The sequence below is a fragment of the Arthrobacter psychrochitiniphilus genome, assembly GCF_003185915.1.
Taxonomy (GTDB): Bacteria; Actinomycetota; Actinomycetes; order Actinomycetales; family Micrococcaceae; genus Specibacter; species Specibacter psychrochitiniphilus.
Genome location: NZ_QHLZ01000013.1, coordinates 1 through 57,671, shown reverse-complemented (window position 1 = coordinate 57,671; position 57,671 = coordinate 1). Strand labels below are relative to the sequence as shown.

The 57,671-nt window shown below is 58.1% G+C and carries 43 protein-coding genes and 3 pseudogenes (1 of these 46 running past the window's edge); 24 read left to right on the top strand and 22 right to left on the bottom strand.

The window, feature by feature from the left end:
* From CVS29_RS16025 to ftsY, 3 genes are all read right to left on the bottom strand, one after another.
* Positions 1 to 1,152, bottom strand: partial view of an ammonium transporter gene (locus tag CVS29_RS16025; protein ID WP_110107388.1) — the 5' portion only. The gene continues 234 nt to the left of window position 1, outside the view; only the first 1,152 of its 1,386 coding nucleotides appear in the window; the start codon lies at positions 1,150 to 1,152; its stop codon lies beyond the left edge, outside the window.
* 229 nt (positions 1,153 to 1,381) lie between these two features.
* Positions 1,382 to 1,588, bottom strand: a complete 207-nt coding sequence (locus tag CVS29_RS16020) for a hypothetical protein (protein ID WP_110107332.1) — start codon at positions 1,586 to 1,588, stop codon at positions 1,382 to 1,384.
* A gap of 268 nt (positions 1,589 to 1,856) precedes the next feature.
* The gene (ftsY, locus tag CVS29_RS16015; RefSeq protein ID WP_110107330.1) at positions 1,857 to 3,062 is read right to left on the bottom strand and encodes a signal recognition particle-docking protein FtsY; all 1,206 of its coding nucleotides are present in this window, start codon (positions 3,060 to 3,062) and stop codon (positions 1,857 to 1,859) included.
* Positions 3,063 to 3,170: 108 nt separating this feature from the next.
* On the opposite strand from ftsY, the gene CVS29_RS16010 reads away from it, so the two are divergent.
* Complete coding sequence (locus CVS29_RS16010) at positions 3,171 to 4,397, top strand: MFS transporter (protein ID WP_110107329.1); 1,227 nt, start codon at positions 3,171 to 3,173, stop codon at positions 4,395 to 4,397.
* 49 nt (positions 4,398 to 4,446) lie between these two features.
* Here CVS29_RS16010 and smc read toward each other — a convergent pair whose 3' ends face one another.
* The gene (gene smc, locus CVS29_RS16005; RefSeq protein WP_179442434.1) at positions 4,447 to 8,070 is read right to left on the bottom strand and encodes a chromosome segregation protein SMC; all 3,624 of its coding nucleotides are present in this window, start codon (positions 8,068 to 8,070) and stop codon (positions 4,447 to 4,449) included.
* Between the two features lie 252 nt (positions 8,071 to 8,322).
* Here smc and CVS29_RS16000 point away from each other — a divergent pair, with 252 nt between their 5' ends.
* The 4 genes from CVS29_RS16000 (at position 8,323) to CVS29_RS15985 (ending at position 18,014) form a co-directional block, all read left to right on the top strand.
* Positions 8,323 to 9,348: a 3-oxoacyl-ACP synthase III gene (locus tag CVS29_RS16000; RefSeq protein WP_110107327.1), complete on the top strand. Its 1,026-nt coding sequence runs from the start codon at positions 8,323 to 8,325 to the stop codon at positions 9,346 to 9,348.
* Positions 9,342 to 12,023 carry an alpha/beta fold hydrolase gene (locus tag CVS29_RS15995; protein ID WP_245932289.1) on the top strand — a complete coding sequence of 894 codons (2,682 nt, stop codon included), beginning with the start codon at positions 9,342 to 9,344 and terminating at the stop codon, positions 12,021 to 12,023. The genes CVS29_RS16000 and CVS29_RS15995 overlap by 7 nt, the downstream gene beginning before the upstream one ends.
* Positions 12,020 to 13,048 (top strand): NAD-dependent epimerase/dehydratase family protein, encoded by a 1,029-nt coding sequence (locus tag CVS29_RS15990; protein WP_281268051.1) that lies wholly within the window; start codon positions 12,020 to 12,022, stop codon positions 13,046 to 13,048. Before CVS29_RS15995 ends, CVS29_RS15990 begins: the two co-directional genes overlap by 4 nt.
* A 214-nt stretch (positions 13,049 to 13,262) precedes the next feature.
* Entirely contained in the window at positions 13,263 to 18,014 is a 4,752-nt protein-coding gene (locus tag CVS29_RS15985) for a DUF4082 domain-containing protein (RefSeq protein WP_211315162.1), read from the top strand.
* Between the two features lie 16 nt (positions 18,015 to 18,030).
* Here the strand turns inward: CVS29_RS15985 and CVS29_RS15980 are convergent, their stop codons facing one another.
* The 8 genes from CVS29_RS15980 to CVS29_RS15945 form a co-directional block, all read right to left on the bottom strand.
* Entirely contained in the window at positions 18,031 to 19,044 is a 1,014-nt protein-coding gene (locus CVS29_RS15980; protein WP_110107326.1) for a TolB-like translocation protein, read from the bottom strand.
* A complete protein-coding gene (locus CVS29_RS15975; protein WP_110107325.1) occupies positions 19,041 to 20,345 on the bottom strand; it encodes an MFS transporter in 1,305 nt (434 codons plus the stop codon). Before CVS29_RS15975 ends, CVS29_RS15980 begins: the two co-directional genes overlap by 4 nt.
* Before the next feature lie 11 nt (positions 20,346 to 20,356).
* The gene (locus tag CVS29_RS15970; protein WP_146213085.1) at positions 20,357 to 21,085 is read right to left on the bottom strand and encodes a hypothetical protein; all 729 of its coding nucleotides are present in this window, start codon (positions 21,083 to 21,085) and stop codon (positions 20,357 to 20,359) included.
* Between the two features lie 353 nt (positions 21,086 to 21,438).
* Complete coding sequence (locus tag CVS29_RS15965) at positions 21,439 to 24,003, bottom strand: NPCBM/NEW2 domain-containing protein (protein WP_110107323.1); 2,565 nt, start codon at positions 24,001 to 24,003, stop codon at positions 21,439 to 21,441.
* 164 nt (positions 24,004 to 24,167) lie between these two features.
* Entirely contained in the window at positions 24,168 to 25,115 is a 948-nt protein-coding gene (gene mutM, locus CVS29_RS15960) for a bifunctional DNA-formamidopyrimidine glycosylase/DNA-(apurinic or apyrimidinic site) lyase (RefSeq protein WP_110107322.1), read from the bottom strand.
* The gene (gene rnc / locus CVS29_RS15955; protein ID WP_110107321.1) at positions 25,115 to 25,900 is read right to left on the bottom strand and encodes a ribonuclease III; all 786 of its coding nucleotides are present in this window, start codon (positions 25,898 to 25,900) and stop codon (positions 25,115 to 25,117) included. Before rnc ends, mutM begins: the two co-directional genes overlap by 1 nt.
* A 54-nt stretch (positions 25,901 to 25,954) precedes the next feature.
* Positions 25,955 to 26,158: a 50S ribosomal protein L32 gene (rpmF, locus tag CVS29_RS15950; RefSeq protein ID WP_054011667.1), complete on the bottom strand. Its 204-nt coding sequence runs from the start codon at positions 26,156 to 26,158 to the stop codon at positions 25,955 to 25,957.
* Positions 26,159 to 26,216: 58 nt separating this feature from the next.
* A complete protein-coding gene (locus CVS29_RS15945) occupies positions 26,217 to 26,669 on the bottom strand; it encodes a YceD family protein (protein ID WP_373366694.1) in 453 nt (150 codons plus the stop codon).
* A 416-nt stretch (positions 26,670 to 27,085) separates the two neighbouring features.
* Here CVS29_RS15945 and CVS29_RS15940 point away from each other — a divergent pair, with 416 nt between their 5' ends.
* Positions 27,086 to 28,183, top strand: a complete 1,098-nt coding sequence (locus CVS29_RS15940) for a hypothetical protein (protein WP_110107319.1) — start codon at positions 27,086 to 27,088, stop codon at positions 28,181 to 28,183.
* A gap of 54 nt (positions 28,184 to 28,237) precedes the next feature.
* Here the strand turns inward: CVS29_RS15940 and coaD are convergent, their stop codons facing one another.
* Complete coding sequence (gene coaD, locus CVS29_RS15935) at positions 28,238 to 28,753, bottom strand: pantetheine-phosphate adenylyltransferase (RefSeq protein ID WP_110107318.1); 516 nt, start codon at positions 28,751 to 28,753, stop codon at positions 28,238 to 28,240.
* A gap of 204 nt (positions 28,754 to 28,957) precedes the next feature.
* Between coaD and CVS29_RS15930 the strand changes: the two genes are divergently transcribed.
* The gene (locus CVS29_RS15930; protein ID WP_110107317.1) at positions 28,958 to 30,154 is read left to right on the top strand and encodes an aminotransferase class I/II-fold pyridoxal phosphate-dependent enzyme; all 1,197 of its coding nucleotides are present in this window, start codon (positions 28,958 to 28,960) and stop codon (positions 30,152 to 30,154) included.
* Entirely contained in the window at positions 30,154 to 30,927 is a 774-nt protein-coding gene (locus CVS29_RS15925) for a spermidine synthase (RefSeq protein ID WP_170121009.1), read from the top strand. The genes CVS29_RS15930 and CVS29_RS15925 overlap by 1 nt, the downstream gene beginning before the upstream one ends.
* Positions 30,928 to 30,951: 24 nt before the next feature.
* Here CVS29_RS15925 and CVS29_RS15920 read toward each other — a convergent pair whose 3' ends face one another.
* Positions 30,952 to 31,908 (bottom strand): hypothetical protein, encoded by a 957-nt coding sequence (locus tag CVS29_RS15920; protein ID WP_146213084.1) that lies wholly within the window; start codon positions 31,906 to 31,908, stop codon positions 30,952 to 30,954.
* A 239-nt stretch (positions 31,909 to 32,147) separates the two neighbouring features.
* Here CVS29_RS15920 and CVS29_RS15915 point away from each other — a divergent pair, with 239 nt between their 5' ends.
* The 4 genes from CVS29_RS15915 (at position 32,148) to CVS29_RS19220 (ending at position 33,692) form a co-directional block, all read left to right on the top strand.
* Positions 32,148 to 32,339 (top strand): hypothetical protein, encoded by a 192-nt coding sequence (locus CVS29_RS15915; RefSeq protein ID WP_110107315.1) that lies wholly within the window; start codon positions 32,148 to 32,150, stop codon positions 32,337 to 32,339.
* Between the two features lie 397 nt (positions 32,340 to 32,736).
* On the top strand, positions 32,737 to 33,030 hold the full coding sequence (locus CVS29_RS19285) for a beta-L-arabinofuranosidase domain-containing protein (RefSeq protein WP_110107314.1): 294 nt from the start codon (positions 32,737 to 32,739) through the stop codon (positions 33,028 to 33,030).
* On the top strand, positions 32,982 to 33,488 hold the full coding sequence (locus CVS29_RS15905; RefSeq protein ID WP_170121008.1) for a beta-L-arabinofuranosidase domain-containing protein: 507 nt from the start codon (positions 32,982 to 32,984) through the stop codon (positions 33,486 to 33,488). The genes CVS29_RS19285 and CVS29_RS15905 overlap by 49 nt, the downstream gene beginning before the upstream one ends.
* Before the next feature lie 87 nt (positions 33,489 to 33,575).
* Positions 33,576 to 33,692, top strand: a complete 117-nt coding sequence (locus CVS29_RS19220) for a hypothetical protein (protein ID WP_342766786.1) — start codon at positions 33,576 to 33,578, stop codon at positions 33,690 to 33,692.
* Between the two features lie 151 nt (positions 33,693 to 33,843).
* On the opposite strand, the gene CVS29_RS15900 is transcribed toward CVS29_RS19220, so the two are convergent.
* Positions 33,844 to 34,542, bottom strand: coding sequence for an IclR family transcriptional regulator (locus CVS29_RS15900; protein ID WP_245932287.1), 699 nt, complete (start codon positions 34,540 to 34,542; stop codon positions 33,844 to 33,846).
* A gap of 233 nt (positions 34,543 to 34,775) precedes the next feature.
* Between CVS29_RS15900 and CVS29_RS15895 the strand changes: the two genes are divergently transcribed.
* Complete coding sequence (locus CVS29_RS15895; protein WP_110107311.1) at positions 34,776 to 35,354, top strand: YdcF family protein; 579 nt, start codon at positions 34,776 to 34,778, stop codon at positions 35,352 to 35,354.
* A 116-nt stretch (positions 35,355 to 35,470) separates the two neighbouring features.
* Entirely contained in the window at positions 35,471 to 36,601 is a 1,131-nt protein-coding gene (gene wecB / locus CVS29_RS15890; RefSeq protein ID WP_281268050.1) for a non-hydrolyzing UDP-N-acetylglucosamine 2-epimerase, read from the top strand.
* A gap of 1,266 nt (positions 36,602 to 37,867) precedes the next feature.
* On the opposite strand, the pseudogene CVS29_RS15885 reads toward wecB (CVS29_RS15890), so the two are convergent.
* Both CVS29_RS15885 and CVS29_RS15880 read right to left on the bottom strand, forming a co-directional pair.
* Positions 37,868 to 39,309: pseudogene (locus CVS29_RS15885) on the bottom strand (integrase core domain-containing protein).
* An 18-nt stretch (positions 39,310 to 39,327) separates the two neighbouring features.
* Complete coding sequence (locus CVS29_RS15880) at positions 39,328 to 39,636, bottom strand: hypothetical protein (protein ID WP_146213083.1); 309 nt, start codon at positions 39,634 to 39,636, stop codon at positions 39,328 to 39,330.
* A 269-nt stretch (positions 39,637 to 39,905) separates the two neighbouring features.
* Between CVS29_RS15880 and CVS29_RS15875 the strand changes: the two are divergent.
* Positions 39,906 to 40,085: pseudogene (locus CVS29_RS15875) on the top strand (DDE-type integrase/transposase/recombinase); the annotation flags it as partial.
* Between the two features lie 91 nt (positions 40,086 to 40,176).
* On the opposite strand, the gene CVS29_RS15870 reads toward CVS29_RS15875, so the two are convergent.
* Genes CVS29_RS15870 through CVS29_RS15860 form a run of 3 tightly spaced genes read right to left on the bottom strand, consistent with a single transcriptional unit; the run spans position 40,177 to position 43,375 of the window.
* Positions 40,177 to 41,217, bottom strand: a complete 1,041-nt coding sequence (locus tag CVS29_RS15870; RefSeq protein ID WP_110107308.1) for a tyrosine-type recombinase/integrase — start codon at positions 41,215 to 41,217, stop codon at positions 40,177 to 40,179.
* Positions 41,214 to 42,173: a tyrosine-type recombinase/integrase gene (locus tag CVS29_RS15865; RefSeq protein WP_110107307.1), complete on the bottom strand. Its 960-nt coding sequence runs from the start codon at positions 42,171 to 42,173 to the stop codon at positions 41,214 to 41,216. The genes CVS29_RS15870 and CVS29_RS15865 overlap by 4 nt, the downstream gene beginning before the upstream one ends.
* Entirely contained in the window at positions 42,173 to 43,375 is a 1,203-nt protein-coding gene (locus CVS29_RS15860) for a tyrosine-type recombinase/integrase (protein ID WP_110107306.1), read from the bottom strand. The genes CVS29_RS15865 and CVS29_RS15860 overlap by 1 nt, the downstream gene beginning before the upstream one ends.
* 171 nt (positions 43,376 to 43,546) lie before the next feature.
* Here CVS29_RS15860 and CVS29_RS15855 point away from each other — a divergent pair, with 171 nt between their 5' ends.
* Together CVS29_RS15855 and CVS29_RS15850 are read left to right on the top strand one after the other, a co-directional pair.
* Positions 43,547 to 43,849 (top strand): IS3 family transposase, encoded by a 303-nt coding sequence (locus tag CVS29_RS15855; protein ID WP_170121007.1) that lies wholly within the window; start codon positions 43,547 to 43,549, stop codon positions 43,847 to 43,849.
* A gap of 388 nt (positions 43,850 to 44,237) precedes the next feature.
* Positions 44,238 to 45,908 carry a TIGR03767 family metallophosphoesterase gene (locus CVS29_RS15850; RefSeq protein WP_170121006.1) on the top strand — a complete coding sequence of 557 codons (1,671 nt, stop codon included), beginning with the start codon at positions 44,238 to 44,240 and terminating at the stop codon, positions 45,906 to 45,908.
* 214 nt (positions 45,909 to 46,122) lie between these two features.
* Here the strand turns inward: CVS29_RS15850 and CVS29_RS15845 are convergent, their stop codons facing one another.
* On the bottom strand, positions 46,123 to 47,517 hold the full coding sequence (locus CVS29_RS15845; protein WP_110107303.1) for an IS1380 family transposase: 1,395 nt from the start codon (positions 47,515 to 47,517) through the stop codon (positions 46,123 to 46,125).
* 167 nt (positions 47,518 to 47,684) lie between these two features.
* Between CVS29_RS15845 and wecB (CVS29_RS15840) the strand changes: the two genes are divergently transcribed.
* The 7 genes from wecB (CVS29_RS15840) to CVS29_RS15810 all read left to right on the top strand — a co-directional run bounded on the left by wecB (CVS29_RS15840) (position 47,685) and on the right by CVS29_RS15810 (position 57,253).
* Entirely contained in the window at positions 47,685 to 48,827 is a 1,143-nt protein-coding gene (gene wecB / locus CVS29_RS15840) for a non-hydrolyzing UDP-N-acetylglucosamine 2-epimerase (RefSeq protein WP_110107302.1), read from the top strand.
* Between the two features lie 53 nt (positions 48,828 to 48,880).
* On the top strand, positions 48,881 to 50,062 hold the full coding sequence (locus CVS29_RS15835) for a hypothetical protein (protein ID WP_146213082.1): 1,182 nt from the start codon (positions 48,881 to 48,883) through the stop codon (positions 50,060 to 50,062).
* A gap of 48 nt (positions 50,063 to 50,110) precedes the next feature.
* The gene (locus CVS29_RS15830) at positions 50,111 to 50,698 is read left to right on the top strand and encodes a YdcF family protein (protein WP_110107300.1); all 588 of its coding nucleotides are present in this window, start codon (positions 50,111 to 50,113) and stop codon (positions 50,696 to 50,698) included.
* A gap of 49 nt (positions 50,699 to 50,747) precedes the next feature.
* Positions 50,748 to 51,878, top strand: a complete 1,131-nt coding sequence (gene wecB / locus CVS29_RS15825; protein WP_373366696.1) for a non-hydrolyzing UDP-N-acetylglucosamine 2-epimerase — start codon at positions 50,748 to 50,750, stop codon at positions 51,876 to 51,878.
* Between the two features lie 201 nt (positions 51,879 to 52,079).
* Positions 52,080 to 52,778, top strand: a complete 699-nt coding sequence (locus CVS29_RS15820) for a phosphocholine cytidylyltransferase family protein (RefSeq protein ID WP_110107298.1) — start codon at positions 52,080 to 52,082, stop codon at positions 52,776 to 52,778.
* Between the two features lie 148 nt (positions 52,779 to 52,926).
* Positions 52,927 to 56,826, top strand: a complete 3,900-nt coding sequence (locus CVS29_RS15815) for a CDP-glycerol glycerophosphotransferase family protein (RefSeq protein ID WP_110107297.1) — start codon at positions 52,927 to 52,929, stop codon at positions 56,824 to 56,826.
* Positions 56,827 to 56,947: 121 nt separating this feature from the next.
* On the top strand, positions 56,948 to 57,253 hold the full coding sequence (locus CVS29_RS15810) for a transposase family protein (RefSeq protein WP_245932286.1): 306 nt from the start codon (positions 56,948 to 56,950) through the stop codon (positions 57,251 to 57,253).
* A 15-nt stretch (positions 57,254 to 57,268) separates the two neighbouring features.
* On the opposite strand, the pseudogene CVS29_RS15805 reads toward CVS29_RS15810, so the two are convergent.
* Positions 57,269 to 57,559 (bottom strand): annotated as a pseudogene (locus CVS29_RS15805) (transposase); the annotation flags it as partial.
* Positions 57,560 to 57,671: the final 112 nt, after the last annotated feature.

Here is a 57,671-nt window from a genome sequence, read left to right as displayed (position 1 = left end):
GGCCGCGAGGAAAGAATAGAGCATAACCGCCCCGGCGGCGATGGCCTGCTTGCCCAGAAGTTCCAGCCCGCCACCGTGGAACAGACCCCGGCCACCGGCGGGTGAATTCGGATCAGCCGCCAAGCCAATGAACAAGGTCCCTGCGAGGCCACCCACCAGGTGAACCCCAACAACGTCCAGTGAGTCATCAATCCCCAAACGGTACTTCAACCCGACTGCTAGCGCGCAAAGCATCCCGGCCAAGAGCCCCAGCATCAGCGCCCATAGCGGCGTTATTGCCGAACATGCGGGGGTGATGGCAACAAGTCCGGCCACGGCCCCCGATGCTGCCCCGAGTGAGGTGGCGTGTCCATCACGGATTTTCTCTACCAAGAGCCAGCCAAGGATGGCAGCTGCAGGTGCGGCAAGCGTGTTGATCCAGGCATAGCCAGCCACGGCATTGGCACCGAGCGCGGACCCCGCATTGAAACCAAACCAGCCAAACCAGAGTAGCCCTGCACCCAACATCACGAAGGGGAGGTTGTGGGGCCGGTGGCTGGGATCTTTTCCGAATCCCTTACGCCGGCCAAGGATAAGTGCCAGCGCTAGGGCTGCGGCACCGGAGTTGATGTGAACAGCAGTGCCTCCGGCAAAGTCAATGGCTCCGAGTCCTTGGCCTATCCATCCACCCGTCGGCTTGCCATTGGCATCCTCGGTGAAGGAAAAAACCCAATGTGCCACCGGGAAATACACCACAGTGACCCAGATGGCGGCAAAGGTCAGCCAGGCACCAAACTTTGCCCTGTCCGCGATGGCCCCCGTGATGAGCGCTACGGTGATGATGGCAAAGGTTGCTTGGAACCCTACGAAGACAACTTCGGGGACAGAGCCAACCAATGGGGCGCCGTCACCGGTGTCCAGGACTCCTCGCAGACCCAGCTTTTCCCAGGGGTTCCCCAGCAGTCCCCCGCCAAGGTCGGTGCCAAAGGCAGCCGAGTAGCCGAACAGGATCCAAAGAACGGCAACAACGCCAATGGCGCCGAAACTCATCATCATCATGTTTAGGACGGCTTTGGCACGTGTCATGCCGCCGTAAAAGAATGCAAGCCCCGGTGTCATGAGCAGCACCAAGGCTGCTGAGATTAGGACCCATGCTGTATCGCCAGTATTCATGTTGCTGGCCTTTCGTTGCAAGAGTTGTTGCCTGCCGCGTCTTCGGGGCTGTGCATGGTGGACACTTACAATGAAAGTTGCTGCGTGTTTCACGCGGACGTGGAATAAGTTTCCACTGCGTTACGTCTTGCGGTGGGGAGTTAACTTACCGCGTCAAAAGCGTTTCCGGCGTGTTTCCAGCCAAGCCGCTCACTGCCCCAGCCGTTCGCTTCCCGGGAGTTCGGGGTGGCTAGACGATGCCGGCCTTGGTCATGACCTCACTGATCCCGTGGGCAGCGACGCCTTCGCGCACGTTAAGACCGTCAAATTTGCTGCGCTGCTCTTGATCAATGTTCCTGCTGCGGCGCATGAGCGTTGTGCGGGCCGAATGGCTGAGCAGGCCGGCGCCACCTCGGTTGAGCAGGCGCAGGCGCAGGCGCAGGACCACGGTGGCCATGCGCAGCGTCCCGGTTTTTCGACGCTTCGTGCGTTAAACGTTTTCAACAAGTGCTACTCCATGAAAGATTATTCGTTCCCCGAAAAGGATGCCGAGACACACAAACAGCTGACTTCAAGGCCGCCCCTGCCGCACCCCACGGAGGTAATCTCACGCCGCACCGGACCCCCGGAGTAAGAATCTCTGATGGCGGTTTAAACAAAAAATGCCCGCCGTGGCGGACATTTTTTGCTGTTCGGCTCAGAGTCTTGGACTCCCGCCAATTCCATTAGTTTAGAAGTGCATCAACAAAACTTTCGGCGTCAAAGGGGGCCAGATCATCGGCACCTTCGCCCAGGCCCACCAGCTTCACGGGGACTCCCAGTGTCTTCTGGATGGCCACCACAATGCCACCCTTTGCCGTGCCATCGAGCTTGGTCAGCACAATGCCGGTGATATTAACTACTTCCGCAAAAACCTTCGCCTGGGTGAGACCGTTTTGTCCCGTGGTGGCATCCAGTACCAGTAGCACCTCATCAACCGTGGCCTGCTTCTCAATGACGCGCTTAACTTTGCCCAGCTCATCCATGAGCCCGATCTTGTTCTGCAGGCGGCCTGCGGTGTCAATCATGACCACGTCCACTTCCGTCTCAATGCCCACCTTGACTGCTTCAAAGGCGACGGAGGCAGGGTCCGCTCCGTCGACGTCGGACTTCACAGTGGCAACGCCCACCCGCGCACCCCACGTGGCCAGCTGTTCGGCAGCGGCAGCTCGGAAAGTATCGGCGGCACCCAGCAGCACGTCCTTATCCTCGGCCACCAGCACGCGGGCCAGCTTGCCCACGGTGGTGGTCTTGCCCACGCCGTTGACGCCCACCACCATGAGCACGGCCGGGCGGTCATCATGGCGGGTGATGTTCAGTGTGCGGTCCATGGAGGGATCCACGAGCTTGATGAGCTCTTCACGCAGCATCGACTGGACGTGCTCTGGGCTGCGCACGCCCAGAACCTTCACGCGGTCACGCAGTGTGTCCACCAATTCCATGGTGGAATCCGTGCCGATGTCGGCCAGCAGCAGTGTCTCCTCAACCTCTTCCCACACGTCCTCGTCAATGGTGTCGCGGGAGAGCAGCGCCAGCAGGCCCTTGCCCAGCGCATTGTTGGACTTGGACAGCCGCGCCCGTAGGCGCACCAACCGGCCCTCAACAGGCAGCGGGGTCTCGAGCGACGGGGCGGCAGGGGCAAGCGGCTCCAGCAATTCTTCCGGCAAAATGGCCGGCTGCGGAGCGATGGTTTCCGGGCGGTCCTCCACCAGAGTCCCGCCACCTTGGGCGTCCCCCTGACTTGTGGGATCCAGCGGGGCGGGGTCATTGGCATCGCGGGGGCCGGTGTAGTTCTGGCGGTTCCGGCGAGCGTTCAGGAAGACGGGTACGAGACCGCCAATGACGGCGAGCACAACCACGATGGACAAGAGGATGGGAAGAGTTTCATTCACCCCCTTAGTCTCTCACGGGGGCCTCACGCCCGGGGCAGAGCCTCACTGCCGGGGCCTCACGGGTGGGCACAGGACCAATTTTCGCGTCATGTGGGACACTCGTCAGTGATGTCTATGTCTATACGCCGGCCCAAACAGGCCAAGGATCTGCCCGCAGCGAAGCTACCCCGCGAGATCAAGGTACTGGTGGCTGCCGCCTTCATGATTGCCATTGGCTTTGGCATTGTGGCCCCGGTTTTGCCGCAATTCGCACAAAGCTTCGATGTCAGCGTGACAGCCGCCGCTGTGGTTGTCAGCGCCTTTGCCTTCACCCGCTTGACCTTTGCCCCCTTGAGCGGCTGGCTGGTGGAACGGATGGGCGAGCGCCGCACCTACATTCTGGGCATCCTCATCGTGGCAGCCTCCTCGGCAGCCTGTGCGTTCGCACAAGATTATTGGCAGCTGCTGATCTATAGGGGCTTGGGCGGCATTGGTTCGACCATGTTCACCGTTGCGGCCATGGGCCTATTGATCCGGCTCGCCCCGCCCCAGGCACGTGGACGGGTATCTAGCCTGTATTCAGGCTCCTTCCTGCTCGGTAATATTGCCGGCCCCGCCGTGGGTGGACTCCTTGCAGGCTTTGGCATGGCCCTGCCGTTTCTGGTCTACGCCGCTGCCCTGGTTCTGGTGGCGGTGCTGGTGGCAACGCAACTGCCAGCGGCCTCTGCTCAAGCGAACCGGAAGGGGCTTGTTACCGCCGTCAAAAAAGAGGTATTGCCGCTGCGTGTTGCTCTGGGTCTGCCTACCTACCGCGCCGTTCTGGGCTCCGCCTTTGCCAATGGCTGGTCCGCTTTCGGCCTCCGCATGGCCCTGGTGCCACTCTTTGCCACGGCCGCCTTGGGCGCCGGTCCAGAGGTAGCCGGCATTTCCTTGGCCGTGTTTGCCATCGGCACAGGAGTTGCCCTGACTTTCTCCGGAAAATTGGCAGACACCTGGGGCCGCAAGCCCATGATTCTGAGCGGACTAGCCGTCAACGGCCTCGCCATGGGCGCGCTCGGATTCACCGGTAATGAGTTCTGGTTCTTCTTGATATCAGCCATCGCAGGCTTGGGCAGCGGCCTCATGGGCCCGGCCCAGCAAGCCACCGTGGCGGATGTAATAGGCAACGAGCGCTCCGGCGGCAAGGTCCTGGCCACCTTCCAGATGAGCTCCGATCTGGGCGCCATCATTGGCCCCATCGCGGCGGGACTGCTCGTGGACGCCTTCTCCTACGGCCCGGCGTTCCTCATGGCAACGGCCGTGGCACTTCTAGCCATGGTGCTGTGGCTACCGGCGAAGGACACCCACCCGGCCTAGCCACCGTGGAACTTGCCTTATCCCGGCAGCGGCACCGAGCGCGCGGGGTTTATGCTCCAGCAGCCCGGTCCATGCGTTGGCTGATGACGGTGGAGACGCCGTCGCCTTGCATGGACACCCCATAGAGTGCGTCAGCAATATCCATGGTGCGTTTTTGGTGCGTAATGATGATCAGCTGGCTGGATTCACGCAGTTCCTCAAGAATGCTGATGAGCCGTCCCAGATTGGTGTCATCGAGCGCCGCCTCGACCTCGTCCATGACATAAAAAGGTGATGGCCGGGCCTTGAAGATGGCCACCAGGAGCGCCACGGCCGTCAGCGAGCGCTCGCCACCTGAGAGGAGGGAGAGGCGCTTGATCTTCTTGCCTGCGGGCCGCGCCTCAATCTCAATCCCTGTGGTCAGCATTTCCGTGGGATCAGTCAGCACCAGGCGGCCCTCGCCGCCGGGGAAGAGCCGGGCAAAGACGCGCTCAAATTGGATAGCCGTGTCCGCGTAGGCGGCCGTGAAGACCTCTTCAACGCGGGCGTCCACTTCCTTGATGATGTCCATGAGGTCCCGGCGGCTGGCCTTCAGGTCTTCTAGCTGGGCGGACAGGAATTGGTGGCGTTCCTCCAACGCCGCAAATTCCTCCAGGGCGAGCGGGTTGACCTTGCCCAGGGCTGACAGATCCCGTTCGGCCCGTTTGAGCCGCTTTTCCTGCTCGTCGCGCACAAACGGGGTTCCTTCACGGACTTGGTTGCCGTCCTCATCCACGGCCATGCGCAGTGCCGCCCATTTGTCCGTAACCTCACCGGGGCCCAGCGGAACCAGCGTCTGGGGGCCATATTCTGCAAGGAGGTGGTCCACGCTGAGCCCAAGTTCCTCAATGGATTTGTTTTCCAGCGTTTCAATTCGCAGCTTCTGGGCGGCACGTGCCAGCTCGTCCTTATGCACAGAATCGGTCAGCCGCGCCAGCTCCTTCTGAGCCTCCACCGTGGCACTGCGAACGCTCATCAATTCCACGTCACGGCCCGCCCGCTGCTCCTCGGCTTCATCGCGGACCTGTTCGGCCAAGGCGATGGACTCTTCCACAAGCACCAGAACTTGGTGGCTTGCCAGCGCCACGGCGGAGGCCTTCTTCGCTTGGAACAGCCGACGCCGGGCCCGCTGCGCCGCCTGCTCCCGAGCTGCCCGCTCCGTGGCGGCCGCCCGTTCCAGCGCCGCCGCCCGGTTGCGCGTAGCCGTGAGGGCATCTTCGGTGCTGCGCAGCGAGAGCCGGGTTTCCAGCTCCACCGCGCGGGCAGCCGTGGCTGCCGCAGCCAGGGAATCGCGCTCATCCATGGACGGTTCAAGGCCGGCCGGGGCCTGTTGCGCTGTGGCCAGCCGTGCCGCTATCTCCGTCAGTGCGTGTTGTTCGCGTTCAAGGTTGGCGGTTGCCCCGTGGACGGCCTGGGCGTGACGTTCAGACTCTCCTGCAGCCGAACGCAACGTGGCCCCCAGCAGGCCCAGACGTTCAGCCACGGCTGCCAGCCGCGCGTCGGACTCGTTGAGTGCGGCCAGGGAGGTTTCCGCCGCCTGAGCCAGGGCGGCCCTGCGCCCCTGCAAGCCTGCAAGCGCAAAACGGGACTGCTCGCCGCGGGCCGTGGCCTGCGCCAGTGCACTTTCGGTCTCATCCACCGCTGCCTGCAATTCCAGCAGCGACGGAGCCACGGCTGAGCCGCCCTGAATCCACCACTGGGTGAACACGTCACCGTCAGCCGTGACTGCCGTCAGCGCAGTATCCCGGGCCAGAACTTCCTGGGCTGCAGCCGCATCGGGGACCAGCACAACCCCTGCCAACAAGGCGTCGAGAGTTTGTGCCAGCTCCGCGGGGCCATCAGCCTGTGCACGTCCCAGCAGCGCGCCGGGAATGGCAGCCGCGGCAGCAGCTGCCACTTGTTGCAATCGGACCAGCTCCGCCGGCTGCTCATCAGCGCGGGCTGGCCCGGCGAGCACGAGGGTGACCCGGCCACCCTCGTGCGTTTTAACCAGCTCCAGCGCAGACAGTGCCGCGGAAAGTCCCGTGACCGCAACCCCTTCGGAGGCTGCATTCAAGGCCGCAGAGATGGCGCTTTCATGGCTGGGCACCACCCGGATGAGCGCAGCCATGGAGGCCATGACACCGTCCGGGCGGGCTTCGAGTAGTTGGGCACTGGCATCCTTGCGCAGCAGCCCCACGGCAAGCGCATCGCGGCGGGCGGTCAGGGACTCGCGGGCCCGCTCGGCAGCCAGCTGCTCGCGGGTGAGCGCCTCAAGCGCCGTGTCCACTTCCTCAAGGGCTGCGGCTGCGTCCTCGTAATCGGCATCGAGGCGTTCCTCCCCCTCTTCTACTCCGGCTACCTGGGATTCGAGGGCGGCAAACTCCGCCGCCGCCTGGGTGTGCCGTTCGGCGCCGGCAGCCTTGCTGTGGTGCAGCCGGCCAATTTCGGCTTCAGCCGATTCGAACCGTGAACGGGCGGAGGCAACCTGACCGGCTAACCGGGCCAAGCCTTCGCGGCGGTCGGCGGTGGCACGGAGTTGATCCCGCACTCGCTGCTCTTCACCCCGCACGGCAGCCTCGGCATCTTCCTTGATTTCCATGGCTGTTTCTAACCCGTAGCGGCGCTCCTCCAAGGCAAGATCCAGCTCGGCTTCCTCTTCACGCAACCGTGCTGCTTGTTCAGCCAAGCGGTCCGGGTCTCGGCTGGGGTCCGGCGCCGTCTCCGTGGCTCCAAGATGACGCCGGCGTTCTGCGGCGAGCATTCCCAGCGCCTTGAGCTGGTCGCGGGAGGAACATAACTGGTACCAGTTATCCCGTGCCGCGTTCAGGACGGGTGTGGCGGCTGCGGCTTCCTGTTCCAGTGCCGCCTGCTTCTCCCGGGCTGCTTGTAGTTCCTGCTCCACCTGTTCGCGGCGGTTCTTGAGGGATAGTTCTGCTGCTTCATCGCGTGCCACGGTTTGTGTCAGGCTCACAAGATCATCAGCCAGCAGGCGAGCTTTGGCGTCCCTGACATCAAATTGCACGGTTTGTGCACGCCTGGCCACAGCCGCCTGTTTGCCCAAAGGTGTCAGCTGGCGGCGGATCTCCCCCGTCAGATCATTGAGCCTGGCCAGGTTGGCGCCCATGGCATCAAGCTTGCGGAGAGTTTTTTCTTTGCGGCGGCGGTGTTTGAGGATTCCGGCGGCTTCTTCAACGAAGCCGCGGCGATCCTCAGCGGTGGCGTGCAGCACCCTATCCAGCTGGCCTTGACCCACAATGACATGCATTTCACGGCCCAGCCCCGAATCGGAGAGGAGCTCTTGGATGTCCAGAAGGCGGCAGGAGGTCCCATTGATGGCGTATTCGGAGCCGCCTGCACGGAACAGGGTGCGTGAGATGGTGACTTCGGCATAGTCGATCGGCAGGGCGCCGTCGCTGTTGTCAATGGTGAGTGAGACCTGGGCGCGGCCCAAAGGCGGACGTCCGGAAGTACCGGCAAAAATAACGTCTTCCATTTTTCCACCGCGCAGCGTCTTGGCACCCTGCTCCCCCATGACCCAGGCAAGAGCATCAACCACATTGGATTTCCCCGAACCATTGGGGCCCACAACAGCTGTCACACCGGGTTCAAAGTCAAAAGTGGTGGCCGACGCGAAGGACTTGAATCCGCGCACGGAAAGACTTTTTAGATGCAAACTGTTTTCTTCTCCTGCGCCGGGTGTGTTTCTCACAAGCCAATCTACCGTGAATTTCCCCATCCCACCCGGGCGCCTAGATCCGTGTATACGTTGTGGCGTATGTGCGTGAACACCCCTCAAGGTGCATAGTTAAGGGTGGGTCTTGATATGTATGGGTGCCGTCCTCAGGCGTTCTAGCACATATCAAGGCAAAGTCACTGGTTTTTCCGGTGACGTTGAACACTTGATACCTAAGAAAAAGGCTGGAACTTGATCGGCAACGCTACGTTTCGTCACCACAACACCGCCTTGCTTGCTGTTTCCAGCATTGAGGCTCCGATTGTTGTCAAATCCAGTGACTTCGACGCCCGTCTAGCCCCGAGCCTGAAACGTCTGCGCCTCTCCAAACGGCTCTTGGAGCGTGTGGCCGGTGTGGAGGAACGCCGCTGGTGGGCCCCGGGCACAGACTTTGACGACGCCGCCATTGAGGCTGGTGCCAAGGCGCTGGCCGAGGCCGGGATTGAACCGGGCCAGGTGGGCCTGCTGATCAATACCTCCGTCACTCGACGCAATCTTGAACCCTCCGTTGCCGTGAAGGTGCACAACGGTTTGGGGCTACCCTCCTCGGCCATGAACTTTGACGTGGCCAACGCCTGCCTGGGCTTCGTCAACGGAATGACCTTGGCTGCGAACATGATCGACTCCGGCCAGATCAAGTACGCCTTGGTGGTGGCGGGCGAGGACGCCCAGGCCACGCAGGAAAATACCTTCAACCGTCTGAACGCGGAAACCTCCACCCGTGAGGACTATCTCAAAGAATTCGCCACCTTGACGCTGGGTTCCGGCGCGGCCGCTGCCGTTATTGGCCCGGCAGATCTGCATCCCGAAGGTCACCGCATAGTGGGCGGCGTCTCCCGTGCCGGCACGCAGCACCACCAGCTGTGTGTGGGCGGGCCTGACGGCATGTTCACAGACACCAAAGGACTGCTGGACAATGGTCTGGAACTGGTCACTGATGCCTGGCATGAGGCCCACACCGACGGCTGGGACTGGCGCTCCATGGACCGCTACGTCACCCACCAGGTCTCCAACTCTTACACCAACGCCATCATCAAGGCCGTGAATCTGGTCAAGGGGCGGGTGCCCATCACATTCCCCAAATGGGGCAATGTGGGCCCAGCCTCGCTGCCCATGACCTTGGCGCAGGAATCCCAGAGCCTGAACCGTGGCGATCGGGTCCTGTGCATGGGTGTGGGCTCAGGCTTGAACACCGCCATGATGGAAATTGCGTGGTAGCAGTGACTTCCGAGCACACGGCCGTGTCCCAACCATGGCCCGGTGTCTCTCCAGCGTGGCAGCAGGTACTCACGGTCCCGTCCACGTCCGCCGTTGATCCTGTAGGCACCAGCAGGCAATGGCACTACCTGGACAATGAGTCCGACGTGCTGGCCACCGGCAAGGCCCCTCGAGGCACCCTGCTGTGCGTGCACGGCAATCCCACGTGGTCTTATCTGTGGCGCACCCTCCTGGCCGGGGCTACCTCCCCCGAAACTCTTGCCGCTGGCGGCCCGTGGCGCGTCATCGCCGTAGACCAGCTGGATATGGGATTCTCCGAGCGCACGGGCACCTTCCGCCGCCTCGAGGACCGCATCAACGACCTCTCTGACTTCACCGCCGCACTGGGCCTTACCGGGCCTGTGGTGAGTGTGGGACACGACTGGGGCGGCATCATTTCCCTGGGCTGGGCCACCCGGCACAAGGACCAGCTGGCCGCCGTGGTACTGACCAACACGGCCGTGCACCCGGCAGGTTTCACCCTTCCGCCAGCTCTAAAACTTGCCCTACACCCCGCCGTCCACCAGTGGGGCACCAGCACCACTTCCGCCTTTTTGCGTGTCACGCACGGACTCGCTGCGCCCACCCTGAGCACGGAGGTCCGCGCAGCATTCATGGCCCCGTACCGCTCCGTGGCCCGGCGTGCCGGGGTAGGTAATTTTGTGGCCGATATTCCGGCAACGCCAGAGCACCCGTCCTGGGCTGCACTGGATGCTGTGTCCTCTGATATCCGTTCCCTTGGCGTGCCTGCCCTGATGATGTGGGGCCCCAAGGACCCGGTCTTCTCAGATCGATACCTGCGAGATCTGATCACGCGCCTGCCCCACGCCGATGTGCACCGTTTTGAAGGTGCCAGCCACCTGGTCCAGGAAGATCGTGACATAGCGGCACCAACATTCACCTGGCTGGCGCAGCGTTTCCCGACATCTGATCAAGCCGCATCCCTTGAGCAAGCCACCACCAAGGACAGCACGAACACGGAGTATGTCCCTATGCTGGCCGAGCTCGATGCCCGCACTGCCGATACCAGCACCGCGGTGGTGGATATGTTGACCGACGGCGGAACACGTTCGCTGAGCTGGGCGCAGCTCTCCTGCGATGTGGACGATCTCGCGGCAGGACTGCGTGAACTCGGTGTCAAGGCCGGAGACAGGGTCAGTTTGCTGGTGCCGCCGGGCATCAATCTAACTACCTTGATCTACGCCTGCCTGCGTCTGGGCGCCGTCATTGTGGTGGCCGACCCGGGGCTGGGCACCAAGGGGCTCAGCCGCGCCATCAAGGGTGCCGGGCCTGACTTCCTGATTGGGATTGAACGTGCTTTGGCTGGTGCCCGTCTGTACAACTGGCCCGGCATTAGGATTGCCGCTGAAGATTTCCCACCTGCCACAGCAACAGCCAAGAAAGCCCTCTTTAAGGTTGCCGGCACGGTTCCGCAGTTACTGGCCAATGGTCGCGTGACCCGGTTGGCCGGGTATGCGAGCACCTTTAGCACCCCCGCACCGGATGCCGATGCAGCAGTGCTGTTCACCTCCGGTTCCACCGGACCGGCCAAGGGTGTTGTGTACACACACCGCCGGCTGGCCGCCATGCGCGACACCCTTAAAGCCACCTACCGGCTTGAAGCGGGCACGTCACTGGTAGCCGGTTTTGCCCCCTTTGCCCTGCTTGGCCCGGCCTTGGGCGCCACCACTGTCACTCCCGACATGGATGTCACCGCCCCGCGCACCTTGACCGCCAAAGCCTTGGCCGAAGCTGCCGCTGCCATTGATGCAACAGTGGTGTTCGCTTCCCCCGCCGCGCTTGTGAACGTGGTGGCCACTGCTGCGGAACTCACGCCTGCCCTGCGGAAGGTGCTGGCCGGCGTCGAACTTCTCCTCTCGGCAGGTGCACCCCTGGGTCAACGGCTACTCACCCAGGTGCAGGAGCTGACCACCAATGCGGCTCTGCACACTCCCTACGGCATGACGGAAGCGCTGCCTGTCACCGATATTGACTTACCGGGCATTCTTGCGGCCGGGGCGGGCAATGGTGTGTGTGTTGGAACCCCTGTCAGCGGCGCCGCCATTGCCATAGCGCCCGTGCTGGCGCAAGGGCTTGACCTTTCGCCCACCACCGCCGCCGAAGTCACCGGGGAGATTTTGGTGCGTGCTCCGCACGTCAAGGAACGCTACGACCGCCTGTGGATCACGCAAACTCACAGCACCTCCATTCCTGGCTGGCACCGCACAGGCGATGTTGGGCATCTGGATGCGCAGGGCCGGCTGTGGGTTGAGGGCCGGATGGAGCACATTCTCACAACCCCCACCGGCGTCAAAACACCTGTGGCGTGCGAGCAGGCGGTGGAACAAGTGCCCGGAGTTGCCCGTGCTGCCGTTGTTGGCGTTGGACCCATGGGGACTCAGGCTGCCGTGGCGATCGTAGAAACTGCTCCCGCCATCAAGCGTCCAGGGTTGGCAGCTGCCCCGCTCGCGGCGGCAGTGCGTGCTGCGGCGTTGTCCGTGGGACTTCCGTTGGCTGCCGTGATCACCATTGACGCCATGCCCACAGATGTGCGGCACAACTCCAAGATCGACAGGGCGAAGCTCTCACGCTGGGCCGCACGGTTGCTGGCAGGGCAAAAAGCCGGCCAGCCGTGATCGGTGATGCTGCCCCGGCGCACAATGTGGGGAGTTCTCCACAGCGCAAGGTGCTCGTCACAGGCACCAGTGGAATGCTGGGGCGGGCTGTGGCCCAACTCCTGCATGAGCGTGGATACCTTGTCCGAAGCTTGCAACGCCGGGCCGTCCAAGCCCCGTGGGAATCGATTCAGGGCTCCATTGCTGACCCCGATGTTGCGGCACGCGCCGTAGCGGGGATGGACGCCGTAGTACATTTGGCGGCCAAGGTCTCCTTTACCGGAGAGTGGAATGAGTTTCTCGCCACCAACATTGTTGGCACACGCCAGCTGCTGAGAGCAGCACAGCATGAGGGTGTGCGGGATTTTGTGTTTGTCTCCTCCCCCTCAGTGGCACACTTTGGCAGTTCCATTGTGGGCGCCACCGCGGGGGCAGCTAACCCGGCTTTGGCCCGCGGTCACTACGCCCGGTCCAAAGCTGCGGCTGAGGAAATTGCCCTGGCGCAGAACTCCCCGGCATTTCGGGTCACGGCCATCCGTCCCCACGTTGTCTGGGGTCCAGGTGATACTCAGCTGGTGGAACGCGTGGTGGAACGTGCGCGGACAGGCCGCTTGCCGCTCTTGGACGGCGGGCGCGCACTCATCGACACCACCTATGTGGACAACGCCGCCGAGGCCATAGTGCGCGGACTTGAACGGATGGATCAGGCTCACGGTCAGGCTCTGGTGGTCACCAATGGCGAACCCCGCCCTGTAGGTGAACTCATTGCCGGGATCTGCGCGGCTGCCGGCGTGCCCGCTCCTGGCTATTCCATACCTGGCTGGTTAGCCCGCGGCGCAGGCTCGGTCATTGAAAAGGCCTGGACTGTTGCAGGGGCGCGTGGATGGGTGCACGACGAACCGCCCATGACCCGCTTCCTGGCCGAACAACTCTCCACAGCCCACTGGTTTGATCAACGGAACACGCAGGCCGTGCTGGACTGGACTCCGGCGGTGTCCTTAGACGAGGGACTGAGCCGATTGGCAGAGCACTACCGAGCTCTGTAATGATGCGGACTCTGTAATAATGACGCATATTTTTCGCTAACAACTACTTGCTTTTGCGTCCACACCACTTGTTTGTGGCCTTATCTCTTGATTAGCCCAACGTGTGCACCCTATCGTCACAGGTGAAAGAGGTTTTCGCCATCACTTCGGTGGCGGGACTTTATTTCATGCCTGCCTGTGTGGCGGGCATGCCGCTGGAGATAGGTGTCCGAACTTGAAACTACGTGCAGTCACCGGTCTTAGACACCGCCACGTACTGGCAATAATTGCTGCCACGGCTCTAGCGTTCAGCGGTTTGGTGAGCGGTGTTGTGGCTGCTGCATCAGCTGCCGAGTCCTGCGGGCCCGGCAGCAACCTGATCTCCTGTGAAAACTCCAAACCAGGCACAGATCCGCAAGTTTGGGACATTAACGGGGCGGGCGATGACTCCATTCAGGGATTCTCCACTGACATCAGCGTCAATGTTGGTTCCAGCATTGGGTTCAAAATCAAAACTGATGCCAAGGCCTACTCCATCGACATCTACCGCACGGGATTCTACGGCGGGCTCGGTGCCCGAAAGATTGACTCGATCATCCCCTCTGCTCCGCTTCCGCAGATTCAGCCACAGTGCCTCAGCGATGTCAGCACCCAGCTTTATGACTGTGGCACGTGGGGCTTGTCCGCAACCTGGAACGTCCCCAGCACGGCAGTCTCCGGTGTCTATGTGGCCCTGCTGACCCGCAAGGATGATGGCGGCAGGAGTCACATAGTTTTTGTGGTGCGCAATGATGCCAGCCATGCCGACGTTGTTTTCCAGACCTCAGACCCCACCTGGCAGGCCTACAACACCTACGGAGGCGCGGATTTTTACCAAGGTGCTGACATAGGGCGGGCCTTCAAAATCAGCTACAACCGTCCTGTGGTGACACGAGGTGACGTTGACGGACGTGACTTCTACTTCGCCAGCGAATATGCCATGGTGCGTTACTTAGAACAAAACGGCTATGACGTTGCCTACCAATCCGGTGTGGACACTGACAGGTACGGCTCGCTCCTGAGCAACCACAAGGTGTTCTTATCGGTAGGCCATGACGAATACTGGTCAGGTGCCCAGCGCAGCAACATTGAGGCAGCCGCCAACGCTGGTCTCAACCTCCAATTCCTCTCCGGCAATGATGACTACTGGCGCACGCGCTACGAGCCGTCCACCACGGACAACAGCAACTACCGCACTATCACTTCCTATAAGGAGACCTGGTCCAACAGCAAAATAGATCCGAGCAATCAGTGGACGGGAACGTGGCGTGACCCCCGCTTTGCCTCACCCGCCAATGGCGGCGGCATCCCAGAAAATGCGCTCAGCGGCACCATCTACATGTCCAACTACACTGACCTTCCGGTCACTGTCTCCGCAGCGGAAGGCAAGACCCGCTTGTGGCGCAACACCTCATTGACCCAACTGGCCCCCGGAACCCAGGCCGCCTTGGCTCCCCACACCGTAGGTTATGAATCCAATGAGGACATTGATAATGGTTTCCGGCCCCAAGGATTGATCCGCCTGTCCACCACTGTGGGGCCAACACCCCAATACCTCATGGACTACGGCAATCTGGTGCAGCCCGGAACCACCACACACAACATCACCTTGTACAAGAACTCTGCTGGGGCATTGATCTTCTCCGCGGGGTCCGTTCAGTGGTCGTGGGGTTTGGATGCAACGCACGACGGCGACGGGGCACGTGCCGATGTCCGGATGCGTCAGGCACAACTAAACTTATTGGCCGATATGGGGGCGCAACCGGCAACCAGAGACCCCGCCTTGAACGCCGCCAGCAAGAGCACCGATACAACACCGGCCGTAGCCGTGATCACTTCTCCAACTAACGGGACCGCCATCGCCAACGGTGCCAAGGTCACCGTCACCGGAACCGCCAGTGACACCGGCGGGGTGGTGGCCGGCGTCGAACTTTCAAGCGACGGCGGAATCAGCTGGCATCCGGCAACGGGGACCACCAACTGGAGCTACAGCTACATCCAACACGGAGTGGGCACAGTGGCACTGATGGCACGGGCCATCGATGACAGCGCCAACTATCCAGGCACACCCACCCAGATAAACCTCCAGGTGGGCGGTCCTTATAGCGCTCTGGGCCAAACGGTTCCCGCCACAGTGGACTCCGGGGACAACGGTTCGCTGATGTTGGGGATGCGCGTCACACCCAACCAGAATGGCTTCATTTCCGGGGTGCGCTTTTATAAGAGTGAAGCTAACACGGGAACTCACACCGGCTATCTTTGGAGTAGCTCAGGGGCCCAGTTGGCCACGGCCACCTTCACCGCTGAAAGTGGCAGTGGCTGGCAACGTGCCACCTTCGTATCCCCGGTCCAGGTACTCGCCGGGCAAAGCTACGTTGTCTCCTACCTTGCCCCGAAGGGCCGCTACTCCTACCAGAGCGGTTTCTGGGACTACAGAGGCACCACGGCAGCCCCGCTCAGTATTGCAGGTGGCTTCGGCTCACCGGCTGCGGGGGTGTACAACACCTCCGGAGAGTTCCCCACCGACAGCTACGAAGGCAGCAACTACTTTGTGGACGCCGTCTTTGAAAGCACCGACAACTCTCCTTTGTCAGCCACCGCACAGCAACCCGCCAATGGCGCATCCAGCGTGCCCGTCACCACGGCGGTCAGTGCTGTACTGTCCAAGGATGTCAATGCAGCGTCCGTCAACATCTCGCTGAAAACCTCGGCCGGTGCCAGCGTTACTGGAACTACGGGCTACAACCCGGCAACGCGCATTGCGTTGTTCACACCGGCCACGGCACTGGCACAAAACGCCAGCTACACAGCCACCATCTCAGCCAGCAGCAATGGCATGCCCGTGTCAGTGGGAAAGACATGGCAGTTCAAAACGGTGCTCCCGGATGCTACGGCTGGCAACTGCCCCTGCAGCATGTATCAAGACAGCAGCACACCCGCCGTGCTCGCCATCGCCGATGGTGTTCCCTTGGCGCTGGGTGTGAAGTTCAGCCCCACAGCCAAGGGAACCATCGATGGGATTAAGTTCTACAAGGGCCCAGGTAACACCGGCACGCACACCGGCACCTTATACGGCAGCAACGGCGCCGTGTTGGCCACCGTCACGTTTACTGCCGAAAGCACTACCGGCTGGCAGAGCGCCACCTTTGCCTCTCCCGTTCCGGTCACGGCCGGAACTGAATATATTGCCGCCTATACGAACCCTGAAGGCACGTACTCTGCAACTCCGGGAGCCTACGCCGATGACTCTAATAGTGGCCCTCTCCATGTCCCCTCCGGGCAGGGGCGGTTCTCCTACACCTCTGATTTCCCCACCAACAGCTCCTCTAGCAGCTACCTTGTCGATGTGGTGTTCAACCCTGTATTTACGCCACTGAGCGCCGGAAACCAGCAGCCCATTGCGGGTGCGGGAAGCGTGCCTGTTGATACAACACTCAGCACGGTGCTTTCAAAAGCTGTCACTGCGAATACCGTTGCCATCGCGCTCAAAACTGCCGCGGGGGTGAGCGTTGCAGGGACAACCAGCTACGACCCCGGATCCCGCCGGGCCACCTTCACGCCGTCGGCCGCGCTGTCCAATGCCACAAGCTACACAGCAACGCTCAGCGCCACGGCTACCACGGGTGAGAATGTTGCGGAGGGTGCCTCGTGGACCATCACCACGGCCAATGCTGACACCGCAGTAGGCGCGTGCCCGTGCAGCCTGTATCAGGACAGTGCCACACCCGCCGTGCTCTCCATTGCCGATGGAACTCCCCTGTCATTGGGCGTAAGGTTCAGCCCCTCCACCAATGGCAAAATCACCGCCATCAAGTTTTACAAAGGACCGGGCAACAGCGGAACTCATCAGGGCACGCTGTACTCGCTCGCTGGTGCAGTTCTTGGCAGCGGCACCTTTTCTGGAGAAAACTCTGCCGGGTGGCAGACCCTGACCTTGGCCAGCCCCGTGCCTGTCTCGGCCGGGGCAGAGTACATTGCCGCCTACACGAACCCGGTAGGCACTTATTCCGCCAGTCCAGGCGGCTACGGCAACGATGTCTCTGTGGGCCCGCTCCACGTCTCTGCTGGTCAGGGGCGGTACTCCTATACCTCCGATTTCCCGGGTAAGACTTCCTCCAGTAGTTACTTGGTTGATGTGAGCTTCGAACCAGTAGCCACAATTTTGCCGCTGCAGCTACTATCGACAGTGCCTGTTTCTGGGGCGCTGGATCAGCCTGTCACCTCGGCCCTCTCCGCCACGTTCTCCAGCCCCCCAGCAGCCGGCTACTCCGTGACTGTACTGGCCGGGACAAGTCCCGTAGCGGGCACTGTGACGGCCAGTAATTCCGGTAAGACTCTCAACTTCACCCCTGCTGCCGCTTTGCCTCCGGACTCCGCCATCACGGTTTCCTTGGATAACCTTGTTTCGGCTCAGGGCGCTGCGCTAGCCGCAACGAGCTGGACGTTTAGGACAGTGGCCGCGAACAGCACCAGCAGCAGCCTTTTTGGATCCTTGACGCCGGATGTTTTGTCCAATACTGATGACAGCTCGGCCATTGAACTGGGCGTTAGCTTTACGCCCGCAACGGCAGGTTCCGTTACTGCCATCCGCTTCTTCAAGGGAATTGGCAATAATGGGGCCCACACGGGGTCCCTGTGGGATTCGGTTGGAAACCGGCTGGCCACGGCTAACTTCACCAATGAAACAACTTCGGGATGGCAAACGGCTGTTCTTGCTACCCCGGTGTCCCTGACGGCAGGAGGCAGCTACACGGTTTCCTACTACGCCCCCAACGGCGCCTATTCCTCAACTGGCGCATTCTTCGCCACTGCTTTTACGCAGGGCCCGTTGAGCGTGAGCGCTGGCAGCAACGGCCTGTACATGTACGGCTCCGGAGGCGCGATGCCCGTGAATTCCTGGAACGCTACAAACTACTTCGTTGACGTGGTGTTCAGCGTCCCGCACTGATTAGCTCCCGCACCGATTATCGAAGTACCGACGGCGACCAGGCATGCTCAATCAAAAGTTCCGGCACTGCACCTGATTCGATCCCCACCGACCAAACATCTTCATCCCCTACGGCTCCTTCACGAGGCAGCCCGTACAGGAGTGTTGAATCATTGAGCCATTCCGCTTGGTCATCTATGCTGCGCGGCTGCGCCAGAAGGGTTTCCGTATTGCTGTCCAACTCCAGCACCGCCAGGTTCCAAAAAGGTGTGGGCCCAGGCTTGAGGTTCTTTTTGAACGCGATCTTTGTCCCATCGGGGGAAAGTGAGGGGCACTCAGCATTTTCTCGCAATGACGTCAGGGTCCGTTGTGCAAGATCGCCCCGTACCAGCCATGTCTTCTGGCCCGAGGCGGCAGTGGCATAAAAGGTGTTCTGGTCCTGAGTAAAGGTGACACCCCACACATTTCTGTCTACGGGGGCTATGGGCGCCCCATCAACCAGCAAGGTGAAGTCCTCCAGGTTGCCATGATCTCCCCCAGCCGTTTTGGTAATGACTGTGGCAGTGGAAAAACTTGCCGGCGCATAGGCATGGCCCGTGACAAAAACAGTTGTAGCGAAAAGTTGCCCATCAGATGAGACCCGCACCCGGCTGGGATTTCCCGGCAACGGATAGTCCTGTTGTTCGCGCCACTGCGAGTCGTACCGCACCGCCTGGAAGGTTGTCACAATACCGGCGTTGGTCCGCAGGCACATTTGGGTTCCTGCGGCCGCATATACCCTGTCACAGACCGCCTCGGTGACGGTCCGGGGCCCCGCAGGCTCTTCCAGTGGGACCATGGCTACGTGCCCATATCCGCTACCCGGCGCGGTGTTTCTAAAAATGATGCGCGGGCCGGTGTGCCAGGTCTCATCCGTTGAAAGCGCCACTCCTGAGGCACTCTGCGCACGCAGCTGATACTGGTTGTAGGACCACAAGGCGTAGATGACAGCAGCCCCCAGCACCACTATGGTGATGGCAGCCAGCCATGCCATACGGGTCCGCGCACTCATACGGCATCCAAGGCGGAGTCTCCGCTTTTAGCCCCAGGTAAAAGTCTGCGGACAAGGATCACGGCCGCAACCAATGCGGCTGCCAGCGCCACGGCGGCAACCACCATGGCATGTTCACGACCAAGCATGAACCACAAGGTGCCGAATCCAACGGAGGCGAAGAAGCGTGAGGCCGCAACCACCGTCTGCGCAGCCGCAATGCCGCTGGCTTTGCTGGCTTCCGGCGAGAATTGACCGGCCAAAGCTGCCAGAACACCATCAGTGGCAGCGTAGAAGACGCCAAGTAGCAGAAGGGCGCCAATAGTGAATGCTGCTCCTGTGGCGGGCAGTACCGCACACAGATAGGCTGCGAGCAGGGCTCCGTGTCCTGCGATAAAAACCCTCAAGCGCCCCCACCGATCCGCCAATCTGCCCAGCGGCACTGCGAGCACCAAATAAGCGAGGTTGGTCCCAACATAGAGCAAGGGAAACCATGTTGCTGCAAACGAGGCCTTGCTTTGCAAGACCAAGTAGATGAAGCCATCACCTATAGTGACCAGCCCCAATATCCCTGCCAGCAGGAGTAGCCGGCGCATCTGGGGATTGTTCAGTTCACGCCATGCGAAGGGCGCGCGAGAAACAGCCTGCGAAGCAGTGTCCGCTATAGCTGCTTGCTTCTCCAGCACCCTTTGCCGCCGGCCTGGAACAAGGAGTCCCAGCACTGCTAGACCAAGAACACCACAGGCCAAGGACACGACAAAGACGGTGTGGTAGCCGTTAGGGATCAGTAGCAGCACTATAAACGCCAGCAGGGGGCCAATAGTGGCACCTACCGTGTCCAGCATTCGGTGCACACCAAAGCTCCGGGCCAGGTGTTCAGGCTGGGCCGCTTCGGTGATCATGGCGTCCCGGGGTGCCGTGCGAATACCTTTGCCAATTCGGTCCAGGCCAATGACTGCTGTAATGGCACCAAAACCTGTTGCAAAGAGCAGCCACACCCGGGCGAAAGTTGATAGGCCGTAGCCGAGAACGGCGATCGCCTTGTGCCGGTCGCCGCGGTCTGCCGTCCATCCGGCACCAATGCGGACAATGGCTGAGATACCTTGGTGGATGCCGTCCAGGAAGCCATAAGCCACCATGGACAGCCCCAGAACACCAGTGATGTACAGCGGGAGCACAGCTGCTACAGATTCCGAGGAAATATCGGTAAACATGCTCACGATCCCCAGCGAAATGATCACTGGGGAAATCTTGAAGGGCGTACTGGAAGGCCACGCTTGTGCGGCTTTGCCGCCTTTACGGTCAGAAAAGGACAGATACATGTGTAGTGATCCTATTTTCCGGCGTGCAGCACGCCGTAGACAATATAGGAAGCTCCACCTTTGATGGGTGTGACTGTTACGGTGACTTTGTCAGTTCCACGGGTAAACCACGTTGCCGTTGAACCGGCCGAGGCCGGTGCGTCTGTACTACCAAAACCCAGCGGCGCAAAGTGAGCCTGATAGAAAGCCTTCACTGCCAGCGGCTCGCGGGCGGTGTTTGCAACCAGGCTGGTTTGCAAGATGGCGTTCTGGGGGCTGACAGAGCTGCTAATGATTTTTGATCCCTCAAGTGCCGGGAGTGCCTGCTCTGGATACCCCGGCGCCAATTTCCCTGCCGCATCCGCAGACTGTGGCAACGGTGCCACCACGAGAGGTAGCTGCGGTTTCGAACTGGGAAGAAGTACTTGAGTTGCTGAGGGGGCTGGACTATTGACTTCCAATGGACGGCCCGGATCTGGGCTCAGAGCTGGCCCTCCCCCTTCAACGGGCAGGGTGATCTTGGGTTTGAGGCTGGCAGTTGTGGCTGGCGCAGTACTCTGGGCAGTGGCCGATGCCTTGCTTGACTGATTTGCGGCTGGCGGATTCGCAGGAGACGCACTCTGGGAAACCGGTGGTGCGGCGGCGGATCCGTCTCCCTGAACCCCGGATTGCTTTCCAGGCAGAAGGTTCAAGGTAATAGCTCCAGCAAAGATGATTACCGCTAGTCCCAGCCCAAGAAAGAGCAGTTTTCGTGCTTTCATGGTCTCACCAAGCCTTTCGGGCCACCCCGAGGGAGAAGTCCCCGCCACAAACAAATCGTCCGCCTCATAGACGGACGTCATCCTCTTTCATTGTCAGCATATAGCGGGGAGCGCCGCTGTCCCAGTGTCTGTTTGCAACGAAATGGCAACGGCAGCCAGCTCTGCTGTGTCACTGTCCTGCTGCAGGGCTTTCTTGCTGTATTTGGTTCGGCTCACACCGTTCGTGTCATGGGAACTATCTTGCTGACAACAACGGCGGGGCCCGGCGAATGTTTCACCGGGCCCCGCCTTTGTCTATCAATTGCTGGCTGGCTCAGGAATCCCCTGACAGGGTAGAGCCGTCCTAGGTGTTGCTAGCTGTGCAGTCCTGCGCGTCGACGGTTGCCAATCACAATACCGGCACCCAGGAGCGCCATGATGCTGGCCGCAGCCCACAAAGCGTTGGTGTTGGTACCGGTGCTGGCCAGATCGCCTGTTCCGGTCTGCTCTGTGGTCAGGACGTTGAAAATCCCCACCAGAGTCCGTTCAGAATCAGCACCGGTCAACACAATCTTGTGCTCCCCGGTAGCAAAGTTCTCCGGAACAATCCATCCAATGGATACATTGCCGTGGGCATCAGCCGTCACTGAACCAATATCCGTCGGCTCACTGAACACTGTGCCTGAGACTACTTCTCCTGGCAGGAACCCAGTGCCCTTGAACGTGATGGCAGTACCCCGGTAGGCGTCTTTAGCAACAATCACACCGGCAGCAGCCGTGGTGGTGCTGCCCGCGGCGGGCCCGCTCGTCGAAGGTGTTGTAGACGGCGCTGTCGCCGGATCAGACGTGGCCTGCGTCGTAGCCGGAGCCGTCGTCGCCGGATCAGTCGCAGGAGCCGTGGGCTCCACTGGAACCACACCGCAGATTAGCTTGGCATCTGCCCAGTCCGCCCATGCATGCCATGACGCAGTGTTGGCAGTGCCCACAAGAGCGTTTCGCAGCTTAATAATCTGGGCACCGCTGACGTCCACACTGATGGTTGTGGGTGAGTTGGTGTCCATGGCGATGGTTGTGTTGCTGACGAGTTTGCCGTCTGCGTACACCTCGAAGGTGCTGCGCGGAACAACTTTGTCGGTAGCCGCTCGTGCCTTAACGTCATCATCGATGCCAATAACGGCCTGGAATGTGGTGCACTGGGCGCCGACATTGACTTTCACACTGGCCGGGCTGTTGGCGCCCAGTCCCTTAGGATAGGTGATGCCGGCCAGCTTCAGTGCAGGGCCGTCGTTGGCTGCCTTATCGCCTACTGCCTTGTCTCGTTCCAGCGGGCCCCAGCCGTTTGATGAGCTGATCCACGCAAGGTCAGAAACGTAGGCTGTGTCGGGGAGGCGGACTTCAACTCCGAGTTGGAAGGCATAGCTGGACGTGCCTGAGGTCAATGTCACCGGTACGGCAATGCTGCCGCCGGCGGTCGCTGCGGCCGTGACAGGGACAGATACTTTGGCAGTACTGCCCGGCGCCACTGTAGCTACAGGCACTGCTGCTGTGGGCAATGTCAGACCGGTCGCAGTGCCGAACTGCAGGCTTGCGCCCGTCAGAGGTGCCGTGCCACCGTTGCGGACACTGACCTCGAGAGTGCCAGACTCACCGGCCGCAAGTGCTAGTTGACCCGAAACTGACGGAGTTGTCGGCAGGCCAGGCTTTTCGCCCGGTGTCAGTCGCAGAATTGCTGTGCCATGGCTGGGCACCGTGGCAGAGAACGAACTGGACGTGTTGGCCACGTCTACCCCGTCCCACAGCGACCGGACACTGTAGGATCCTTGGCCATTTACCTGCGTCACAGTAGAGCCAACGGTGGCCGTTGCGCCAGTGGTGTTGAACAGCGCCACTCCGATGTCACCGCCAGAGAGCGGCTTGGCCCACACCTGCAGACCGTTTGCGTTACTCACACGCACAGCCTGTTTGCCCAAGGGGTCCTGATTTACGCCAATAACCTCCCGGTTGGTGATGGTTTTTACAGTCTCTGCCGGCAGCTTTGTCAGATCGGTGCCTGCAAAGAGCGGTGCAGCCAACATGGCCCACATGCCGAAGTGGCTGCGGTTCTCATCTGCGGTCAGGCTTCCGTTGCCCACCTGCAGCATGTCAGGATCATTCCATGCGCCGGGGCGCGCATAGGGCGAAAGCTCGGCCTGTGAGTTGATGATGCCCGTGATGGATCCCCAGTTGGGTGCTATGTCATGGGTGGTGCGCCAAAGATTGGCCACATCAGCACCCCAAGTCCAGGGTTCGGTGACACCGTATTCGGAGATTCCATACGCTATGTTCCGCCCGGTTGCTTTCAGAGCATCACGCATCTTGCCAAAGGCGGCGGGGCGTTTGAGCTGGTCTGTTTCGTCAGCCCTGCACCAGTCGTACTTGAGGTAGTCAACACCCCAGGTTGCAAAGGTATCGGCATCCTGTTGTTCATGGTTCAAGCTGCCCAGCCCATAGATGGGATAGCTATCCCAGAAATTCGCGCAGGTCTCTGTTCCCGGAACACCGTAGATTCCAAACTTCAAGCCTTTTGAATGAATGTAGTCTCCCAGTGCCTTCATGCCGCTGGGGAAACGGTCTGGATGGCTGAACAAAACACCGTCAGTCCCCCGGCCGCCTTGCCAGCAGTCATCAACCACTACGTACTCGTAGCCTGCCGCAGCCATGCCATTTGCCGCCATGGCATCTGCGGTGGCCTTGACCATGGTCTCGTTCAAACCGTAGCAACGGACTTGATTCCAGCTATTCCACCCCATGGGCGGTGTCAGAGCAAGGCCGTTGTCCAATGCTTGGGCCGGCTGCACTCCACCCGCGGCAAGGCCGCCCACCAGGGCTAACCCCATCAGCGCGGCCGTGGCGGACTTCCAGCCAAACGGCGCCTTGGGTTTGAACTTTGATTTACGCACGTTGCAGAACTCGCAATCTCTTCAGGCAAAGTAGATATCTGGGATAAGAATCAACCACATGTTATCGATAACGTGATGTGGCGCACAAGGGCTCTTGTTATCGTGCTGGATTATTAACCCAACTACTTACTTGGGGCGGCCACAAAACGTGCCAATCAATGCCCTCAGAGACGGGCGTTGCGCGGCTTCGGCTGGCAGAAGGGGCATCTGTAGGAAGAGCGGTTCATGAAGGTTTCACGCCCAATGATGCTGGTTAGGCCAAGTTCCTCGCAGCGGTAGCAGGATTTGCCTTCCCGGCCGTAGGCATTCAAGGACCGCGCAAAGTAGCCGGAAGCGCCATTGACGTTGACGTAGAGGGAATCGAAGCTGGTCCCGCCGGCATCCAAAGCTCTGGTCATGACCTCGCGGGCGGCATGAATGATTCTCTCCGTATCGGGACGGCGCATGGTCTCGGTGGGGCGGGCGTAGTGCATCTTGGCCGCCCAGAGCGCCTCGTCGGCGTAAATATTGCCAATCCCGGACACCAATGATTGGTCCAGCAGGGCACGTTTCAGCCCGGTCTTCCGTGCGCGGAACTTCTGATGCAGCGCCTCCAGATCGAAGTCCGGATCCAACGGGTCCCTGCCAATGTGAGCGGCCTCAGCCGGGATTAAGGCCAAACCCGATCCTCCGCTACCTCCGGGGAGTCCATCGGAGGTTGGAATGAGAGAGGTGACAAAGAGTCCGCCGAAGATTCGTTGATCAACAAACCGCAGTTCCTCGGGCGCATCGGGCCGCAAAGAGAAGGAAAGCCGGACCTTGAGGTGTTTTTCGTGCGGCTGCTCCCGTGATTCCACCAATAGTTGTCCGCTCATGCCCAGATGCGCCACCAGGGCAGTGTGTGGCACGGCAGTAGAGGAGGGATCGTCACTGAGCGGAAACCACAGGAATTTGCCTCGCCGGACAACGTCCAACACCGTGGTACCGAGCAGGTTGCCGCGGAAGTCCTCAACACCCAATGCGTGACGGCGGATGGAGCGCGGGTCCGGCACAGCAACGGAGGTGATGGTGCGCCCGGCAATCCAGCGTTCTAGACCCCGGCGGACTACCTCAACCTCGGGCAACTCAGGCATTACTGCCCGGAGGGCGACGCGGTGGGTGAGCCGGCTTCGGAGGAGGGGTCGGCGTCGTACTTGGCAGTGGGGGAAAACTTCTCTCCCAACACTATCCAACCGGCAGCTGCGGCGGCGCGCTCGGCTTCTTTCTTGGACGGACCAACGCCGGAACCGTAGTGCTGGCCGCCGATGACCAGCTCCGCGGAGAAGCTGCGGTCATGGTCTGGGCCGGTGCCGGTGATCTCGTAAACAACGCTGCCGAGGTGGCGGGCGGCGGAAATTTCTTGAATGTTGGTTTTCCAGTCGGTCCCGGCGCCCAGGACAGCAGAGTCGGCCAGCAGCGGGCCAACTAAGCGCATGACCAGCTGGCGGGCGATTTCAATGCCGTGCGTGAGGTAGGTGGCGCCGATGAGCGCTTCCATGGTGTCAGCCAGGATGGAAGATTTATTCCGGCCCTTGGTGAGGCGTTCGCCCTGGCCCAAATAGATGAATTCACCCACACCGAGCTCGCGGGCAATAGAGGCCAGGGCGCGGGTGGAGACCACGGAGGAACGGCGCTTAGCCAGGTCCCCCTCGGGAAGTGTAGGGTTATCGCGGTAGAGCGCGTCCGTGACGGCGAAACCCAGGATGGAATCTCCCAGGAACTCGAGGCGCTCGTTGGTGGGGATGCCACCGTTTTCATAAGCGTAGGAACGGTGCGTCAGGGCAAGACGAAGCGTCCCGGCATCAATACTGACACCGAGACGCTTCAACAGCAGCTTGTGTCCGTCCGTGAGTTCCGGTGATGGAAGTTCTGCGGACATGACACTCCTGCTAAATATTAACCAATCGAACGGGCGAATGCCCGAACGGACGTTTTAGACGTCAGCAACCTTACGGCCCTTGTATTCCAAGAACAGTGCGGTACCAGCTGAGTCGGTGACGACCTTGGCCTGGTGCGGCAGGCTGTAGACAACCTCGCCGTTTTCAATGGTCTTGACCAGAGCAGGCGCGGTGGCCTTCCACTGGGAACGGCGTGCGCGCGTATTGGCACGGGACATCTTCCGCTTGGGAACAGCCACGGCAAACTCTTTTCTCTCGATAACTCACAGGCATCTGCCCATGAGTAAAACTTATTTGCTAGTTTTCTTCGCCGGTTAAGCCCTGTAGGGCAGCCCACCGAGAATCTAGGATCTCGTGATGGTGCCCCGGCTCATCCGCAAGGTGTATTCCGCATTCGGAACACAGACCCTCGCAGTCTTCCCGGCACACCGGCTGGAACGGCAGGGCGGTTACCACTGCGTCCCGCAACACCGGTTCAAGATCGACAGAATCGTGCTCGACCCAACGTTGCTGATCTTCTTCTTGTTCAAGGAATTCCGCGGACGGCTCCTCGTAGAAGAAAAGTTCTTGCACATCGACTTCGAAGTCATCCTCGAACGTCTCCAAGCAGCGGGAGCACTCACCTGTCACTTCAACAAGTACGTTACCCGAAACAAGAATACCTTCATGAACGGCCTCAAAACGGAGTTCCAGATCCAATTCGGATCGCGGAACCGCGCCAATGAGCGGGGTGCCAAAATCTTCCGGCACAGGTATACGCTCTTCGAACTTCCACATACTGCCTGGGCTGCGCCCAAGCTCCCTTACACTAACGGTGAGGGGCGTGCCATGGCTGGGCTTGGTGCCCAACGTGGTTTCGCTAATGAGAACTCCTGTAAGAACATATGACCGACGCACTATCGTAGCCCGAAAGCTCCCGGGCATCAAAATGAGTGGTACCAGACCAAATTGGCCTTATTCAGTCTACGACAAAAAGGGCCCACTCGGCGAACCGCTCTGCGTGATGTAACTCTCAGCCAGGTGGTGGTGCACAAATCCCTGCGCCAGCACCCGTTTTCCCCCAGGGCGGCGACGTTTAGGGGCCTTGGAACGCACGACGCCGGATAGCTGGCTCGGCAGATCGGCCCACCTACCGTTGACAGCGACTTCAAGGCATAGTAACTGCCATGATCATTCCTGTGTACATTCCCGACTGGCAGATTGGCGATGGCGATATTGCCCCTCCTGCCATTGGCCAGTTGCTGGATCATGTGCTGGTGCTGGAAACCCCTGACGTCAATCCTCACGGTTTCTACGGCTGCTTCGGCACGGAGATCACCTTGGCCTGCGTTGCGGTACCCCGTCCGGACCATCCCGGCGGGGAGCTGGGCACCTTTCCCACGGAGCTGGAATGTGAAGGATTCTCCGTTTTCTGGGCCGCACCGCGGCGGGTGGCCGGGCACCTGACCGTCACGGGTATCCTCAGCGCCACCGACTACGGCGCCGCCCCGGAGGGTTTCCCCCGGGTTCAGGGAACCATTGTTGCCCTCACCGAGTCCTCACTGATCTATGCCACCGAGAATCCGGAGGGAACATCATGGGTGCCCGCTCCCGGAGAACCCCAGATGCTCAGGCCGTTGGGCAGCTACCCGCCGCCTGCCGCACCTGCCAGCTCCGGCCCATCGCCGCACAAGAAGGTGACCGGCTGTGTGGTTGACGTGGACACGTCAGTGACTGATGAGCCAGCTGTTGCCGCCCGTGCCCGGTTCGATGGCCTCATCAAGGTGCGCCTGTTCCCCGACTATGCAGGCACCGCCCTATGGCTCCATGACCCTCTGCCGTACCACGATTCGGCGCTCTCCCCGTCACTGGTTGCGGCCTTGCAGGAGTGGGAGGCGAGCTATTACTCGTCCCTGACGGCCGATGATGAGTGGGTGTCCCCTGAGGCGGCTGCCACTTTCACCGTCACTGGAAACTCACTCGCGCAGAAACTGGCCGAGGAGCTCGGTGAGATGTTCGCCGTCGAATTCCACTCCTACGAGCATGGGGCACAGCGGCGGATGTTCACCTCAGGGGTTCCTGCTGCGAATCCAGCCGCCGCCAGCGCCCTCTTGGCCCTCGTTGCGGCCGCCGCGGCGGAAAAGGCCCGGCTGGAGACCTTCTCAGCACTCCCGGGCACCGGCTGGTTCGCTTATTCGCCGCTGTCGGAAACCACGTTCCCTCCGGGGGTGGATCCCGGCACCGCTGGCGGTCCGGCTGAACCCCCTCGCCCACCCGAACAATAATGCCGTCAACCATCTGCACACGTCCGCCGGTGCAAGCGCAACGGGCACAGGCGGTTACCGCTTGGGCTGGACCACTGAGACAGGGGTGGTGTCTGGCCCCACGTCTCCCTGCAAACGGCGCAACACGGCACGCGGGACAAAGTCCGCCACATCTCCGCCGAGAGTGTGCACTTCTTTAATCAGTGTGGAGGAAAGGTGCAGGTAGCGGCTGTCGCCGGGAAGGAACACTGTCTCCACTCCGGAAAGCTGACGGTTCATGGTGGCCATAGGCAACTCGTAGTCAAAATCCGAGGATGAACGCAGTCCCTTCACAATGGCGGAGACACCACGGGCGTGACAGTAGTCAGAGAGCAGCCCCTCGCCCATGGGCTCCACCACAATTCCGGACAGTGCGGAGAAGGTATTCCGGGCCATCTCCAAACGCTCATTGAGAGTAAACCGGTACTTCTTGGCATAGTTTGTGGACACGGCCACAATGACCTCATCAAACAAGCCGGACGCGCGGGCAATCACCTCAATGTGTCCCTTATGGATAGGGTCAAAGGATCCGGGGCATACGGCGCGTCGCATACCCACGAATCTAGCCGACGCGGCATACCTCTGACCAATGTTTTGTTGTGGGACCGTCATGTTTCAAACAGTACTGACTAGTAATGCTCCGGCAGCAATCCACCAGGGCCGGGCGGCACCGGATAGTTCCCGGCCGCCTACTAGGGCTTAGCGCACCAGTGCCGGTAACGTAGCCACGTAACCCGCACTACTTTAGGAGCACCCATGAGCACGCCCTGGCACCGAACCGCGCAAGGCGCCAACCTGCTGGGCCCTGACGGTTCCCTTGGCGTGACCATCTTCGAGGAAATCACCACCCTCGCCAACCATCACCAAGCCATCAATTTGGGTCAGGGCTTCCCCGATGAGGACGGCCCGGCCGAGTTGAGCAAGCTCGCCCAGGAAGCCATCGCCACAGGCAATAACCAGTACGCACCGGGCAAGGGCATCCTCGATTTGCGCCGGGCAGTTGCCGAGCACCAGGACCGCTTCTACGGCATTTCCCTAGACCCGGAGCACGAGGTCATCATCACCACCGGCGCCACCGAGGCCATCGCCGCCGCAGTTTTGGCGTTGACGGGCCCGGGCGATGAGGTTCTCACTTTTGAGCCCTTCTATGATTCCTACGGCGCCATGATCGGGCTCTCCGGCGCCACCCACACCACCGCGGCGCTGCTGGCACCGGACTTCATGCCGGATTTGGCAACGCTGGAAAATTCTTTCAGCCCTCGTACCAAGTTGGTTATCCTCAACAACCCGCACAACCCCACCGGTGCCATGTTCCCCGTGGAGGTGCTGGCCGAAGTGGTCCGCCTCGCCATCAAGTACGACGCCGTCATCCTCACCGATGAGGTCTATGAGCACCTCACGTTCGGTACCCGTCACATACCCGTAGCCACGCTCCCCGGCGCCGCCGCCCGTACGCTCACCATTTCCTCTGCCGGGAAGACCTTCTCCTTTACAGGCTGGAAGATTGGGTGGCTCTCTGGCCCGGCGGAGCTGGTGGCTGCGGCCCGCACCGTCAAGCAGTTCCTGAGCTATTCCTCCGGTACGCCCTTCCAGGGTGCCATTGCCGCCGGCCTGCGGATGGAGGATACTTTCTTCACGGACGCGGCGGCAACGCTTGCCCGCAAACGTGACATCCTCGCCGAAGGACTCCGTGCAGCGGGCTTAGATGTCTACCTGCCACAGGGCACGTACTTCATCAACGCCGATACTCAAAAGCTGGGCATCACCGACGCCACCGCACTGGCACGCCGGCTTCCGAAGCTCATTGGCGTGGCCGCCATTCCCGTCCCGGTGTTCTGCCACCCCGAGGGCGCCCACCGCACCCGTTCCCTTTTGCGCTTCGCATTCTGCAAGCAGGAGCCTTTGCTGGAGCAGGCTGCCGAACGCCTCGCCACCTTGAAAGACAAGCTCTAATGGCGATACCTAGCCGTTTCCTGCGCACCAGCGGCGTCCACGCCACCATTGAACCCGATCCCTGGCACAATGATGCTTTCGTTCTGAGTATTGATGGCGCGGAGCAGTCGCACGTAAACCTTGTTGCACCGCATGAAGTGTTCTACGAATACCTGCGACGCATTGCCAATGCCATTGATCTGGTCAAACCCGCCGGTGAGCACATCACGGCGCTGCACCTGGGCGCCGGTGCCCTCACGTTGGCACGCTTCATCCAAGCCACCCGGCCCGGATCTGTGCAGCACGCCGTTGAACTGGAACGGGGACTGCTGGACTTTGTCATGGAAGCCTTGCCACTGCCCGCGGGCACTGTCCTAAACACCCACGTAGGTGACGCTCGGGAGGAGATGGCGGCCCTGCCTCTGGAGCTGAGGTTCGATGTCATCATTTTGGACATTTTCAGCGGCCCCGAGGCACCTGCCCACCTCGCCTGCGCAGATTTCTACCGAGAAGCCGCAGCACGTCTGGCACCGGGAGGGGTACTCGCAGTCAATGTGGGTGACGAGCCCGGTTTCACACTGGTCACGAGCCAAACGAAGGCCATGCAGGAAGCCATGAGCAACGTGGCCGCTTATGGTACGAGCATGCTATTTAGCCGCCGCTATCCGGGCAATATCATCTTGCTGGGGCGGAACCAGCCGTGGCCTGACGGCTGGGCTCAGGCACTCGTGGCAGCAGGGCCGCATCCGGCAACGGTTTTGGCTGGAACTGACGTGGATGAGCTGACCACCTAGCTAGATCCCCTGCCAAGCTTCACGTCACTTGGGCGCCCAAGCGCAGGCCATATCCTTGCCGCCAAGGTCCGATTTGACACCGAATATTCTAAAGCCCACCAGGCTCCATCCCTCACGTTCTACTAAGGGAGAGTCGATTTGCTCAAAAATTACGCCGTCCTGTTCGGTAGTGGCAGCCACCTGGGCAGTCTTAGACGGACTCGCCCACAGATCGACTAGACCTGGTGTAGCGTCAGGATTTGCTGGTCCAGGGCACATGCCACCCCAAGCAACAACCGGGGCCGTCTGTACCGGCCACATCTCTGGTCCGGAGCCATCTGTTGAACCTGTGCTATCTGTGATGACAGTAATGGTTCGTTTCTTCAAACCCGTACCCGGCTCAGAGCATGGAATCTCGTCATCAACTCCAGGAATGTGCAGGTACTCCGTCAGATTGATGGCCCCATCGGTGATCTCCGGCGGCAGGACTAACGCGTAACAGCTGGTTTCAGCTATGGGATATTTCAGCTGCACAGCCCCGGACACATCAGCGATCCAGATGTACCAAAAACCTCTACCACCCTCAGGCGTCGCACCGTTGAGCTGGGCCACGGCATCCTCATCACCATCCCCGTCAACATCGCCATAGACCACCTGGCCAAGCTTGAAAGAGCTGGAAAACTCCCCGGGATTCTTCGTTGCCTCGCCGTTGACCAGCGTCACCTCGTACGGGAGTTCACGTCCCAGGAAGGAGTACATCCACGTGGTGTTGGCAAGATCAACGCTCCGAATATCTACTGCGCTGGAGGCCGTTGCAGCGGGGGGCGTTGAAAAGGCTGAAGGTTCAGTGCCAGCCAGGCTCGTTGGGGTAGTGCCGATGGTAGCTCCGCCCGTTTCTCCCCCACCCCCTGATTTTTCTGCAGTCCCGCCAGTGCAGGCCGTCAGTGAGGAAAATGCCATAGCTCCAAGAGTGAGCGCAATGATTGCAGTCCGGGTACGCATAATTGAAGCCTTTGGCTCGGCAAGTGTGCAGTGTCCTGAACTTATGACAGCCCCGTGGGCCTGTCAACGGTGGGTTTTCAATCCCCCACGCCCCACCTTGCAAGCCCTCCCGAGGCTGTGCCTAGCGAGAGAGACCGCCGTTACACGGCCCGTCTTCCCAGTGCACGGGTAGATTCCCGTAGAGTGGAATACTGTTCGGATTAGCACCTGGACGTTTTGCCGTCTATTCATGGAGACCAATGTCCCGTTCAACAAGACGCCCCTCAACGGGCCGTCGCAGCACTACCCAGCAGTCGTTCCGCCGGTTGAACCATGCTGTGGATCATTCCGAACGCAACAAGCGCCGCGTCTTCGCCGTCATCGCGTCAGCAGTCGTGATTCTGGCAGCCGCAGCATTGGCACTGGCTCTGGCACCCCTCTTCTCCAGCTAACCGACGAAGACTCATAGGCAACGCTGCTATCCGCTAATGTTAGGGCAACACTGGTATGGAACGGCATACCGTGGGCTCTTATTGTGTTTTCTCCTGCACTGCAAATCTTCTTGCTCGTGCAGGAAGTATCCGGCTGGAACAGGCGTCTCTGAACCGCAATTCTCGCTCGCAGTCCACTAAGACTGGTCTCGGCCTCGCGTCTTTTTTGGGCCCTGTACGGCCCCAGTATTGGTCCCGTCAACGCAGGCTCAAGAGTCGAGTGCCGCAAGGACAGGGATCCCTCTGGCTCGGGGAATAACGAACTTCTTAGGTTCTAATGCTACGTGAACCGTTCATATTCCAGTGCTGAGCTGGAGTTGATCCTCACGTCCGTCACGGCGAAGACCAACTCGTAGCTGTGGCGCGACGCGTGGCTGACCACATCTTCAAGACGTTCGGCCCGGATGGCCTGCAAAAGTCCTGTGGCCACGCCGAGATTGAACTGGGACTCATGGAGTTCGCCCGCTCCACAGCTAACAACAAATACCGGGACCAGGCTCAGCCGTTCATTGAACGGCACGGCCACCGCACATTGCCGGACATAGAGCTCGGCCGGGACTACTACCACGACGATACGCCGGTACGCCGGTACGCGAGCGCACCGTGCTTGTGGGCCATGCCGTGCGGGCCCTGTACTGCGCCGCCTCGGTAGTGGACCTGGCGTTGGATACACGAGCGACAGAGATGCTCGCCGCCGTGGAACGTCAACAAGAAAATACGGAGGCGGCACTCACCTACAACACCGGTGGATTGGGCTCCCGTCACACGGGCGAAGCCTATTGCGAAAGTTATGCCGTGGTTGCCTTCCGCATGCTCTACTGTCGAGTGCTGCTGCTGGCCACGGGCAAGGCGGGCTATGCCGATCTGATCGAGCGGACGCTGTACAACATTGTGGCGTCGGCGTCCTTCCCTGACAGCCGTGCGTTCTGCTACGCCCACACGCTGCACCGGCGCAGTCCGGATGAGGCCGCCGAGCCCCAGGAACAGAGCAAGCGGGCGGATTCCAGCATCGATACAATCCGTGGTTCCTGGCGGTGCGGCAGGGTCCGCGTGTGCACTGCTTGGAGTTCTCCAGTCTCCCGGCGGGCGTACATGTGGATGACTGCGTGATGGTGCTCGGCACCGCGTCCATCCCTGAAGGTGGACGGCAACTTCTCCAGTGCCAATTGAGCATTGGAGAACGTGCCGCCTGGCCCTATGGCGATGCCGCGCATGCCGCTACCGGCACCGTCGCTGCAGGTGGCGCTCATCCCGTATCAACAGTGGGGCAATCAGGGGCCGGTCACCATGCGGGTGTGGCTGCGGACCAGTTAGCCTCATCAAGAAACGTCCGATGCCGGCCTTCCCCGCCAGTCGCCATCTCACCTCCCGCTGAGGTGAAGATGGCGGCGGGTGCGTACTGGACGCCATCTTCTCCCTTGACGCTGCCCGAAACGTGGCGGTGAAAGCTGAACCCCATCAGGATTCAACTGTTAGGACGGAGCCGTCGCGAGATCTCCGCAGCACAACGCTTCACCTCTGGCCACCAATTGGTGGCAAGATCGTCCAGACCCACGATGAGTTCTTGGATTGTCCCCGAAGCCGCATTCTTGCCCAGCTCAGCCGGGCTCAACCGAGACCGGTTGGCAACGGTGAGAGTGACGCCAGCGGTAGACACCCCGCTGCGGTCAAATACCGGAACTGCGAGACTTGAGAAACCATTGGTGACCTCGTCCTGTTCCCAGAAGAAGACTCGCTCACGGATGCTTCTCAGCAGCGCATTGAGCCCACCCATCGATTGGATATCAGTGTCATATCTGGTGAGGACAGCCTCCGGTGCCGAACAGAGGGCCACCAGCTGGTCCGAGGACATGGCAGCCAACATAGCGCGCCCACTGGCAGTGAGATGGGCAGGTAATCGAACACCTGGCTTGGTCACAAGCACGCTTTGCAGTTCAGCCTGCTCTTCAATGAGGAAGTTGACTTGCCGTCCGCGCATGACGGCAAGGTGGGCAGTCAGCTTGGTCCGTCCTACCAGTTGCGCCAGGGGAGAACGTGCCAGACGCTGAAGTGGAACTTGGCGCGTGTAGCCCGTGCCCAGCTCATGGGCTGTCACATCCAGCTCATATTTGCGCTCTTCGGACAGATGCACCACAAAACCGTCGTCCATCAGCGCTGCCAGCAAGTGATAGATGGTGGAGCGAGGCTGATACCTGCGGCAAATCCTATGAACCCATGCAATTATGCTAACCGCCGCGTATCTGTGATCACGGCCCTGGTTGGCAGGACACTGATCCCGATCTGGTCCTGTGGCGCTCTCTCCACTTCCCACTCTGGGCTAACCGATCACCCGATGGGCGCACAGTTGGAAGGGGCCATTGAAACGTGACTGGCATGATCCCCCGTTAGACTGGGCCGATGTCTGCCTCCAAATCACCACTCAGCCGCACTCTACGTCGGGTTGCCCTGGCGGTGCTGACAGTGCTGATCATATGGCTGTTTTTCGCGTTCCAGCTGTTCTACAACGTGCGCACCCCTCCCCTGAAGAAGGCCGACGCTGTGGTTATGCTTGGCGGCGCCAGCAAGGAACGGTTGCCTGAAGCTTTAAAGCTACGAAATGAACTCGGTGCCCCGATCTTGGTCCTGTCCAACACCGGCACTCCGGGAAATGCTTCGGCGGACAGCTACTGTGAGGCTCATTCTTTGGATCCGTCGGTGATATGCTTCCTCCCTGAGCCCATGGACACGCGCGGCGAGGCGGACGCAGTTGGACTTCTGGCGAGCGAACGTGGCTGGAAATCGATTGTGGTGGTGACCTCCAAGTACCACGTGGCCCGGTCGGAACGCCTGATGAACCAATGCACGCCTTCCAAGGTTCAGTTGGCGGCCACAGATCCTGAGCTATCGGCGGCACAGTGGCTTCGGCGCTTTGTCATTGAGACCGGCGGGTTACTCACGGTATTCTTGAATCCAGAATGTGATTCCCCCATTAGGTAAGTGAACGGCGGATGAACGATGAGAGGCTGGCCGCCAAACGTCTGGAAGAATACAAACGTCGGATATGATGGCCTCTAAACCACATTTTCATCCTTGGGGGAACTTTGCCTGTTGTCATGCCGATTTACGGCACCCGCCCGGAAGCCATCAAGATGGCCCCGATTGTTGCGGCCCTGAAGGCCTCTGACACGCTGGACTGCGTGGTGACGGTCACCGGGCAGCACCGGGAAATGCTCGACCAGGTCAACGAATTGTTTGACATCGTACCTGACCATGATCTGAAAATCCTCAAGCACGGTCAGTCGCTTTCCCGCATCATGTCGCGGACCATCAAGCGTCTCGATGAGTTGTTCGCCACCAACGCACCTGATGCCGTGGTGGTTCAAGGAGACACTACAACCTCGACTGCTGCTGCCATCGCGGCGTTTTACCGGGGTATTCCCGTTGTCCACGTAGAAGCAGGCCTGCGCAGCCACAATCTTTTCTCTCCTTTCCCCGAAGAAGCCAACAGGAAAATCACCACGCAGATCGCCAGCTTGCATCTGGCCCCCACCAGCACAAGTAGGAAAAATCTGCTGGATGAGGGGGTGAATGAGGCTGCCATTGTGGTCACAGGAAACACAGTGATTGACGCACTGCTGACCACGGTGGATAAAAGGGTGCCGTTTACCAATCCTGCCCTCGAAGAACTCGATGCATCGGATAAACAAGTCCTGTTGGTAACGACTCACCGGCGTGAGAACCAAGGAGGCACAATGAGGGGTGTCGGGCGTGCACTGGCAATCATCGCCGACACCTATCCCAACATGATGATCGTGCTGCCGGCTCACAAGAATCCGGTAGTGCGCAAAGCCATCCTCCCCGCACTCAAGGGCAAGTCCAACGTCATTATCACTGAGCCATTGGCATACGGCGAATTCACCCGATTGATCTCCATGGCCCACATTGTCCTGACAGATTCTGGCGGCGTGCAGGAAGAGGCCCCCAGTCTGGGCAAGCCGGTCTTGGTCATGCGCGAAAACACTGAGCGTCCCGAAGCCGTCCTGGCAGGCACTGTTAAACTCATTGGCACCGACGAGGGCGCGATAATTTCGGAAGTAGACAGGCTCATGCAGGACCCTACTCACTACGAATCCATGGCACTGGCTACGAACCCGTACGGCGACGGCAAGGCGGCGGCCAGGACGGTTGCGGCGATTGAGCGGTTGCTTTTACATGGTGCGCGATTGCCGGACTTCGAGCGATAGTCCCACTGAAAGTCACGATCCTACACTGAACGACACAGCCTCCATGCGGGTAGGACCGTCGTGGGCTCAAGAATAAGACATTGCCGTCGAAGCCGGACTCCTTCTGGCAGCTTGTCGAAAGTGTTGTATGGTGGCTGTTGGCCATGGCTGGTCGGACTTCGCGAAGCTCCCTCCCGCGGGCGGCCGGTGCGCCTAGATCGGGCCAAGTCGGTGCAGCAGTTCGCGGGCCGTCACGCTCACCCAAACGCATGCGCTGGCTACGGCGAATGCGAAATGGCCCACCGTCAGGGTCTTCCTCTAGGCAAAGTGCGGGCTCCTCCGCTGCGAAACCTCAGTCTCGCCCAAGGCGCACCACCTAGCTTCCGGCGTCAAAAATTCGTCGAACAAGTGTCAAATTCTATGCCTGTCATGCACCGGTCGCCCCAAAGTTCAACTGGTCCTCACCGATGAAGTATCGATCAGTTTGCCCGATGGGCTCACTTGTGCAGGTGTTTCCAAGCTCCAGCACTGCGTTCACGGATCATACTTGCCTGTACCCGAGAATGATAGACAAGGACGTCGCGGCTTTAGCCCGGTGTTCGACCCCGCCAGAGACAAAGTGGCGCTCACGCTATGTCGAATACTCACCTGGAAGGACTCAGTGGTGACGAACACCTAAGCGCCCCGCCACTATCAACATCGAGCAGGTCGAAGATATCGTGGTCTCACCTTGGAAAGTACTCCGGAAAAGCGAACCACTGGTACGCCCCAATGAGGCAGTGTGCATCGGCCTGCAAATCCACCGTCGTGCGGATTTGAAGGCCCTATAACCTGACGCCCAACCGTACCGACCGGTTCAAGCTTTGCGCAATCCGTTCGTCGTGGAGAAGGGCTACGTCATCGGAGATCTCTCTCCCTCAACCTTCACGAATCCGGGGTGACACTCAGCACTAGCGGAAAGACGCAGGTCCTAGAACTGTCCAGATCAATGCCCGCGAACCTGGTGATGTTCGGCATGGCCCCCGAGCCTGTTCGCGGTACCTCGCCTACGCTGGCAGAGAATCAGACCCGCTCATATCCGACAACGCGATAAATGCCAACCCCCACGCCTGAACCGGCTAACTGCGCTTCGTGGATGGCGGATAGCCCTATTTGGTACTGCTGGTCCACGTAGTTGGTGTGTACTCTCGTCACTTCGTAGACACCGGATCTCATCTCTTCGGTGACACCGGGACTCATGGGTTTGTACACATCCACCGTCTTGCCCCGGCGTCACTGATGGAAGCCCTACCGGTCGCCTAAGACCGCGGGGAGCTGTTGTTGCCGCTGGGCATAGTGCTCCTGGAATTCTGCGAGTTTTCGCTCCCAGTGTTTGCTCGGGTTCCATATCCTGGCGCCTTAGATGGCGTAAGAAGCCACGTACCGTCCCCTGATCTGCAGGGCGATCATGGGCAGCGAGAACGAGAACACGACTTCCCTGGATTCCGGGGCCGACAGGAGGAATTCGTCATCGGTCATGGTCCGGTAGAACTGGCGCCCGACGAACGTCGCCGGCAGCTACACATGATACCCCTGATAGTAGACCTGCCTATTCGCTGCGGTCACTTCCACCAGCAACTGGTCAGCGGCCTGTCGTTCCTGCGCAGCGGTGGTGGCCGGTTCGGGCAACAGCTGCCCGTCCTTGCTGATCGTCAAAGAGGGACGGCCAAGCTCAGTTTGGCGCAGCCTGGGTACCTGACGGTATTGGGCCGCCTTGCCTTCGAGGATGACCAGCGGAATCGGCTCCGTTGCCTGTGTGTGCTCCAGCAGCTTTCACCCCGCCCGTTGGGGTCGCTTGCTCCAGGGCCTGGTGGGGCCGACGGTTGTTGTAGTGATCCCGGAAGCGGGTGATGCGCGTGCGCAGTTGCTCGAGTGTGGCCGGCTGGTTCGCGTCAAGGAAACGGATCAGGGTCTGGTGCGAGCGCTCATTTTTTCCTTGCGTGGTTGGCTTGCCGGGCAGCCCGCTGATCGGCATCGTGCCGCGGGAGGCAAGGAAGATCTCCACGGATCCGACGCCGCCCTGGCGCAGCTGATTAAATGCCAGAGAGTTGTCACTGAGTACCTCTAGCGGTGCCCCGTGTTCCTTGATCGCGCGCTCGAGCACTAGTTTCGCGTCGGCGCTGTTCTCGTGCCGGGCATGGGCCCAAGTGCCCACGTCATAGCGGGTGGCATCGTCAATGACCTGGTAAATGGTGACGACTTTTCCGTTGGTGAGGCGGTATCCGAACGTGTCCAGCTGCCACATCGCCATCGCCGAGGATCGTGCAAACGGGATATAGGAAGACTTCGGGCGTTTTCTCGGTGCCGAATCGACCTGTCCGACGCTGGAAAGCAGCCGCACTATGGCCGCCAACAGGCACCACCCCGCCAGCGAAGATCCCTTGGGTCGTAGCCTCGTAATAGAGCGTTCGGGGCCCGGAGTCCCACCCATTGAGTTTGAGCTGTTTACGGATCTTCACCAGCTCGTTGACAACATCGGGCCCGTACCGTCTGGCAGGTTGTTTCGGTGCACGGGACCGCGGATGCAGTGCGGCCGTTGATTCGCTGGCTGAACGGTCACGAATCTTGTAAAACACGCTCCTAGAAACCTTCAACGAGCGACAAAACTCGGTCACAGGCAGCGCATGAGGCTGCAAGGGGTCGTAATTGATAATTATGGCCCGAACACGGGGCGAAAGCGCATTAGTCATGCCATCGACCATGACAGGTCAACCTGCCAGTCTCGTGGCCACGAAGTCATGAGACACCACGTCCCCGATGTCATGAGATCGTGTGTCCACGATGACTTGAGGGAGGAGGGCTGGCGTGGCCGGGCCACCATCGGCCACAGCCAAGGTAAGGTAGCCGGCATTAATTAAGAATCTGCGCATTGCACTCATCGAGCTCTTCACCGTGACACACACAAACTCGCGTGAGTTTTCCGCAGCAACGAACCGAGCCAGCAAGTCCTCATAGATGGCGCCAACGCCAACGCCTACCCCCTGCATCCACAGGCTCAGACGTGCTGCAAGATTCACTACCCTGGCCGCCGATTTTCGCGAATACCCTTGCCCAAATATCCATATCCGACACTCATCCAGCACCACTGGCACTAAGGGGCCTACCGGCGCCCATGGAATCGGTTCCGCATGCGGTCGGGCCGTCAACGATCTCTTCGTCACGAACCTCACCTCCAAACATCTAGTGTATGAAGCATGGCCCCAACTATGCCGACCTTCTAGAGATCAATACCGCCCCATCCCTGCACAGCACAGGATAGATCGGCATAATCCAAAGGTCGGCATAGGACCTTACCTACTTGCGGACCGGGGAGGGATGGCTGTACCTAGCCACCGTCATCGACCTATGCACCCGCATGATCGTGGGCTGGGCCATGGCAGATCACATGCGCGCCTCCCTCTGTGTCAGCGCGCTGACAATGGCCAGAGACCGCGGCCATCTACGTGCCGGCGCAATTTCTCATTCCTATTATGCCGAGGAATCCGTTAAGCCGAGTTTGGTGTGTTCGCCCCTGTAATCCGGGTTCTCTAGTTTGTTCCTCGGCTTAACGTTGTGGACTATTTCAGGGTGTAGAGAAGCTGTAGTTCGTCGTTGCTGAGTGCTTGGGTGCTTGATTCTTTGATGGCTGGGGTGGCTGCCTTCATTGCTTCGCGCATCATATCGAGGGTAGCGAAGGCGTAGAACGCTGAGGTGGTGCTCATGCTTTCGTGGCCAAGTAGCTGCATGATGATCGGTAGCGGTACTCCTTGTTTGTAGAGGTCCATGGCCTTGGTTTTCCGCAGCATGTGGCAGTGCAGGTTCTCCGGGATCGACGGGCACCGTTGGCGGGCGAGGTCCCCGGCTTTGGTCAGCACCACAGCGACGGTGTCACTGGAAAGGGAGGTTGCTTGGCCGCGGTGGTAGCTGTAGAAGAGCGGACGTGTAGCGGACTCGGTGGCGCGTTGAGGGTGGAATTCTTCGAGGTAGACCAAAAGGTGTTCGACTGTTTTCTCGCCTAGGGGAACGACGCGACTCTTGTCCCGTTTCCCTGTGAGAACCAGGCGGGCCGGCTTCGATAGTGTCAGATCGCCAAGTGTGAGCGCGGTGATCTCACCAACGCGTGCACCACTGTCGTAGAGCAGGATCAGCAGCATCCGATTCCGTCGTGACTTCAAGTCATTGCCGTTGTGGGCGGCCAAGACCGCTGTCGTCTCGTTCTCCTGGAGGTATTCAATGGGTTTGCGTGGTGTGGCCGGTGCTTTGAGAGTCTTCGCCCCTTGGTAGAGAGCGACCAGGGTGATCTCCTCTGCCGCGGTGAAACTCAGGAAAGCTTTGATCGCGCTCAGGCGTAGGCCGATGGTTGCCGGCTCGTAGTTCTTGAGTTGGCGCATCCAAACCATCCAGTCTTTGATGATTTGACGGTCGAAGTCGTCAAAGCTGATGGCTTGACAAGGAACCTGTTTCTCGGTGACGAGGTAGTGGATGTAGCTCTCCAGAGTGATCCTGTATGCCTCAATGCTGCGCGGGGCCAGATTCCTGACCTGTGGCAGGAAGTGGTGCAGGTAATTCCGGGCGTATCCCCAGAAATCCGGGACTGCTTCGCGTTTTGTGTTTTTCATTGGAATCCCACCTCGGGAAATACGCCTTGGCTATCGTGGGTGAGGGCTGCGTAGCCATCCATGAAGTCCGGTGATGTGTGGATGTAGTAATAGGTGCTATCCAGTGAGGCGTGCCCCATATATCGGGCGAGGTAGGGCAGCATCGCGTTGACGTCGGTGCCTTCTGCCATCCATCGTTCGATGTTGGCGTAAGCGAAATGGTGCCTGAAGGAGTATGGATACGGCTGCTGGCCATCTACGGCTCGGGGTAGTCCGGCGTGGTCCCAGATCCGGTTGAACATGACCCCTACCGTGGCTGGAGTAACCGGGGTAGGGGTTGAAGAAATGAAGAATCTGGGACGCTGTCGCCCAAATTCCTTGCGAGACATCTGGTCGTATTTGGTGAGGACCTCGATGATTTCATCGGTGATCGGCAGGCGCCGGCTTCGGTTGCCTTTAGACCACAACACATCAATCTCTCCTTTACGGAGGTCAACATCCTGGAGTCGCAGACGACGGGTTTCGCAAGTCCGAAGCCCACATGAGTGCATCAACCCGAAGAAGGCGACGGACTGCCATTGCCACGGCGATTTGGTCTTCAGCTCGGCAGCAGCTTGGAAGAACCGGGAGATTTCTTCCCGGCTCAACAAGTATGGTTGGGAACGGACAAATCCGGACCGCCAGGACTCGGTGAGCACATACGCGTCCGGGTTGTTGTGGGTCCGCATCCGGCGGCCGAAATCCCTGATGTATGACATCCAGGACGGTTGAGAGCCCGGCTGGGAGGACTTCCTGAAGACCACCCAGTCTTCGACGGCTTGCCGGTCAAAGAAGACGATCCCGTGTTTCATGCAGTAGGCATCGAAGCTGCTCAGGTACCAGCCGCGGGCGGTGCCATAGCAGCCCATATCCTGCTTGAAGACCAGATACCGTTTCAGGTCCTCGGCGAACACACTGGTGAACACTGGCTTGCTCATCACCGCGCTCCTTCCGGCAGGGGCAGCACGCAGGCAAGTAGCCGTTCCGTGTCAGCGTTGAGATACACATTGGTTGAATCGCTGTGGGCATGACCCAGGATTGCCGAGATCGTCGGCAACGCGGTACCTGCCCACAGCAACTTCGATGCAGCGTTGTAGCGAAGGGCACGTGATCCAACCTTCACATCCTCCACCCCGGATGCACGGAAGACTTTGTTGATAATCACGTAAATACTCGCGTGGTCGGCCAAAGCACTATGCGGGGCTTTCAACCTCAAAAAGACTTCCTTCGCATCGGAGACCGGCCGCTCACCCAGGACGTAGCGGGCCAGCTTAGCAACAACCAGCGCGGGTAGTGGCAGAGTCAACGGGTTCCCAGTTTTTTGCTGCACGATCCCAATGGTGCCGCCTCGCCAGCCGATATCCGCTAATTGCAGACCACAAATATCGCATGCACGCAAACCAGTCAGCAGCGACAGCAGAACAATCGCCGCGTCCCTGGCAGAGACCACCCCTTGCTGGCAGGCATTAACCACTTTTTCCTGAACCCCGGAATCCAGGACGGGAATGATCTTGTGGTGCCGCCTAGCCCGGGCCAGCGCCAGCGCATCCAACAAATCCGTACGTGCCGTGAACTTCAGAAACGGGCGAAAACTAGCCACCGCCGACCACATACTCGACTCCGCCCACCGGTCACGAATGGACTCAGGAAATCCCAGAACACTAGCTCCGTCAGCGTCCTCCCAGGAGAAAGTCCCGCCCACTTCAAGGAAATTCAGATACTCACAGGCCAACAGCCCACAACTATTCTTCGTTGATCTTGTTAGGCCACGCTGCTCCATGTCCTGGGAGAACGCATCCAGCAGCCCGGAGAACTCAGCACTATTAGGCTGCTTCCAGTGCCGCCCGCTGGGCCGCGTGGAAACATCCACGATGCCGGTGAGCACGAACGAATCGAATAACCACGCCAACCGGCTGTAATCGGTATGGCGCTGGGCACTGTACTTCCCAGTGCGCGGGCTAGTCGTCATGGAAGCGAATTCCGCACCCAGCCCGATCGTGTAAAGACCATCCTGCTTCTGGGCCAATACACCCAACCACTTGATGGATTTGCGAACCTGACCAATCGTGGAGTGCATGTAACCGGCGTCCTCCAACGCCGCCACAACAGCAATACCAATGGCCGCAACTGTCGTATCCATTGCCTTGTCCTTCCGCTAGGAATATGGATACAAGACACGATAGAACGAAGTATTAAGCCGAGGAATAGACCGGAGACCCCGGATTACAGGTGCGAACACACCAACCTCGGCTTAACGGATTCCTCGGCATAATCGGAATTAAACCGAATTCGGCTTAACTCGGATCATGGTGTGCAATACACCTCCCGTGAACTTGGATCCCGGTGCGCTGGCAACAGCATCCGCCAGTCCATGGGATTAGCTGGTGTGTGTTGGGACTGTGCCGTGGCCGAGTCATTTTTCTCGACCATCAAGAACGAGTTCTACCACCACTACAGCTTTGAAACCCGCCGAGAAGACGAACGGGCCACCATGCGCTACATTGAGGTCTTCTACAACCGGTGGAGACCATACACCCACAATGACGGCCTACCACCGGCAACAGCCATGACCAACTTCACCACCCAAAACCAGCAACAACTCCTCGCTGCCTAACCCAAAAGAGACCAACCAACGTCCCAGATCCTTGACACACCTCACACCTACATCATCAAATATTGGGTAACAGGTAGCAGCATGTTCGCATCCCTCGGGTTGCGACCGGTCGACTCGAATAATTCAGGGTATTGTGGGTGAGAAAGACTTTTTTGAGGCCATGCGCCGCTTGAACACGCAGACAACGAAGAATCGCTCACACTCCATGATCAGGTACCTTCCACCCAATCCGTACCACCCCGATGATTTGGTTGCCCGGCGTATGATTCTGGCGAGCGGTGCGTTGGGTTTGGCCGCGTTCGCCCTAGCCGGATGCACACGGCCTCAGTCGCTGGAGCCAAACCCGTACCCATCTCGCCGGGACATGCCAAAACGGACGGAGTCTTCAATGGGTCTGACGACGCTTGGTGCAAGAATCGTCGGTGGCGACAGACTATCAACTACGAAACCTTATGTTCGTATTGCCTCAGACAGCCCCCAGAAGTTGGTAGTTCGAAATGACTTGTACCCAGCCAATCCAAAGCGGCAAACTACCCGGAAGGCCCTTGCCGCTTTCGGACACATCACCGATACCCACATCATGGATCCCACCTCCCCGGCCCACACGGTTCTGAGCGCACTCAGGCCCGGCGATTCACTTAAGGATCGTTCAACTTTCTTTTACCGCCCCCAAGACTCGCTTTCAGTTCATGTGCTGGATGCTATGATACGACGGTTAAATTCAATGGAATCGGGCCCAATTACTGACCGTCCATTCGACTTCTACATCTCAACCGGCGATTCCAGTGACCGCCGTGCCACCAATGAAGTTATTGCCTTCATCGATACTCTTAATGGCGAGAAGACTTCAGCGTTTGCTTTGCCTGGAAACACAGCCAGTATGCAGTCGCCCATTGAGTTGCCTGAGAGCATAGCCCGCTTTGTCTGGCAACCGGTGCCGCCCAAGGTGAAGACTGGATCCCGGGTTTGGCAAGACAAATACGGGTTCCCGAACACGGCGCACTTGTTGTCCAGCGCTTCCAAGCCTGTGTCAACCGAAGGAGCCAATGTTCCCTGGTACTCGGGGTTTGGTAACCACGACGCAATGATTCCCCAGAGCTCAAAAGATTTCGGAACACCTAACGAAACCTATTACTCATTCCTCGCCGTGGGTGACAAGTTCCCCTTGGAAATCCCGAGCGGCATTGAGTTCTCGTCATTCATGGAGTCACTCGAAAATCCATCCCCGGCCAAGCTGACGTCTATAGTGAGTTCAATGCCCGGCTTCAACGTGAAACCCTCGACAAATCGCCGCGCCATGTCAAAAACAGAGTTTATGAGTGCTCATTTAATCAATTCGGGACCTCAGGGCCCACCCGGTCATGGATTCACGACTGACAACCTGCGTACTGGCGAGACTTATTACACCTTTCCGCTGGCCGACGGCATCTTAGGAATCATGCTCGACACAACGGATACGACAGGTGGAGGCCAAGGCTCGGTAAGCCGCAAACAAGCCGACTGGCTTGAATCAGCATTGAACGAGGTATCAGCTGTTCGGTACGATTTGCAAGGACGCATCATAAACTCAAACGTGGAAAATAGATTGGTTGTCCTCTTCAGCCACCACCCGTCGTACACGTTCGCGCAACCTAAAACACAGGGACTCGATCCAGGGTCCATTATTAGCGGCCAGGCGATGTTGGACCTTCTTGGGCGCTACCCAAATCTCATTTTGTGGGTTAGCGGGCACATGCACCGAAACAAAGTGTGGCCCCGGCATAGCGTTTTGGGTAACCACGGTTTCTGGGAGCTCAACACCGCTTCCCACATTGATTACCCCCAACAAGCTCGAACAGTCGAAATACTAGACAATGATGACGGCTCGTTGTCTATTTTCGGAGTCATGGTAAATCATTCGGAACCCCGAACGATTAGATACTCTGGTAGTTTCAATCCTGCAGACCTGGCGGTCTTTAGCTCGGAACTTGCTCTAAATAGCCCGGCTTCAAACACCGCAGCGAGAATCGGTACAGACAACGACCAAAACGTGGAGCTTTTACTAAGCAAGCCGTTCTAGAGGGAGTAATGTGGCTCTAGCCTCGAACTTTCATGACGTGGGGATTCTGGTGAATCAGGGCTTACCGGCTGCCTGACTCTCCTGATTTTGGCATCTGGGTGTGACATTTTGACCGCTGACCTTGAGGGCGGTTGTCGGTGACGGTTCCACACCGGTCACGGTGGTGCTGGTTCTTGCTTTTCTGGGTGAGTGCTGACGGGCGGCAGGTTGCCGGTTATGGCGGGCTCAGTGCCGCGATCCTTTTCACTCCAGTAAGTAGCAGCCGAGCATCCGGCGCTGAGGAGGCCAGGTGCAGGGTTGTTTGGTGTGCGTGTTTGGCGAGTTTCCCGCCGATTTCAAAGAGCCGGGCACGGAGCTTCTTTGGCTCCCACCGCCGGGCTTTGCTGTCGTTGAAGCCGATCATCTGGGTCCAGGCCATGAGTTCTGTGGCCATCATGACGACATGGCACCAGAGCTCGTTGGCGGTGAAGGACTTGAAGGGAAGGTTCGCGAAACCGCTGTCCTTGGCATTGCGGATCCTGTCCTCACACCGGGCACGGAGCCGGTGGCGGACTTCCTGATCAGCGAGCTGGCCATGTTCCTGGTTCGTTGCAATCGCTGTGTATCGGTGTCCGTCGATGTCGGTGATCCGCAACTGCGCGCCCACGTGCGGGATTTCCTTACGCACGATGACCCTCATCCCGGCAGGCCAGGACTTCAGATCGAGCATGCCGGTGATGTCGGCAACCCAGGCACCGTCTCTTTCAGTCCCGTCACTGTCGTAGGCCCGAGACCAGCCCTTCTTCGGGACCAAAGGCAGCACCTCTGCCACGGCACCGTGGATGGGGAACCCGACGGAGTAGGAGAAGTTGCGGCGCTTATCGGTGAGCCAATCCAGGAACCCGTGGGTGCCACCGGCAGAGTCGGTGCGGATCATGATCTTCCGTCCAGAGCGCCACCCCTTCGGCAACTGCTTGATGGAATCCTTAACGACCTGGATGTGATCAGCGACCGTGTTCGAGCCGGCATTACCGGGCCGCAACAACGTCACCAAGGGCTCACCGGTACCTGCAAGGCCGTGGTCAATGAAGGAACACAGCGGGTGGAAGCCGAAGCCCTTCTTCCACGTCGGCCGGGCATCATCCTTCTCCGAATGCGAATTCACCAAACTAGCGTCAAGGTCGATGACCAGGGGATTCTTCCTACTGACGCCGTGCAAGGGAGAAGCGTCCCCGGCCTTCTCCCACACATGCGCCCTGGATACGGCCCGGGCCTTGTTGATTGCCACCAACGCCTTGGCCGGTTGCACAGTGGCCAAGACCTTAAACAAGCGGCTGATTGTGGGATCCGAGGCGATCCGCCCGTAGACTTCGGGCTGGTTGCGGAGCCGGTCGATATCGGACACAAAGTCTCCGCCCGTGGCCATCGACAACGCCAGATCAGTGAGGATCTTGCCAGGATTGTGTGTGGCGAACGGCTTACGCCACGGCTCCAGCGCTTCCGCCAAGCCGGTGGTCAGTCCGGAAGCCTTCAGCATTTCCGTCAGGACGATCCCGCCGCCCTGGGACACGACACCGTCGCCGGTGGCATCAACTCGAACAGAAGGGTAAAAGCCGGTAATGTTATTCACCTGCAAGGTGCTCCTGAAACCATGTAGAAAATGTTGTGTGGTAACTACATTTTCCCATGTCAGAGGCACCTTTCAGGCTTTAATGACGCCGCGAAGTCATACCGCCATGAAATCTCGAGGCTAGATTCCAGAGCGATCAAGCTCCTTGTAAACCACGAAGGTGAACCATGTCTGTTGTTATGCCCATCTATGGCACTCGTCCGGAAGCCATCAAGATGGCCCCCATCGTTGCGGCGCTTAAGGCCGACTCAGCTTTTGAGTGCGTGGTGACAGTGACTGGACAGCACCGTGAAATGCTTGATCAGGTCAATGATTTGTTTGGCATCACCCCAGACCATGACCTGAACATCCATCAGGGTGGACAGTCCCTATCTGACATCCTGACCCGCACCATCACCGGACTCGATGAGCTTTTCAAGTCGGTCCGACCGGACATCGTCATTGTCCAAGGAGACACCACCACCTCCACGGCTGGCGCGATCGCGGCTTTCTACGCGGGCATCCCTGTGGTCCATGCCGAGGCTGGATTGCGATCTCACAATCTGTTCTCTCCGTTCCCGGAGGAGGCTAACCGCAAAATCACCACGCAAATCGCATCTTTGCATTTGGCCCCCACCAGCACCTCCAAAGCCAACCTTCTCGCCGAGGGCGTCAATCCTGACCACGTTGTGGTCACGGGCAACACCGTCATAGATGCCTTGCTAACCACCGTCGGTAAGAACATTCCATTCACCGACCCTGCGTTGGAGGCTCTGGCCGTTTCCGGCGAGCGCATTCTCCTTGTCACCACCCACCGTCGCGAGAATCAAGGTGACGCCATGAGAGGCGTAGGGCGAGCGCTTGCCACGCTGGCAGACTCACACCCAGACCTGGTCATAGTTCTTCCCGCACACAAAAACCCGGCCGTTCGAGAAGCTGTTCTCCCCGCCTTGGAGGGCAAGATCAACGTGCTAATAACCGAGCCACTCCCCTATGGGGAATTCACACGACTCATTTCCCTGGCACACGTGGTTCTCACCGATTCCGGCGGAGTCCAGGAAGAGGCACCCAGTCTTGGCAAGCCTGTTTTGGTCATGCGCGACAACACCGAACGCCCGGAAGCCGTTGTGGCAGGCACGGTCAAACTTATTGGCACCGATGAACACGTCATCGTCAACGAGGTCAACCAGCTTCTCACCGACCAACACGCTTTCAATTCCATGGCCAACGCAACAAATCCCTACGGCGATGGCAACGCAGCCGCCCGGACCGTGGCGGCCATCAGCCGGCGTCTGGGACAGGGCGAACGACTGCCGGAATTCGGGCAGTAAGGATATTTCTTCCCACTCAAAATCATCGAATTCCCCAATCAGAAGGCACTCTCTTGAACGTTCCGAACTCAATCTCATTCAGCAACATTCGCATGGCTGGAGGGATGCGCATCGATCTCGATTGCCTGATAATTTCAGCCGACGGAGCCACAGATAGCCACGCCTTGTGGTTTGAGTTCAACAAGCCTGTCCACTTGGATGACAATATGTTGGCCGTGGCCCTGTCAACCCTCTGCGGACAGACGTATCGGAACATCTACATGGATTTGTCGCCAGCTGAGAGGACTGTGAAGGAGGTAGAGGTCTTCACCTCTGCGTCTGTCACCACAAATAGTTCCGGCCATTCCGTTGATGTCCGCCGCGAAGGGCACGTGCTGAGTTTTAGCGGCGGTTTTGATTCTCTTGCGGCGCTGTCCCTAATGCCGGACGGCACAGAGTTGGTGTCCATGGACTTCGGCGGCCGCTTCGGCCGGGAACGCACCTTCTTTGAGAATTTCGATACCACGATTGTCTCCACAAACCTCTTAGATACGCCCCTGAAGAAAAACTCTTGGTCATTCATGGGCGCCGGAGCCATTCTCGCCAGCTCACACCAACGCCGTGAATTCCACACTTTTGGCAGCATTCTGGAGGCCGGGGCAGATAATTTGCGTAGCAACCCCGTGGCTGCGGCCGGAGGTACTTTCCTGCCATTCAAATCTGCTGGGTTCCAGAATGCGCCCTATGTCCTCGGACTAACCGAGATCGGCACGCTGTTGGTTTTGGCCCGGTACCAACGCGAGCACATTGGCAACTCGCTGTTGTCGTTGGCCAGCCCGGGCGAGGAAAAGCTGTATCGAAAGCAGGTCCTTGCGAACATCATCGAGGACCGGCTGGGCACCGACCTTCACATTCCTACAGTTCAGAAGCCTGCGCGTCCCCACTTTGCCTTCGGTGAAAACTTCGCATTGGATTTCCTGACCATATATGTCGCCAAATACGCCGGTCACGACATCGCCAACGATTTGGTCAGGGATATTCCACCCGAGATCCTGAATCTAGGATCCCAGCTGGATCTTACTTTTTACGAGCGGGCCAACAGCACCTTGTACGAGAATTTTCCGGCACCGCTGATGGGCGGGCTGGCAGGGAAGCTGGCAGGGGCCAAGATTCCGTTCTACGTGGAGCGGGACTGGAATGATTTTTCCAGAGTCCGTGAAGCTCTGGCCAAGTACTACCCCGTCGTCGCCTCCTAACGTTTGTGAGCGGAGCGTCCCAGAACAATGGCCAGTTAGAATTAGCCGATGCCTCCCACCGCAACCCCATTTCGCCGCCACCTCAAGCACGTGACCGTGGCTGTGCTGGCTGTTGTAGTACTTTGGCTGCTCGTGGCAACTCAATTGTTTTACAACGTACACACCCCAACACCACAAAAAGCCGAGGCCGTAGTGATGCTTGGTGGTGCAAGCAAGGAACGATTACTCGAAGCCTTATTGCTCCGAGACGAACTGGATGCGCCCTACTTGGTGCTTTCAAATACCGGAACCCCAGGCAATGCCAGCGCCGATGACTACTGCGATACTCACAGCAACAAGGCCATCTATCCAGATGTCATCTGCTTCACCCCAGATCCCATGAACACCCGTGGCGAAGCGGACGCTATCGGGTTGTTGGCCACCGAACGAGGGTGGAAGTCGCTTGCGGTGGTGACCTCCAAATACCACATAGCCAGATCCGAACGGCTCCTGAATCAGTGCACTCCCTCCAAAATCCAGATGGTTGCAACCGATCCTGATCTTTCCCCCAAGCAATGGCTCCGGCGGTTCGTCATTGAGACTGGTGGATTACTGACCGTATTCCTCAGTCCCGAGTGCAATTCCCCTATCCGGTAAGCTTGCCAGATATCCAATTCACTTCTTTGGGGGAAATTTGCCTATTGTCATGCCCATCTACGGGACCCGTCCTGAAGCCATCAAGATGGCGCCTATTGTTGCTGCACTCAAAGCATCAGCAAAACTCGATTGTGTGGTGACAGTTACAGGACAACACCGCGAGATGTTGGATCAGGTCAACGAACTCTTTGAGATCACCCCGGACCATGACTTGGATATCCTGCAACCGGGCCAGTCACTTTCAGATATTCTCACGCGCACGATCACCGGGCTGGACAAGCTCTTTGCGCAAGCTAAGCCGGACGTAGTAGTGGTCCAAGGCGACACAACAACTTCAACAGCCGCTGCCATCGCGGCTTTCTATGCAGGAATCCCTGTGGTGCACGCTGAAGCCGGGCTGCGCAGTCACAACCTCTTTTCGCCTTTCCCCGAGGAAGCGAATAGGAAGATCACCACCCAGCTAGCAAGTCTGCACTTGGCACCTACCAGCACAAGTAAGCAGAACCTCCTCAAAGAAGGCGTGAATGAAGCCGACATTGTGGTCACGGGAAACACAGTCATCGATGCCCTCTTGACGACAGTGAACAAGCAAATTCCCTTTACCGATCCAGCTCTGGAGCATCTTGCTGCAACGGGTCAGCAGATTCTGTTGGTAACAACCCACCGGCGTGAAAACCAAGGCGACACCATGCGAGGTGTGGGACGTGCGCTGGCGCGGATCGCGGACGCTTACCCCGAGATGATGATTGTTCTCCCGGCGCACAAGAACCCGATCGTACGCGAAGCTGTCCTGCCGTCTATTGACGGGAAGATCAATGTGCTGGTTACCGAGCCCTTGGCCTACGGCGAGTTCACACGCATGATGTCCATGGCCCACATTGTTTTGACCGATTCCGGTGGCGTCCAGGAAGAAGCACCCAGTTTGGGAAAGCCCGTACTCGTCATGCGAGACAACACCGAACGTCCGGAGGCCGTAGTGGCCGGAACCGTCAAACTCATTGGCGGAAACGAGCAAACTATCGTATCGGAAGTAACGCACCTCATGCAGGACTCAGAACATTTCAAGGCCATGGCACTAGCTGTGAACCCCTATGGTGACGGCAAAGCCGCTTCACGAACCATTGCAGCGATTGAACACTTGTTGGGACTGGGTAGCCGTGAACTGGAGTTTAATGCCTAGCACATCCAAATGTGTGTCGAGTCACAACTTCGTGAACATGGCAAGAAATTTTCGGACTTTCACCATCGATAAGATAAAATCCACTTTGGGGGATTCCAAGCACACCTACTCGGCACTAGCTCTTGTTTGCCCATTCCATGTAGAAGTTGACCATGGATTCCCCTTGTTCACTCACTTATTTAGGGGAAGATCCGTCACGTAATGACTATTCAAGCTGTAATTTTGGCCGCCGGCATGGGCACTCGACTGGCTCGTCCGCACCCAAAGCCACTGACTGAGCTCAGTGATGGGCGCACCATCATGCACCAGCAGCTCCACAACCTGAAAACGTCTTTCGGCAAAAAACTCCGTTTGGCAATTGTTGTTGGCTACAAAATGGAACAGGTCATGGAGCACGTTCCTGACGTTTCATTCGTCTACAACGAGAACTTCGACCAGACCAACACCTCCAAGAGCCTGCTCAAAGCGCTGAAGAACTCTCCCAAGGGTGGCGTCCTTTGGATGAACGGGGATGTTGTCTTCGCACCAGAGATCCTCCCGATGCTCCGCCCCTTTATGAAGGCTGGAAAGTCATTCATCACCGTAGACAAATCCTCAGTCTCAGATGAGGAAGTTAAGTACACCGTTGACGCAGACGGATTCATCGACCTTCTCTCTAAGCGTATACCACAGGATGCAGCCCTCGGTGAAGCAGTAGGCATCAACTACGTCTCCAAGAAGGACAAGAAAGCGCTGATCAAACGCTTGGAGCAAGTTGAGGAACAGGACTACTTCGAGGGTGGCATTGAGCTCACCATTCAAGAAGACAAAGTCCAATGGCTCCCAGTAGATATCAGCGAATTTTACGCTGTAGAAGTAGATTTCCCGGATGACTTGATTCGCGCTAACGCCAGCATCTAATCAAGATTCGTAGTAGGGGGGATAGTTCCGCGAGGGAGCTATCCCCCTGCTATAGCATCAATGAATACCATCCGACGCCACGCAAATTACGTATCGTCAAATCTCGAAATCACTGGTCGCTTGATCAAGAAATACACTAGGACAAAAAATGATCGGTTGGCAAGCGGCATTTCTCGCCGCCAAGAAGCTTGAACAAAAGAAGCAATGGCATCGTGCAGAAGCAATCTACTCCAAGGCCTCTGACTTCTCACACCAGAAAAATGCAAAGCTTTTATTTCATCTTGGTCACAGCCAGTTTATGCAAGGCAAAGATCAAGACGCTATCCAGAACATTTCCAGAGCAGTATTCTTATCACCAGATATTTCAACTTGGCACTATCGCCTGGGATTCATCCTTGAACGCCAAAAACTCTGGGATCAAGCACTAGTCTCATACGAGCAAGCTATCCTTTTAGATTCCACGAAGGATCAATGGTATTACCGCCGAGGACTAGTGCAAAACTACCTAGGCAAACACGAAGCGGCATTGACGTCATTCCAAATAGCCCTTCAGCAAAATCCGGAAAATGCTCGCTATAGCGAACTCACTTCAAAAGTCGCCCGACAACACGGGCGTCGATGGCAAGAACTCAACACCTTGCGAGAAAATCTGAGCGCAAATAAAACAAACATTCAATGGCTTGATCGACTCGGCGAATCAAGCATGCTCATGAATGATTTCTCAGGGGCCGCTGAAGCTTTCGCTCAGGCAAATATAGTTAAAGCCAATCGACCCATGTCGCACTATGCTGAAGGCCTCGCTTATGAAAGGGCAGGCAATAGCAAAAAATCTGAGGAAGCCTACAACCAGGCTATACTTCTAGACAGAGAACTCAACAGCAGTACCGTTGGAATCGGCGCTTTTCATCAAAAGAAAGCGAACTGGCCAGAGGCCGTCAGTGTATACAAACAAGCAACTCAGAATAATCCACAGAATTCTGACCTGCATTACCGCTTGGGACTCTCTTATGAGAAAATAATGAAATGGGATGACGCAGCGACGTCATATCAACTTTCTGCATCTCTTTCTGAAAATACACCACGCATTCACTACAAGTATGCAACCATGCTTGAACGCCAGAAGAAATGGTCGGATGCAGCAGATGCTTACAAGTATGCAATTGCCCTCGACGGCAGCAACCGAAAAGACTGGCACACGAGACTTGCATACGTCAGTTTCCGTGGAGGCAATTATGAATACTCTAGCCGCCTTTTCCTAAATCGCGAATTGGAAGTCCAACTCGACGACTCAGATATTAATGAAATAATCCATGACGACAGCGCACCAGACACAACATCAACGTTGGATTTACATACCTACCAACTAAAACAAATCGATGCATTAGCTGAACTCTCGCGCCGCTCTAACAGTAGAGAGATATACGCGCGACTAGGAGATCTGCAAAGCGAAGCGCAACAATTGGACGCTGCAAAGGCATCATACTGGAAATCTATTGACCGCCAGCCCAAGGTCTCTTTCACAGCAGTTCAAAAACTTGCCAATATTCTTTACGACGAACAAAAATTTGAAGAAGCCAGCTTCATATCTTACGAGTCGAAATTATTGGACATTGAACTTGCACAGCAAGTCGGGAAGAAGAATCATCTCACTTCACCGCAAGGAAATAGACTTTCTTATCTTCATTTTTATAAAAATCTAAGCCTCAAAGATAAGTATGTCTTATTCGAAAGTAATCATGGCGCATCTCTAACCTGTAATCCATTATCCATCCTCGAATCACTTTTGAATGACGAAAGTTACACCGACTACACATTCGTGTGTGTCGTCAATGATCGACATAAGACCCCTCGGAATATAATTCAAGATTCACGAGTAATTATTGTGCAAAAAGATTCCGAGTCTTATCTTCGGTATTTGGCTACGTGCAGATACCTTGTTAATAACTCCACTTTCCCTCCCTATTTCATAAGGAAAGATGGACAGAGATATCTGAACACTTGGCACGGCACGCCACTTAAAGCTATGGGAAAACATGTCAAGTCTGGAGCATTTGAGCACAAGAATGTCGCCAGAAACTTCCTACACACAACTCACCTAATCGTCCCAAACGACCACACCGCTGAAGTCCTCATTGAGGCCCATGATGTTAAAGGTCATTTCAAGGGAAAAATTGGTCTCACCGGATATCCACGAATTGATAAAACAATGGATACCACTCCCGAAAAACGTACCAAGATGCTGAAGTCACTTGGCATTGCGCCCGATACGAATAAGCCGGTCATATTCTACGCGCCCACTTGGCGTGGCGGTTTGGCCGTAAAAGATCGTGAATTTGATGACGGCCAGCTTCTTCAGGATATCCAAGGTCTAGTCTCTGATAGATACCATCTGGTTTTTAGGGCACATCATTTCGCTGAAGAATTCATTTCATCCTCGAACATCGACGCGATAATCCCGTCAGGTGAAATCGATACTAACGATATTCTGTCTGTAGTGGACGTTTTGATCACCGATTACTCAAGCGTATTTTTTGACTATATGGCCACGGGGAAAGAGATGATCTTCTATGCTTATGATTTGGATGAGTATAGGGACAGCCGTGGTTTTTGTTTAGAAATTGAGGATATGCCTGGTCCAATTTGCAAATCACTTAAGGATGTTTGTCTGGCCATCGATTCGGCACTGGGCAAATCAGTTCCAACCGAAAACTATAGGTACTCTCAGTCAATCTACACACCCATGGAAGATGGTAATGCCACGGAACGAGCGATCGCATTCTTCTTCGAGGATGACGACACCCATCTAATTCCAACCCGTGTAGATAATCGGAAGAAGCTGCTATTCTATCAAGGCTCCTTTATGCCGAATGGTATTACCACAGCATTTGGAAACCTTATCGCATCTCTAGATCCTGATAAATACAACGTCACTATTGTGATTGAACCTAACACTGTATATGGCGATCCCGAACGTCTGAATAAATTTTCGCAGCTACCTGAAAATATACAGGTACTCGGTCGAGTTGGGGTGCAACTTCTCTCATCCGAAGAAAATTGGGGTCTTGGGAAATTCAATTCAAGAATGAAATTCGATTCGCTCGCTCTGTCTGATCTTCATCAGGAAATATTTGATCGAGAATTTCTTAGGATATTCGGCGATGCCGAATTTGACGCCATTATTGACTTTGAAGGCTACTCCCGTTTCTGGGCAGGAATTTTTTCAACTCAATCCACACGCGTGAAGAAGCGACTCATCTATCTTCACAATGATATGAGAGCCGAATGGATAACAAGGTTCCCTGATCTGGAATGTGTTTTTAGTCTCTATTCAAGATATGACGAATTTATTTCTGTAACTAAGAGCGTCATGGAAGAGAATTCTTTGAATCTTAGCGAGGTATGCTCGTTGGATGAGAAAGCTTTTTCTTATGCGAATAACCCTATCGAAATAGAACGTGTTCCATATCTTTCCAGTCTACCTGCGGATAGTTCCTGTACGGCGCTGGTCGACCATGATGGAATAACGTTCATTACAATGGGACGCCTTTCGCCGGAGAAGGACCATCAGAAGTTGGTTGATGCCTTTTCTGTCATCAATAAGAAAGTACCAAACACACGCTTACTGATTCTGGGAGAAGGCCCTCTTCGTGGAGACCTGGAACACCAGATCAAGAGGCTTGATCTTGAGGGCCAAGTCACACTGGTGGGTCTTGTCGATAACCCATTCCCGCTGCTGGCTGTAGCTGACTGCTTTGTATTCTCTTCCAACTACGAAGGCCAAGGCTTGGCGGTTATCGAGGCCCTTCAGTTGCGTATTCCTGTTGTTTCGACTGACGTAGTGGGCCCCCGGAGTGTTCTGGAAGATGGCTATGGACTGCTTGTTGATAACTCTGCCGATGGCCTCATCGAGGGAATGCTGGAATTCATCAGCGGTAATCTGGATTTCAAAACCTTCGATCCCAATGTTTATCAAAGAAATGCTGTGGATAGTTTCGAAACTATTCTGAATAGGGATTCGCGACCGCACCTAACTGCATCAATACATTAGCCGCTAACTGGCTCTCCGTGGTTCGTGGTGAGATCTGGTTTCGTGTCCTTGAATAAACGTGGCTCGTAGCCCTGTTGTATTGGATGTTCTGACGCATTCATCTTTGACAGGACTACGAGCCTTGAACGAGCTTACTTTGGTGCACCCTGATGCTGCCACCACGATCTTCAATCTGGACGACTACCGTGTCCTAGAAACCCAGACGCTGAGTTTTGGCCAACGCAGAATCCATAGTGAAAGCACTGTTGAATCCAACTGCCCAGGCTGCGGGGTCATCAGCACGCGCCGCCATTCTGGCCGGCAACAACGAGTCAAGGACATTCCCATCGCTGGTCCTGTGGAAGTTATTTGGGCCAAACGTCGGCTGTTCTGTGATGAGTCATTGTGCCCGCGCAAAACCGGCTCTTCGTGGTTAGTGGGGAATTAGATTCCCGGGTGAGTGTCATGCCGTCGTTCGGGCGGCACTTCTCAAGAGAATAACCGATGTGTAGTTGTTTGGTTTGCGGTAGCCTCGGGCTATTCGTTTGATGTGCTTGATACTGGTGTTGTTCGCTTCGACTTTTCCGGTGGTGGCACCAGTGACGATGAGGACCTCGATCTCTTTCCACCACCTGCAAATGGTCCGCCAGAGCCTAGTCGTTTCAGGCTGCTTGGACGCCTTCACCAACTCTTCGAGGCGTTCTTTGGCCAGCTCAGCGTCTTGCAGAGAGCCGGTGCGCAACAAGACTCTGACTTGCTCCTTGACGTCCTAGGCTGCCTTGAGTTTCCCGGCTCTTCAGAATTAAGAGTGTAGTTTCGGTCTGAATCCGCCTGATTCGAGCAGTGACCTGGCGACGTAGTTGGTG

Coding starts and splice junctions, on each gene's coding strand:
- CVS29_RS16020 (WP_110107332.1), bottom strand. CDS start 1,588: ATGGCCACCGTGGTCCTGCGCCTGCGCCTGCGCCTGCTCAACCGAGGT.
- CVS29_RS16010 (WP_110107329.1), top strand. CDS start 3,171: ATGTCTATGTCTATACGCCGGCCCAAACAGGCCAAGGATCTGCCCGCA.
- CVS29_RS15980 (WP_110107326.1), bottom strand. CDS start 19,044: ATGAGTGCGCGGACCCGTATGGCATGGCTGGCTGCCATCACCATAGTG.
- CVS29_RS15975 (WP_110107325.1), bottom strand. CDS start 20,345: ATGTATCTGTCCTTTTCTGACCGTAAAGGCGGCAAAGCCGCACAAGCG.
- CVS29_RS15970 (WP_146213085.1), bottom strand. CDS start 21,085: ATGAAAGCACGAAAACTGCTCTTTCTTGGGCTGGGACTAGCGGTAATC.
- mutM (WP_110107322.1), bottom strand. CDS start 25,115: ATGCCTGAGTTGCCCGAGGTTGAGGTAGTCCGCCGGGGTCTAGAACGC.
- rnc (WP_110107321.1), bottom strand. CDS start 25,900: ATGTCCGCAGAACTTCCATCACCGGAACTCACGGACGGACACAAGCTG.
- CVS29_RS15940 (WP_110107319.1), top strand. CDS start 27,086: ATGATCATTCCTGTGTACATTCCCGACTGGCAGATTGGCGATGGCGAT.
- coaD (WP_110107318.1), bottom strand. CDS start 28,753: ATGCGACGCGCCGTATGCCCCGGATCCTTTGACCCTATCCATAAGGGA.
- CVS29_RS15930 (WP_110107317.1), top strand. CDS start 28,958: ATGAGCACGCCCTGGCACCGAACCGCGCAAGGCGCCAACCTGCTGGGC.
- CVS29_RS15925 (WP_170121009.1), top strand. CDS start 30,154: ATGGCGATACCTAGCCGTTTCCTGCGCACCAGCGGCGTCCACGCCACC.
- CVS29_RS15920 (WP_146213084.1), bottom strand. CDS start 31,908: ATGCGTACCCGGACTGCAATCATTGCGCTCACTCTTGGAGCTATGGCA.
- CVS29_RS15915 (WP_110107315.1), top strand. CDS start 32,148: ATGTCCCGTTCAACAAGACGCCCCTCAACGGGCCGTCGCAGCACTACC.
- CVS29_RS19220 (WP_342766786.1), top strand. CDS start 33,576: ATGGCGATGCCGCGCATGCCGCTACCGGCACCGTCGCTGCAGGTGGCG.
- CVS29_RS15895 (WP_110107311.1), top strand. CDS start 34,776: ATGTCTGCCTCCAAATCACCACTCAGCCGCACTCTACGTCGGGTTGCC.
- wecB (WP_281268050.1), top strand. CDS start 35,471: ATGCCGATTTACGGCACCCGCCCGGAAGCCATCAAGATGGCCCCGATT.
- CVS29_RS15870 (WP_110107308.1), bottom strand. CDS start 41,217: ATGAAAAACACAAAACGCGAAGCAGTCCCGGATTTCTGGGGATACGCC.
- CVS29_RS15865 (WP_110107307.1), bottom strand. CDS start 42,173: ATGAGCAAGCCAGTGTTCACCAGTGTGTTCGCCGAGGACCTGAAACGG.
- CVS29_RS15860 (WP_110107306.1), bottom strand. CDS start 43,375: ATGGATACGACAGTTGCGGCCATTGGTATTGCTGTTGTGGCGGCGTTG.
- CVS29_RS15850 (WP_170121006.1), top strand. CDS start 44,238: ATGGGTCTGACGACGCTTGGTGCAAGAATCGTCGGTGGCGACAGACTA.
- wecB (WP_110107302.1), top strand. CDS start 47,685: ATGTCTGTTGTTATGCCCATCTATGGCACTCGTCCGGAAGCCATCAAG.
- CVS29_RS15830 (WP_110107300.1), top strand. CDS start 50,111: ATGCCTCCCACCGCAACCCCATTTCGCCGCCACCTCAAGCACGTGACC.
- wecB (WP_373366696.1), top strand. CDS start 50,748: ATGCCCATCTACGGGACCCGTCCTGAAGCCATCAAGATGGCGCCTATT.
- CVS29_RS15820 (WP_110107298.1), top strand. CDS start 52,080: ATGACTATTCAAGCTGTAATTTTGGCCGCCGGCATGGGCACTCGACTG.
- CVS29_RS15815 (WP_110107297.1), top strand. CDS start 52,927: ATGATCGGTTGGCAAGCGGCATTTCTCGCCGCCAAGAAGCTTGAACAA.